At 64.7% G+C, this 55,939-nt stretch carries 56 protein-coding genes and 1 tRNA gene (2 of these 57 running past the window's edge); 29 read left to right on the plus strand and 28 right to left on the minus strand.

Annotation, left to right across the window (positions count from 1 at the left end; translation table 11 throughout):
• Nucleotides 1-1,484, minus strand: partial view of a vWA domain-containing protein gene (locus ACR64R_RS20935; RefSeq protein WP_487358179.1) — the 5' portion only. Its footprint begins 76 nt before the window's first position; the window shows 1,484 of its 1,560 coding nt (coding positions 1-1,484); it begins with the start codon at nt 1,482-1,484; the stop codon falls past the left edge of the window.
• Nucleotides 1,485-1,692: 208 nt separating this feature from the next.
• Here ACR64R_RS20935 and rtcR point away from each other — a divergent pair, with 208 nt between their 5' ends.
• On the plus strand, nt 1,693-3,294 hold the full coding sequence (gene rtcR / locus ACR64R_RS20940; RefSeq protein ID WP_487358180.1) for an RNA repair transcriptional activator RtcR: 1,602 nt from the start codon (nt 1,693-1,695) through the stop codon (nt 3,292-3,294).
• Nucleotides 3,295-3,381: 87 nt separating this feature from the next.
• Here rtcR and ACR64R_RS20945 read toward each other — a convergent pair whose 3' ends face one another.
• A complete protein-coding gene (locus ACR64R_RS20945; protein ID WP_487358181.1) occupies nt 3,382-3,825 on the minus strand; it encodes a hypothetical protein in 444 nt (147 codons plus the stop codon).
• A 177-nt stretch (nt 3,826-4,002) separates the two neighbouring features.
• Nucleotides 4,003-4,078: transfer RNA gene (locus ACR64R_RS20950), tRNA-Ala, on the minus strand.
• Nucleotides 4,079-4,218: 140 nt separating this feature from the next.
• Between ACR64R_RS20950 and ACR64R_RS20955 the strand changes: the two genes are divergently transcribed.
• Both ACR64R_RS20955 and ACR64R_RS20960 read left to right on the plus strand, forming a co-directional pair.
• Complete coding sequence (locus tag ACR64R_RS20955) at nt 4,219-4,518, plus strand: YggT family protein (protein ID WP_112100236.1); 300 nt, start codon at nt 4,219-4,221, stop codon at nt 4,516-4,518.
• Nucleotides 4,518-4,829 (plus strand): DUF167 family protein, encoded by a 312-nt coding sequence (locus ACR64R_RS20960; RefSeq protein ID WP_487358182.1) that lies wholly within the window; start codon nt 4,518-4,520, stop codon nt 4,827-4,829. The genes ACR64R_RS20955 and ACR64R_RS20960 overlap by 1 nt, the downstream gene beginning before the upstream one ends.
• An 8-nt stretch (nt 4,830-4,837) precedes the next feature.
• Here ACR64R_RS20960 and ACR64R_RS20965 read toward each other — a convergent pair whose 3' ends face one another.
• Genes ACR64R_RS20965 through ACR64R_RS20975 form a run of 3 tightly spaced genes read right to left on the minus strand, consistent with a single transcriptional unit; the run spans nt 4,838 to nt 7,567 of the window.
• Nucleotides 4,838-5,719, minus strand: coding sequence for a MurR/RpiR family transcriptional regulator (locus ACR64R_RS20965; protein WP_487358183.1), 882 nt, complete (start codon nt 5,717-5,719; stop codon nt 4,838-4,840).
• A gap of 7 nt (nt 5,720-5,726) precedes the next feature.
• Nucleotides 5,727-6,794, minus strand: coding sequence for an ABC transporter ATP-binding protein (locus ACR64R_RS20970; RefSeq protein WP_487358184.1), 1,068 nt, complete (start codon nt 6,792-6,794; stop codon nt 5,727-5,729).
• A 2-nt stretch (nt 6,795-6,796) separates the two neighbouring features.
• A complete protein-coding gene (locus tag ACR64R_RS20975; protein WP_487358185.1) occupies nt 6,797-7,567 on the minus strand; it encodes an SDR family NAD(P)-dependent oxidoreductase in 771 nt (256 codons plus the stop codon).
• A gap of 172 nt (nt 7,568-7,739) precedes the next feature.
• On the opposite strand from ACR64R_RS20975, the gene ACR64R_RS20980 reads away from it, so the two are divergent.
• The 4 genes from ACR64R_RS20980 to ACR64R_RS20995 all read left to right on the plus strand — a co-directional run bounded on the left by ACR64R_RS20980 (nt 7,740) and on the right by ACR64R_RS20995 (nt 12,462).
• Nucleotides 7,740-8,972, plus strand: a complete 1,233-nt coding sequence (locus ACR64R_RS20980) for an ABC transporter substrate-binding protein (protein WP_487358186.1) — start codon at nt 7,740-7,742, stop codon at nt 8,970-8,972.
• A 187-nt stretch (nt 8,973-9,159) separates the two neighbouring features.
• Nucleotides 9,160-10,029, plus strand: coding sequence for a carbohydrate ABC transporter permease (locus ACR64R_RS20985; protein ID WP_487358187.1), 870 nt, complete (start codon nt 9,160-9,162; stop codon nt 10,027-10,029).
• The gene (locus ACR64R_RS20990; RefSeq protein WP_487358188.1) at nt 10,026-10,850 is read left to right on the plus strand and encodes a carbohydrate ABC transporter permease; all 825 of its coding nucleotides are present in this window, start codon (nt 10,026-10,028) and stop codon (nt 10,848-10,850) included. Before ACR64R_RS20985 ends, ACR64R_RS20990 begins: the two co-directional genes overlap by 4 nt.
• Nucleotides 10,851-10,917: 67 nt before the next feature.
• Entirely contained in the window at nt 10,918-12,462 is a 1,545-nt protein-coding gene (locus ACR64R_RS20995) for a M81 family metallopeptidase (protein ID WP_487358189.1), read from the plus strand.
• A gap of 117 nt (nt 12,463-12,579) precedes the next feature.
• Here the strand turns inward: ACR64R_RS20995 and ACR64R_RS21000 are convergent, their stop codons facing one another.
• The 6 genes from ACR64R_RS21000 to ACR64R_RS21025 form a co-directional block, all read right to left on the minus strand.
• On the minus strand, nt 12,580-14,634 hold the full coding sequence (locus ACR64R_RS21000) for a M3 family metallopeptidase (RefSeq protein ID WP_487358190.1): 2,055 nt from the start codon (nt 14,632-14,634) through the stop codon (nt 12,580-12,582).
• A gap of 74 nt (nt 14,635-14,708) precedes the next feature.
• A complete protein-coding gene (locus ACR64R_RS21005) occupies nt 14,709-15,125 on the minus strand; it encodes a nuclear transport factor 2 family protein (protein ID WP_487358191.1) in 417 nt (138 codons plus the stop codon).
• Between the two features lie 10 nt (nt 15,126-15,135).
• On the minus strand, nt 15,136-15,777 hold the full coding sequence (locus ACR64R_RS21010; RefSeq protein WP_487358192.1) for a carbonic anhydrase: 642 nt from the start codon (nt 15,775-15,777) through the stop codon (nt 15,136-15,138).
• Nucleotides 15,778-15,915: 138 nt separating this feature from the next.
• Nucleotides 15,916-16,668: a DUF429 domain-containing protein gene (locus ACR64R_RS21015; protein ID WP_487358193.1), complete on the minus strand. Its 753-nt coding sequence runs from the start codon at nt 16,666-16,668 to the stop codon at nt 15,916-15,918.
• Nucleotides 16,665-17,549 (minus strand): pyridoxal kinase PdxY, encoded by an 885-nt coding sequence (pdxY, locus tag ACR64R_RS21020; RefSeq protein ID WP_487358194.1) that lies wholly within the window; start codon nt 17,547-17,549, stop codon nt 16,665-16,667. The genes ACR64R_RS21015 and pdxY overlap by 4 nt, the downstream gene beginning before the upstream one ends.
• A gap of 63 nt (nt 17,550-17,612) precedes the next feature.
• Entirely contained in the window at nt 17,613-17,870 is a 258-nt protein-coding gene (locus ACR64R_RS21025; RefSeq protein ID WP_487358195.1) for a hypothetical protein, read from the minus strand.
• Between the two features lie 218 nt (nt 17,871-18,088).
• On the opposite strand from ACR64R_RS21025, the gene ACR64R_RS21030 reads away from it, so the two are divergent.
• The 5 genes from ACR64R_RS21030 to ppa all read left to right on the plus strand — a co-directional run bounded on the left by ACR64R_RS21030 (nt 18,089) and on the right by ppa (nt 21,705).
• A complete protein-coding gene (locus ACR64R_RS21030) occupies nt 18,089-18,736 on the plus strand; it encodes a LemA family protein (RefSeq protein WP_487362508.1) in 648 nt (215 codons plus the stop codon).
• A 242-nt stretch (nt 18,737-18,978) separates the two neighbouring features.
• Entirely contained in the window at nt 18,979-19,776 is a 798-nt protein-coding gene (locus ACR64R_RS21035; protein WP_487362509.1) for a TPM domain-containing protein, read from the plus strand.
• A 6-nt stretch (nt 19,777-19,782) separates the two neighbouring features.
• Nucleotides 19,783-20,421, plus strand: coding sequence for a TPM domain-containing protein (locus ACR64R_RS21040; protein WP_487358196.1), 639 nt, complete (start codon nt 19,783-19,785; stop codon nt 20,419-20,421).
• Between the two features lie 103 nt (nt 20,422-20,524).
• The gene (locus ACR64R_RS21045) at nt 20,525-21,031 is read left to right on the plus strand and encodes an N-acetyltransferase family protein (protein WP_487358197.1); all 507 of its coding nucleotides are present in this window, start codon (nt 20,525-20,527) and stop codon (nt 21,029-21,031) included.
• Nucleotides 21,032-21,171: 140 nt separating this feature from the next.
• Nucleotides 21,172-21,705, plus strand: a complete 534-nt coding sequence (gene ppa / locus ACR64R_RS21050; protein WP_487358198.1) for an inorganic diphosphatase — start codon at nt 21,172-21,174, stop codon at nt 21,703-21,705.
• A 60-nt stretch (nt 21,706-21,765) separates the two neighbouring features.
• Here the strand turns inward: ppa and ACR64R_RS21055 are convergent, their stop codons facing one another.
• Genes ACR64R_RS21055 through ACR64R_RS21070 form a run of 4 tightly spaced genes read right to left on the minus strand, consistent with a single transcriptional unit; the run spans nt 21,766 to nt 26,221 of the window.
• The gene (locus ACR64R_RS21055) at nt 21,766-22,713 is read right to left on the minus strand and encodes an ABC transporter permease (RefSeq protein ID WP_487358199.1); all 948 of its coding nucleotides are present in this window, start codon (nt 22,711-22,713) and stop codon (nt 21,766-21,768) included.
• A 3-nt stretch (nt 22,714-22,716) separates the two neighbouring features.
• The gene (locus ACR64R_RS21060; RefSeq protein WP_487358200.1) at nt 22,717-23,694 is read right to left on the minus strand and encodes an ABC transporter permease; all 978 of its coding nucleotides are present in this window, start codon (nt 23,692-23,694) and stop codon (nt 22,717-22,719) included.
• Nucleotide 23,695: 1 nt separating this feature from the next.
• Nucleotides 23,696-25,159 carry a sugar ABC transporter ATP-binding protein gene (locus ACR64R_RS21065; RefSeq protein ID WP_487358201.1) on the minus strand — a complete coding sequence of 488 codons (1,464 nt, stop codon included), beginning with the start codon at nt 25,157-25,159 and terminating at the stop codon, nt 23,696-23,698.
• Nucleotides 25,160-25,207: 48 nt separating this feature from the next.
• On the minus strand, nt 25,208-26,221 hold the full coding sequence (locus ACR64R_RS21070) for a substrate-binding domain-containing protein (RefSeq protein ID WP_487358202.1): 1,014 nt from the start codon (nt 26,219-26,221) through the stop codon (nt 25,208-25,210).
• Between the two features lie 196 nt (nt 26,222-26,417).
• Between ACR64R_RS21070 and ACR64R_RS21075 the strand changes: the two genes are divergently transcribed.
• The 8 genes from ACR64R_RS21075 (at nt 26,418) to ACR64R_RS21110 (ending at nt 37,778) form a co-directional block, all read left to right on the plus strand.
• On the plus strand, nt 26,418-28,835 hold the full coding sequence (locus tag ACR64R_RS21075; RefSeq protein WP_487358203.1) for a glucan 1,4-alpha-glucosidase: 2,418 nt from the start codon (nt 26,418-26,420) through the stop codon (nt 28,833-28,835).
• A gap of 33 nt (nt 28,836-28,868) precedes the next feature.
• A complete protein-coding gene (gnd, locus tag ACR64R_RS21080; RefSeq protein ID WP_487358204.1) occupies nt 28,869-29,882 on the plus strand; it encodes a phosphogluconate dehydrogenase (NAD(+)-dependent, decarboxylating) in 1,014 nt (337 codons plus the stop codon).
• A gap of 13 nt (nt 29,883-29,895) precedes the next feature.
• Nucleotides 29,896-31,272, plus strand: coding sequence for a glucose-6-phosphate dehydrogenase (gene zwf / locus ACR64R_RS21085; protein WP_487358205.1), 1,377 nt, complete (start codon nt 29,896-29,898; stop codon nt 31,270-31,272).
• 18 nt (nt 31,273-31,290) lie between these two features.
• Complete coding sequence (locus ACR64R_RS21090; protein WP_487358206.1) at nt 31,291-31,995, plus strand: ROK family protein; 705 nt, start codon at nt 31,291-31,293, stop codon at nt 31,993-31,995.
• Nucleotides 31,996-32,190: 195 nt separating this feature from the next.
• Nucleotides 32,191-32,652: a Ros/MucR family transcriptional regulator gene (locus ACR64R_RS21095; protein ID WP_487358207.1), complete on the plus strand. Its 462-nt coding sequence runs from the start codon at nt 32,191-32,193 to the stop codon at nt 32,650-32,652.
• 111 nt (nt 32,653-32,763) lie between these two features.
• Nucleotides 32,764-33,864, plus strand: a complete 1,101-nt coding sequence (locus ACR64R_RS21100; protein ID WP_487358208.1) for an aminotransferase class I/II-fold pyridoxal phosphate-dependent enzyme — start codon at nt 32,764-32,766, stop codon at nt 33,862-33,864.
• A gap of 153 nt (nt 33,865-34,017) precedes the next feature.
• Complete coding sequence (locus ACR64R_RS21105) at nt 34,018-35,256, plus strand: MFS transporter (RefSeq protein ID WP_487358209.1); 1,239 nt, start codon at nt 34,018-34,020, stop codon at nt 35,254-35,256.
• A gap of 176 nt (nt 35,257-35,432) precedes the next feature.
• Nucleotides 35,433-37,778: an endonuclease/exonuclease/phosphatase family protein gene (locus ACR64R_RS21110; RefSeq protein WP_487358210.1), complete on the plus strand. Its 2,346-nt coding sequence runs from the start codon at nt 35,433-35,435 to the stop codon at nt 37,776-37,778.
• Nucleotides 37,779-37,956: 178 nt separating this feature from the next.
• On the opposite strand, the gene ACR64R_RS21115 is transcribed toward ACR64R_RS21110, so the two are convergent.
• From ACR64R_RS21115 to hemC, 7 genes are all read right to left on the minus strand, one after another.
• Nucleotides 37,957-38,187, minus strand: a complete 231-nt coding sequence (locus ACR64R_RS21115; RefSeq protein ID WP_487358211.1) for a hypothetical protein — start codon at nt 38,185-38,187, stop codon at nt 37,957-37,959.
• A gap of 137 nt (nt 38,188-38,324) precedes the next feature.
• On the minus strand, nt 38,325-39,041 hold the full coding sequence (locus ACR64R_RS21120; RefSeq protein WP_487358212.1) for a glutamine amidotransferase: 717 nt from the start codon (nt 39,039-39,041) through the stop codon (nt 38,325-38,327).
• 18 nt (nt 39,042-39,059) lie between these two features.
• The gene (locus ACR64R_RS21125; protein WP_487358213.1) at nt 39,060-39,539 is read right to left on the minus strand and encodes a tellurite resistance TerB family protein; all 480 of its coding nucleotides are present in this window, start codon (nt 39,537-39,539) and stop codon (nt 39,060-39,062) included.
• 32 nt (nt 39,540-39,571) lie between these two features.
• A complete protein-coding gene (locus ACR64R_RS21130) occupies nt 39,572-41,143 on the minus strand; it encodes a heme biosynthesis HemY N-terminal domain-containing protein (RefSeq protein WP_487358214.1) in 1,572 nt (523 codons plus the stop codon).
• Between the two features lie 10 nt (nt 41,144-41,153).
• Complete coding sequence (locus tag ACR64R_RS21135; RefSeq protein ID WP_487358215.1) at nt 41,154-42,617, minus strand: COG4223 family protein; 1,464 nt, start codon at nt 42,615-42,617, stop codon at nt 41,154-41,156.
• Nucleotides 42,618-42,717: 100 nt separating this feature from the next.
• The gene (locus ACR64R_RS21140) at nt 42,718-43,437 is read right to left on the minus strand and encodes a uroporphyrinogen-III synthase (RefSeq protein WP_487358216.1); all 720 of its coding nucleotides are present in this window, start codon (nt 43,435-43,437) and stop codon (nt 42,718-42,720) included.
• 1 nt (nt 43,438) lies between these two features.
• Nucleotides 43,439-44,362, minus strand: coding sequence for a hydroxymethylbilane synthase (hemC, locus tag ACR64R_RS21145; RefSeq protein WP_487358217.1), 924 nt, complete (start codon nt 44,360-44,362; stop codon nt 43,439-43,441).
• A gap of 212 nt (nt 44,363-44,574) precedes the next feature.
• Between hemC and tsaD the strand changes: the two genes are divergently transcribed.
• Genes tsaD through ACR64R_RS21175 form a run of 6 tightly spaced genes read left to right on the plus strand, consistent with a single transcriptional unit; the run spans nt 44,575 to nt 48,560 of the window.
• Nucleotides 44,575-45,660 (plus strand): tRNA (adenosine(37)-N6)-threonylcarbamoyltransferase complex transferase subunit TsaD, encoded by a 1,086-nt coding sequence (tsaD, locus tag ACR64R_RS21150; RefSeq protein WP_487362510.1) that lies wholly within the window; start codon nt 44,575-44,577, stop codon nt 45,658-45,660.
• On the plus strand, nt 45,657-46,661 hold the full coding sequence (locus tag ACR64R_RS21155) for an NAD(P)H-dependent glycerol-3-phosphate dehydrogenase (protein WP_487358218.1): 1,005 nt from the start codon (nt 45,657-45,659) through the stop codon (nt 46,659-46,661). The genes tsaD and ACR64R_RS21155 overlap by 4 nt, the downstream gene beginning before the upstream one ends.
• 18 nt (nt 46,662-46,679) lie before the next feature.
• Entirely contained in the window at nt 46,680-46,976 is a 297-nt protein-coding gene (locus ACR64R_RS21160; protein ID WP_487358219.1) for a YciI-like protein, read from the plus strand.
• A gap of 28 nt (nt 46,977-47,004) precedes the next feature.
• Nucleotides 47,005-47,430 carry an EVE domain-containing protein gene (locus tag ACR64R_RS21165; RefSeq protein ID WP_487358220.1) on the plus strand — a complete coding sequence of 142 codons (426 nt, stop codon included), beginning with the start codon at nt 47,005-47,007 and terminating at the stop codon, nt 47,428-47,430.
• A complete protein-coding gene (locus ACR64R_RS21170) occupies nt 47,427-48,083 on the plus strand; it encodes a class I SAM-dependent methyltransferase (protein WP_487358221.1) in 657 nt (218 codons plus the stop codon). Before ACR64R_RS21165 ends, ACR64R_RS21170 begins: the two co-directional genes overlap by 4 nt.
• 51 nt (nt 48,084-48,134) lie before the next feature.
• The gene (locus ACR64R_RS21175; protein ID WP_487358222.1) at nt 48,135-48,560 is read left to right on the plus strand and encodes a DUF1761 domain-containing protein; all 426 of its coding nucleotides are present in this window, start codon (nt 48,135-48,137) and stop codon (nt 48,558-48,560) included.
• Between the two features lie 9 nt (nt 48,561-48,569).
• On the opposite strand, the gene gcvA is transcribed toward ACR64R_RS21175, so the two are convergent.
• Nucleotides 48,570-49,490: a transcriptional regulator GcvA gene (gene gcvA, locus ACR64R_RS21180; RefSeq protein ID WP_487358223.1), complete on the minus strand. Its 921-nt coding sequence runs from the start codon at nt 49,488-49,490 to the stop codon at nt 48,570-48,572.
• A gap of 130 nt (nt 49,491-49,620) precedes the next feature.
• On the opposite strand from gcvA, the gene ACR64R_RS21185 reads away from it, so the two are divergent.
• Nucleotides 49,621-49,878, plus strand: coding sequence for a hypothetical protein (locus ACR64R_RS21185; protein WP_487358224.1), 258 nt, complete (start codon nt 49,621-49,623; stop codon nt 49,876-49,878).
• 130 nt (nt 49,879-50,008) lie between these two features.
• Here the strand turns inward: ACR64R_RS21185 and ACR64R_RS21190 are convergent, their stop codons facing one another.
• A complete protein-coding gene (locus ACR64R_RS21190) occupies nt 50,009-50,605 on the minus strand; it encodes a L,D-transpeptidase family protein (protein ID WP_487358225.1) in 597 nt (198 codons plus the stop codon).
• An 84-nt stretch (nt 50,606-50,689) separates the two neighbouring features.
• On the opposite strand from ACR64R_RS21190, the gene ACR64R_RS21195 reads away from it, so the two are divergent.
• Nucleotides 50,690-51,373 carry a response regulator transcription factor gene (locus tag ACR64R_RS21195; RefSeq protein ID WP_040991447.1) on the plus strand — a complete coding sequence of 228 codons (684 nt, stop codon included), beginning with the start codon at nt 50,690-50,692 and terminating at the stop codon, nt 51,371-51,373.
• A gap of 275 nt (nt 51,374-51,648) precedes the next feature.
• A complete protein-coding gene (locus ACR64R_RS21200) occupies nt 51,649-52,104 on the plus strand; it encodes a Crp/Fnr family transcriptional regulator (RefSeq protein WP_487358226.1) in 456 nt (151 codons plus the stop codon).
• Nucleotides 52,105-52,180: 76 nt separating this feature from the next.
• On the opposite strand, the gene xth is transcribed toward ACR64R_RS21200, so the two are convergent.
• The 3 genes from xth to ACR64R_RS21215 form a co-directional block, all read right to left on the minus strand.
• Complete coding sequence (gene xth, locus ACR64R_RS21205; RefSeq protein ID WP_487358227.1) at nt 52,181-52,987, minus strand: exodeoxyribonuclease III; 807 nt, start codon at nt 52,985-52,987, stop codon at nt 52,181-52,183.
• A 221-nt stretch (nt 52,988-53,208) separates the two neighbouring features.
• Nucleotides 53,209-53,877, minus strand: coding sequence for an outer-membrane lipoprotein carrier protein LolA (locus ACR64R_RS21210; RefSeq protein WP_487358228.1), 669 nt, complete (start codon nt 53,875-53,877; stop codon nt 53,209-53,211).
• A gap of 305 nt (nt 53,878-54,182) precedes the next feature.
• Nucleotides 54,183-55,939, minus strand: the 3' portion of a protein-coding gene (locus ACR64R_RS21215) for a DNA translocase FtsK (RefSeq protein ID WP_487358229.1). 919 nt of this gene lie beyond the right edge of the window; only the last 1,757 of its 2,676 coding nucleotides appear in the window; the start codon falls outside the window, past its right edge; the stop codon is at nt 54,183-54,185.

Raw genomic sequence — 55,939 nt, forward strand, 5'->3', positions numbered from 1 at the left:
TCGAAGACCCGGTCGGAGAAGCCGCCGACGTTCAGAATGTCGGCGCGGCCATTCGCCTGCGTCGTGGCGTAGGGCTGGATGTCGATGCAGACCAGCCTGGCCTTCGGGTTATACGCCTTCAGCTTGGCCCATTCCTGCATCGTCGCCGTGCCCTGATGCGCGTTCTGCGTCGCGTCTACCCAGGACTGGTTGTCCGAAACGAACACCACCAGGTCGACCTTCGCCTTCTCACGCACCAACCGCGCCAGCGGCGCCGAGCAGTTGGTTCCGCCGCCACCGATGGCCGCAAGCTTCGCCGCGTTGGTCATTACCGTGTCGCGAGCGTTGAGGTCGACATCCACCACATCGTTCTCGAACGGCAATACCTTAGCCGTCGGGTTGCGGCGCAGCAGCGCGGCAGCCACCAGGGCAGCTACGTCGATGCAGCGCACGGCCGAGGTCGCTCCTTTGCGATAGCCGGTCGCCGGCGAGGACATCGAACCCGAAACGTCCGGACAGACGACCATATCGCCTTCGACCTGCGGCACGTTGCCGAGCGCGACTTCCATCGCGTCCTGCAGCGCGTCCCTGACCACGCCAGGCACACCAGCCTCAGCCATGGTGAAGGCCACCATCAGCTGATACGGGAACACCCTGGCGCGCCGGACCTCGTCCGGGTCGCGAAGCCGCGCCGCGAGCTTCCCGGCGAAACCCTCCACCTCGAACACGCCGTTGCGCGCGAAGCTGTTGAGGTTCTGCCGCAGCATCTGCCAGCCGGCCGTCTCGGCGATCTGCACCCAATGCTCGCGCGACAGCGGCATCGAGGTCAGCATCTGGAAAGGCACGTCCGGCACCGGCAGCGACGGATCGCACTTGAAGGCCTCGAAGGCCTTCACCACGTCCGGCAGCGCGGCCACATCATGTGGCTTGCCGATGAGATAGCCGTAGAGCGCTTCCCGCGAGGCCGACGCCGGCTTCGGGTGAACCATCTTCACGACATCCGCAAGCGACGGTTCGTTGCCGACCGCGGCACGCATGATTTCGAAGTCCGACGCATGCTCGAGCCACGCCTGAACGAGACGCTTCGGTCGCGAGCCGAGCGACTTTCGCCCGGTTGCGCCGGAGCGCATCACCTGGACGAAGTTGCGCAGCATCTTGCCGTTGCGCACGATCCGAGCGAAGGCGCGGTTGAACTCGTCGCCCTGCATCAAGGACAACACGGCAAGCAGAAGCGCCGGCATGTCCTTCATGTAGCCCTGCTCGAAAGCATGGACGGCGGTCTTCGCCAGAAAGGCCGGCTGGACCTGCCAGGCAAGCTTCAGCACCTCGTCGAGCTGCTCGCGCGGCTCGGCGTAGAATGTAGTGTTGAACGTTCCCGTCGCCGCCAGCTGAGCCAGGGCCTGCTCGGGCGAGAGGTGGTAAGCCTGAGCACCCTCATGGTTCCTGGCGTCAGCCGGCGGGAGCAGCTTTCCTGCAATCGTCGCAAACACGGATTTGTTTGCCATTATCGTGATCCTTCTTATCAACGCCAGGATCAATACAAGCCACGTGCCAGTTTCAGCGCGGCAGAGCCAAGGGCGCCGATAGAATCCAATAAGCAATTGTTTTTAAATAACAAAAAAATTGGTGCGATTGAGCGTGCGTCGCAAAGGCTATTTTCAATCGACCCAGTATGCGATATCAGGATATCATTGCTTATATGATAGGATAACCATGAGACGACGGGTAGCGATCGGTATACTCGGCACCAGCCTTGATGCCAGCGGGCGCGAAGATCGCTGGAAAAGGTGGCGGCCGACGGTGGCCCTATGCCAACAGGCGGGCCTGTTCATCGACCGGCTGGAACTGATCCATGGCGACAATTCGGAGCGGCTGGCCAGGCAGATTATCGCCGACATCGAAGAGGTGTCGCCAGCCACGGAGGTCAGGCGGCATGTGATCCCGATGAAAGATCCATGGGACTTCAGCGAGGTCTATACGGGCCTGCGCGACTTCGCCCGCGCCTATGCCTTCGATCCCGAGAAGGAAGATTATCTCGTCAACATTACCACCGGCACGCATGTCGCGCAGATTTGCTGGTTTCTGCTCACCGAGGCACGCTTCATTCCGGCGCGGCTGTTGCAGCTTTCACCCCGTAAGGAGGGGCGTGACGACGCCTCGGGCAGCCACTCGATCATCGATCTCGACCTGTCGCGCTACGATGCGATCGCCACCCGCTTCGCGGCCGAGCGCGACGAGGCGACCTCGTTCCTGAAATCGGGCATTGCCACACGCAACACGGCCTTCAACCGGATGATCGACCAGATCGAGAAGGTGGCGATCCGCTCGCGCGCGCCGGTGCTGCTCACCGGCCCGACCGGCGCCGGTAAGTCGCAGCTCGCGCGGCGCATCTACGAATTGAAGAAAGCGCAACGTCAGGTGTCAGGTGCCTTCATCGAAGTCAATTGCGCGACGCTGCGCGGCGATCAGGCGATGTCGACGCTGTTCGGTCATGTGAAAGGCGCCTTTACCGGCGCCCAGAACGAGCGTGCCGGTCTGATGAAATCGGCCAACAAGGGCGTGCTCTTTCTTGACGAGATCGGCGAACTCGGCACCGACGAACAAGCTATGTGCCTGAGAGCGATCGAGGAAAAGCGCTTCCTTCCCGTGGGCGCCGACCAGGACGTGACGTCCGACTTCCAGCTACTTGCTGGCACCAACCGCGACCTCTCGATCGACGTGAAAGCGGGAAAGTTCCGCGAGGACCTGTTCGCGCGCCTCAATCTCTGGACATTTCAGCTGCCGGCCCTGCGCGACCGCAAGGAGGACATAGAGCCCAACCTCGAATTCGAGCTGCGACGGTTCGGGGAGCGCGAGGGGCAGAATGTCAACTTCAACAAGGAGGCACGTGAACTATACCTAAATTTCGCCATGGCTCCGGAGGCCCAGTGGCGGGCGAATTTTCGCGATCTTTCCGCCTCTGTGACGCGCATGGCCACGCTTGCCCCCCTCGGTCGCATCAACGAGGAAACCGTGCGGGACGAGATCGATCGGCTCACCGCCCTGTGGCGTGACGGTGGTAACGGCGACCACGGCCCGGAAGCGCTGCTGCTGAACGTGCTTGGAACCGATCGCCTTGCCGAGATCGATCCTTTCGACCGCGCTCAACTCGCCACCGCGATCAAGGCCTGTCGCGACAGCAACTCGCTCAGCGCTGCCGGCCGAAAGCTCTTTGCCGTCTCCCGCCTCAAGAAGACGAGCGGCAACGATGCCGATCGTCTGCGTAAATATCTGATGCGGTTTGACCTGCGCTTCGAAGACCTGGCCCGGCGGTGAAGCGACGGCCGGCGCGCTTGTCTGCCCGTCGCGTCAATGCACGAGCGCCCGGTCTACTCGCAGCAGCGCGAAAAGGCAGCCTGAGGCCTACCTCTTCAGCGCGATGCTGATACCGCTGAGATCGGCGTTGACCTGGAGGCCGACCTGCCTGCCGGTGAGCTCGAGCTGGGCGCCCTTGTCATTGGTCATGACGATCACCTGGGCCCCCTTGCCGATCGCGCCGCCGCCGCCGGCCGCGCCGTAGACGCCGGTCACGTCGCTGGCGCGCCGGATGTGGCGGACGGTGCCCTGGAAATACGTCTTGGACGCGCCGAAGGCGAGGCCGCCCGAGACGCCGCCGACCGAGATCGGATAGCGTTTGCCATGGAAGGTCAGCGTGCCTTCGCCGCCGGAACCGCCGATGAAGAAGGCCGCCTTGTAGACGGAGAAGCGGATCGTGCCGCTGTCGGCATGCGCGGCGCTGGCAATGCTCACGCCCGCCGCGGCGATAGCGGCGACTGCGACGGAACGGAACCGGGACGAAATCTGCATGATGGAACTCCTCAAGGATCGCCGCTTACCCAGCAGGCCGGGGCATATCAGCTTCAAAACTATAGCTGAACCGTCTTGCCACGCCATTGGTTCCAGGCACCCAGCCTGAAATCCGGCAATCACGAAATGCTGAGCGAGGCTGATAGACGCCGACGAGCAACACGGGCTTGTGCTGGCTGGTGGAGCTGAGGGGGATCGAACCCCTGACCTCATCATTGCGAACGATGCGCTCTCCCAGCTGAGCTACAGCCCCGTTCCAGCGGATCGGCTTGTATCGGTCGCGGCCGTTTGATGTCAAGGCGAAACGATGGCCTGACGCCATGCGCCGAAGCCGGCGGGCCTTGCCGGCTCGGCACGCAATGGCTACATGTCGGCGACAATTTGGAGACCGGCATGATTGCCCTTATTCAGACCATCGTCATGGCGCTTGATATCTACTGGTGGATCATCATCGCCTCGGCGATCTTTTCCTGGCTTTACGCCTTCAACGTCGTCAACTCGCGCAACCAGTTCGTCGGCACCATCGGCAACATGCTCTATCGGCTGACCGAGCCGGCGTTGCGTCCGATCCGCCGCTTCATGCCCGACCTCGGCGGCATCGACATTTCGCCGATCATTCTCCTTTTGATCATTTTCTTCATCCGGCAGTTTCTCGTCACCACCGTCTGGTCCTGGGTCGTGACCGGCGGCTGATGAGCACGTCGTTTCGGCTTCGCGAGAACGGGATCGACCTTTTCGTGCGGCTGACGCCGAAAGCGGCGCTGGATCGCATCGACGGCGTCGAGACCGCCGCCGACGGCCGCAGCCACCTCAAGGCCCGCGTGCGCGCCGTGCCGGAGAGCGGCGCGGCCAATCAAGCACTGGAACGAATGATGGCCAAGGCGCTTGGCGTGCCGAGCTCCTCCGTTGCGGTGGTTGCCGGCGGCACGTCGCGTCTGAAGACGCTGCGTATCCTGGGCGATCCGGCGGCGCTGGCCAAAAGCGTAGACGCGCTCGCCAAGTAACGCGTCATTCAATCCCCGATCGGCAGTTTCGGATCGTCCACCTTCAGCGTGTTCACGCTCTGCTTGATGCGGCGCAGGTTCTCCAGAACCTTCGGGCCGCGTGTCTCGGCGACCGAGGTGGCGATCATGTCGACGATGGCCAGCAGCGCATAGCGCGAGGATGTCGGCTTGTAGATGTTGCCGTCCTCCAGCGGCTGATAGTGGATCACCGTGCCGGCGACCTTGGCCAGCGCCGAATCGGGGGCCGTGATGGCCACCGTGGCAGCGCCATATTGTTGTGCAACCTCCACCGCCTCGATGACCGAGCGGGCAAAGCCTGAGACCGAGAAGGCGACGAGCGTGGTCTCGGGCGCGGCGACGGCCGCGTACATGCGCTGCAACTGGCCGTCGACCTGCGCAAGCGCCGACAGCCCCAGCCGGAACAGCCGGTTCTGCATTTCGGTCGCCATCATCGAGGAGATGCCGCCTGAGCCGATGCACAGCACGTTGCCGGAATTGGCGATGCGGGTCGCCACTTCCACCAGGACGCTCATGTCGAGGTTTTCGCTGGCGCGCTGTATGGCGGCGATCGCCGCTTCGGTGATGGCCGACGCGATGCGCTGCTCGCGCGCGTCGCGGCTGAGGGGCTCCGGCGAGAGATACTGGCCGCCGATGGCGATCGCCTGCGCCAAGTAGAACTTGAAATCGCGCAGGCCCTCGCAGCCGAGATTGCGGCAGAAGCGGGTGACGGTCGGCTCGCTGACGCCGACACGCGCGGCGATTTCGGAGATCGCCGCCTTGGACGCGAAATCGAGGTCTGAAAGCACCAGCCCGGCCAGCCGGCGATCCGACTTGGTCCCGTCCTGCGACATCAGCTGCAGGCGGGTGATGATGTCGGCCGGGCTCTTCATCGTCTTCTCACAGGGGCAGGCCCGTCGCCTTGTCGAACAGGTGGATGTTGCGCGGATCGACGCTCACCGGCAGCCGGTCGCCCGGCTTCACCGGCAGCCGGTCGCGGAACACCGCGCGCACCGTGTCGTCGCCGACCGAGCCGTAGACATGCGTTTCCGAGCCGGTCGGCTCGACGACATCGACCTCGATTGCCATGGCCTCGTCGCCGGCGCCGACCACGAAATGCTCGGGCCTGATGCCGGCCTCGACCGTGTCGCTGGCGGAAGCCGCGCCGCCGGCAAGCGCCAGGCGGCCGCCGCCCTTCGTCTCGAACCAGGACTTGGCTCCGGCGGTCTTCAGCGCGCCGGAGACAAAACTCATCGACGGCGAGCCGAGGAAGCCGGCGACGAACTTGTTGGCCGGCCGGTCATAGAGCTCCAGCGGCTGCCCGACCTGCTGGATGCGGCCGCGATCCATCACCACGATGCGGTCGGCCATGGTCATTGCCTCGATCTGGTCGTGGGTGACGTAGACGATGGTCGATTTCAGCCGCTGGTGCAACGCCTTGATCTCGGTGCGCATCTGCACGCGCAGCTGCGCGTCGAGATTGGAGAGCGGCTCGTCGAAGAGGAAGACCGAAGGCTCGCGCACGATGGCGCGGCCCATGGCGACGCGCTGCCGCTGGCCGCCCGAAAGCTGCCGCGGATAGCGGTCGAGGTAGGAGAACAGGTTGAGCACGCCCGAGGCCTTCTTCACCCTGTCGTCGATCGCGGCGCGGTTTTCGCCGCGGATCTTCGGGCCGAAGCCGATGTTTTCCGAAGCCTTCAGATGGGGGAACAGCGCATAGGACTGGAACACCATGGCGATGTTGCGCTTCTGCGGCGGCAGCTCGTTGGCGCGCGTGCCGCCGATGACGAGGTCGCCGGAGGTGATCGTCTCCAGCCCGGCCAGCATGCGCAAAAGCGTGGACTTGCCGCAGCCGGACGGTCCGACCAGCACGACGAACTCGCCGCTCCCGATCTCGAGGTTGATGCCCTCGAGGATCTTATGCTGGCCGAATGATTTCGACAGGTTGCGGAACTGGACGCCCGTCATGGTCACGCTCCCAATATGTCGTCGATGAAAGGCAGGTAGCCGGCTGTCAGTCCGGCGTCCACCGGCACCACGGCGCCTGTTATGCCGGAAGCACGCTCCGAGGCAAGGAAAGCCACGGCTTCCGCCACTTCCGAAGCATTGACGATACGGCCGAGCGGATAGAGCCGCCTCAGCCGGCGGAGGATCTCGGAATCCTTGGCCAGGCGATGGTCCCAGGCGGCGGTGCGGATCGACCCCGGGCAGACGACATTGGCGCGCAACCCGGCGCGGCCGAGCTCGACCGCGATCGATTTGGCATAGGCGTTGATGCCGGCCTTGGCCGCGGCATAGGCCGGATTGCCGAAATGCGAGATCGCGTTGACCGAGGAGATGAAGACGACGCTGCCCGAACCGCGCGCCGCCATCGCCTTGATCAGGGGATCGGCGAACGTCATCACGCCGGTCAGATTGAGGTCGAGTTCCTGCTCTATTGTGTCCGCCGTCAGCGCCTTCAACGTCTCGGCGCGTGTCCAGCCGGCATTGTTGATCAGAATGTCGGGGACGCCGTCCTTGTCGAGCAACGCGGGGATCGCGGCTTCGATCGAGGCCCGGTCGAGCAGGTTGAAGACGTGGCGCGAGGCGATGTGCGGACTGGCCAGCGCCTCCGTCGACTGGTCGCAACCGACCACGCGCGCGCCTCGGCCGGCCATGAGCTCGACGATCGCCGAACCGAGGCCGCCGCCGGCGCCCGTGACGACAATCGTCTTGCCTTCGAACTCGGCTTTCGAAACCACCTTGCCCGCTCCTCCGCCCCTCATCTTAAGCCGGCAGGCTAACCAAGCAAATGTAATTTAGCAACATGATAATCCGCTTGCACGGCGTGAAATGATCGATAATGTAGGAAAGTAACATAAATCCTGCGCTCCTAAGAGCCAGGCGCGAATGCGCATCAATGGGAGAAATCAGATGAGCCTTGCGAAATGGACTGTCGGCCTGCTGGCCGGAATGAGCATGATGGCGCTGGCAGCACCGGCCAATGCGGGCGAGGTGCGCGTCACCGTCGCCGAATACAGCGCCAAGACCGGCCCCTATTTCGAGGAGGTGAAGAAGGAATTCGAGGCGGCCAATCCCGGTATCACTATCAAGTATGAAGTGGTGCCGTGGGATGTGCTCCTGCAGAAACTCACCACCGACATCACCGCCGGCACCAATGCGGATCTCTCGATCATCGGCACGCGCTGGCTGATCGACTTCGTCCAGCAGGATGTCGCCGAGCCGCTCGACAGCTACATCAAGCCCGAGTTCAAGGACCGCTTCATCGACACCTTCCTGCAGCCCTCGATCATGGACGGCAAGACCTACGGCCTGCCGATCGCGGCTTCGGCGCGCGCCATGTATTACAACAAGGAACTGTTCGAGAAGGCCGGCATCGCCAAACCGCCGGCGACCTGGACCGAGCTTCAGGAAGACGCCCGCAAGATCAAGGCGATCGGCGCCTTCGGCTTCGGCTTGCAGGGCAAGGAGATCGAGACCGACGTCTATTACTACTATGCGATGTGGTCGCAAGGCACGGAGATCCTCAACAAGGACGGCACGTCGGGCCTCGGCACGCCTGGCGCGCTGGAGGCCGCCAAGCTCTACAAGTCGATGATCGATGAGGGCCTGACGGAGCCGGGCGTCACCTCCAACAACCGCGAGGACGTGCAGAATCTGTTCAAGCAGGGCAAGGTCGGCATGATGATCACCGCTCCCTTCCTGTCCAACCAGATCAAGGAAGAAGCGCCGAACCTGAAATACGGCGTCGCGGCCATCCCCGCCGGTCCGACAGGCGCGCGCGGCACCTATGGCGTCACCGACTCCATCATCATGTTCAAGAACTCCAAGAACAAGGACGAGGCCTGGAAGCTGCTCGATTTCCTGTTCACCAAGGAGCAGCGCGCCAAGTTCACCCAGGGCGAAGGCTTCCTGCCGGTGAACAAGGAAGAGGCGAAGATGGACTATTACGTCAACAACGCCGACCTCGCGGCCTTCACCGCGCTGCTGCCTGACGCCCGCTTCGCGCCGGTCATCCCGGGCTGGGAGGAGATCGCCCAGATCACGTCCGACGCCATGCAGAAGATCTATCTCGGCAGCGCCACGCCGGAAGCGGCCCTGAAGGACGCGGCCGACAAGGCGAACGCCGTGCTGAAGAAGAAATAAGGGCGTATCTCCCTGCGCCCGTGGCGCGCTCCCCCGTCGGAGCGCGCCACCCCTTGCCGGCCTCGGCAATCCGGAAAGCGCATGGCGGTTCCGCGCCGGGCAAGCCGCAACCGGATTGAGCCAAGCCGGCAAATCGGCGAAATTCGTCCGCAAGTCCTATCCACCGCAACACGGTGCCATCCAGCCGATGCAAAGCCGGACCCTGCCCTATCTGCTGACGCTGCCCAGCCTGCTCCTGGCGGCGGTGGTGATCTTCTGGCCGGTCTGGGACCTTGTCCAGATAGCGACGCATGACGTGAATCGCTTTGGCCAGCTTCGCGAGTTCAGCGGCCTGGCCAATTTCTCGGCGCTTGCCGCCGACCCCGATTTCATCGCAGCACTCTGGCGCACCGGCCTGTGGACCGCGCTGGTCGTCGGCGGCGCGTTGTTGCTTTCGATCCCCGTGGCGATGATCCTCAATATGGACTTCTATGGCCGCGGGCTGGCCCGCGTCATCATCATGCTCCCCTGGGCGGTCTCGCTGACCATGACCGCCGTGGTCTGGCGCTGGGCCCTCAACGGCGAAAGCGGCATGCTGAATTCGGCGCTGATGAAGCTCGGCATCATCAGCCAGAACATCCAGTGGCTGGCGAGCGCCGAGACCGCCTTTCCGATGCAGGTGCTGATCGGCGTATTGGTGACGGTGCCCTTCACCGCCACCATCTTCCTCGGCGGCCTGTCCTCTATCCCCGAGGATCTCTATGAAGCGGCGGCGCTCGAGGGCGCGACCCCCTTGCAGCAGTTCCGCGAGATCACCTTCCCGCTGTTGAAACCCTTCATCAACATCGCGATCGTGCTCAACACCATCTATGTGTTCAACTCCTTCCCGATCATCTGGGTGATGACTCAAGGGGGGCCTGCGAACTCGACCGATATCCTGGTCACGCATCTCTACAAGCTTGCCTTCCGCATCGGCAAACTGGGCGAGGGTTCCGCGGTGTCGCTGGTGATGTTCGCGATCCTGCTCGTCTTCACGATGATCTATGTGCGCCTCGCCATGCGGGAGCAGCGCGCATGACTCCGAAGCTGAAACGCACCGTCATCGCCTGGCTGCTGCTGGCTCCCTTGATCGTCGTGACGATCTTCCCCTTCGCCGTGATGCTCCTCACCGCCGTCAAGCCGCGCACCGAGGTGCTGACGCCCACCTGGTGGCCGAGCGAATTCCGCTGGTCGAATTTCGCCGATATGTGGGTGGCGACCGGCTTTGGCCGGGCGCTCGTCAACTCGCTCTATGTCTCGGCGCTGGCGACGATCGGCGCGATCCTGATCTCGGTGCCGGCGGCCTACGCCATGTCGCGCTTCCGCTTTGCCGGCTATGGCGCGTTCCGCCAGTTCCTTCTGATCTCGCAGATGATCTCGCCGATCGTCCTGGTGCTCGGCTTGTTCCGGCTGATGGCGGCCTGGGGACTGGTCGAGAGCACCACCGCGCTCGGCTTCATCTACATGGCCTTCAACGTCGCCTTCACCGTGTGGATGCTGCAGAGCTATTTCGACACTATTCCGCGCGACCTCGAGGAGGCTGCCTGGATGGAAGGCGCCGGCCGCTGGCTGACGCTGCGCAAGGTGTTCCTGCCGCTCTGCCTGCCGGCCATCGCGGTGACGGCGATCTTCACATTCATCAACGCCTGGAACGAGTTCGTCGTGGCGCTGACCATGCTGCGCAGCCAGGAAAGCTACACGCTGCCGATCCAGGTTTTCTCGCTGGTCGCAGGTCGCTATACGATCGAATGGCACCATGTCATGGCGGCCACGCTTCTGGCGACGCTGCCGGTGGCGATCCTCTTCATCTGGCTGCAGCGCTACCTGGTGCGGGGCCTTGCGCTCGGGGCCGTCAAATAGCAATTCCAGCAAAGAACGCAGCGGTTTCCGCCGGATTTGCGAACAACAAGAAGTCTAGGGAGCGTTCATGCGCATCTTCACCGCCTCGCTGGCGACGGAAACCAACACCTTCTCGCCGGTGCCGACCGACCGGGCTTCGTTCGGGATGGCTTTCTATGCCGGCCCGGGCAAGCACCCGGAGACGCCGACGCTCTGCTCCTCGCCGCTCGTCGCTTTGCGCAGACGGGCCGCCAAGGAAGGGTTGATTGTCATCGAAGGCACCGCCACATGGGCGGAGCCCGGCGGTCTGGTGCAGCGGCAGACCTACGAGGCGCTCCGCGACGAGATCCTCGATCAGCTCAAGGCCGCCTTGCCGGTCGACGCAGTCATCCTTGGCCTGCACGGCGCCATGGTCGCGCAGGGCTATGACGATTGCGAAGGCGACCTGCTGGAGCGCGTGCGCGCGATCGTCGGGCCGAACGTGGTGATCGCCTCCGAATTCGATCCGCACAGCCATCTGACACCGAAGCGCGTCGCAGCCTGCGATATCATGGCCTATTTTCTCGAATTCCCGCACACCGATTTCTACGAGCGTGGCGAGCATGTCGTCGAGCTCGGCCTCGCCGCGGCGCGCGGCGAGATCGAGCCGGTGATCTCGACCTTCGACTGCCGCATGATCCAGGTGCTGCCGACCAGCCGCGAGCCGATGCGCTCCTTCGTCGACAAGATCAAGGCGCTGCACGGCAAGGATGGCGTGCTGTCGATCTCGGTCATCCACGGCTTCATGGCCGCCGACGTCCCGGAGATGGGCACCCGCATCCTGGTCGTCACCGACAACGACAAGGCAAAGGGCGAAAAGCTCGCCGAAACGCTGGGGCGCGAGCTTTACGCTCTGCGTGAAAAGACCGCCATGACGATGCTAACCGCCTCGGCCGGCATCGAGCAGGCGATGGCCGTCCGCGCCAGGCGCCAGGACAAGCCGGTCGTGATCGCCGACATCTGGGACAATCCCGGCGGCGGCGTACCGGGCGACGGCACCATCGTGCTGCGCGAGCTTCTGGCACGCGGCGTGAACAAGGTCGGCGTGGCGACGATCTGGGATCCGATAGCCGTGACCTTCTGCCATGCGGCCGGCGAGGGCGCAGTCATCGACCTGCGCTTCGGCGGTAAGGCCGGCCCTCAGGCCGGCGAGCCGATCGATGCGCGTGTCACTGTGCTGAAGGCGGTCCACGAAGGATGGCAGAGCTTCGGCCCGAGCCGGGTGACGCTGGGGCCGTCTGCGGTGGTGCGCATCGAGGGCACCGAGGTCGACGTCATATTGAACACCAACCGCACTCAGACCTTCGAGCCGGATATCTTCTCCAACATCGGCATCGATCCGCTGGCGAAAGACGTGTTGTTGATCAAGTCGACCAACCATTTCTACGCCGGCTTCGAACCGATCGCCGCCGAGATCATCTATGTCGCGGCGCCGAGTTCCTATCCGAGCAACCCGGCGGTGACGGATTACAGGAACCTGAAGCGGCCAATCTGGCCAAGGGTGGCGGATCCGTGGAAACAGCCAATCTCCCCCCTCGTGGGGGAGATGCCCGGCAGGGCAGAGGGGGGCGCGAAGGACCGCAACCTCGCTTAGCTTGGGTAACAGGACCCAAGCGGGGATGTCGGCGGATCTCTGAACTGAGACGCCGGCGGGACAGCGCCCCCCTCTGGCCTGCCGGCCATCTCCCCGACAAGGGGGGAGATCACCCAATCATACCAATCCCCTCTTCGCCATCATCGCTTCCGGCGAAGGCATCTTGCCCCGGAAAGCGGTGTAGAGCTCTTCCGGATCCTTCGAGCCACCGGCGGCGTAGATGTTCTTGCGCAGCCGTTCCGCCAGTTCCGGATTGAAGGGGTCTCCCGTCTCCTCGAAGGCCGAGAAGGCGTCGGCGTCGAGCACTTCCGACCACATGTAGGAATAATAGCCGGCTGAATAGCCGTCGCCGGCGAAGACATGGCCGAAATGCGGGGTGCGGTGGCGCATCGCGATGGTGTCGGGCATATGCAGCTTTTCCAGCGTCTCGGCCTCGTAGCGAAGCGGCTCGGCGGGCGCGTCCGGCCGCGCGTGATAAGCCATGTCGATCAGCGCCGAGGCGGTGAACTCAACCGTGGCGAAGCCGGCGCCGAAGGTGCGGGCGGCGAGCATCTTGTCGAGCAGTGCCTTGGGCATCGGCTTGCCCGTCTTGACGTGCAGCGCGTGCTTTTCCAGCACCGACGGCACCGTCAGCCAGTGCTCGTAAAGCTGCGAGGGCAGTTCGACGAAATCTCGGCTGACGGACGTTCCCGAAACCGAGGGCCAGGTGACATCGGTCAGCATGCCGTGCAGCGCGTGGCCGAATTCGTGGAACAGCGTCTTCGCTTCGTCGACCGATAGAAGCGCTGCCTCGCCGGCCGGCGGCTTGGCGAAGTTCATGATGTTGTAGATCACAGGCTTGGCGCCATGGCCGAGCTTGTAGCCGGATTGCAGCGCGCTCATCCAGGCGCCGGAGCGTTTCGACGGCCGCGCGAAATAGTCGGCCAGGAACAGGCCACGCTCGCTGCCGTCGGCGTTTTTCACCACGAACACACGGGCATCCGGATGCCAAGCCGTAATGCCCTTCTTCTCCTGGAAGCTGATGCCGAACAGTTTCGTCGCCACATCGAAGCAGGCTTCGATGACGCGCTCGAGCTGCAAGTAAGGCTTCAGCTCCGCCTCGTCGAAGGCGAATTTCTCGGCGCGCAGCTTCTCCTGATAGAAGCGCCAGTCCCAGGCGGCGAATTTCTCGTTGCTGCCGGCTTCGGTCGCCAGCCGCTCCAGATCCTTCTGGTCGGCGGCGGCCTTCTCCAGCGCCTTTTCCCACACGGGATCGAGCAGGTCGTGCACCGCCTTCGGCGTCTTTGCCATGGTGTCGTCGAGCTTCAGCGCCGCGAAGGAGCCGTATCCAAGGAGCTTCGCCTTCTCGGCGCGCAGCTTCAGCATGTCGCGCACGACATTGGTGTTGTCGGTGGCGCCGCCGTTCTGGCCGCGCATGGTGAAGGCTCGGAAGGCGATCTCGCGCAGGTCGCGGCGCTCGGAGAAGGTCGAGAACGGCTCGTAGATCGAGCGCGACAGCGTCACTGCATAGCGTCCCTTCTGACCGCGCATCTCCGCTGCCTCGGCCATGGCGCTCTTGAGAAACTCCGGCAGGCCGGCAAGGTCCGCCTCGTCGAGGAACAGCGCCCAGTCGCGTTCGTCGGCAAGGACGTTCTGGCCGAAATTGGTGCCGAGCGAGGAAAGCTCCTCATTGATGGCCGCAAGCCGCTTCTTGCCCTCGGCGTCGAGTTTCGCGCCGGACCGCACAAAGCCCTTCCAGGTCTTCTCCAGCACGCGCAGCGTCTCGGCGTCGAGCTTGAGGCTGTCGCGGCGCTGGTAGAGGTCGTCGATGCGGGCGAACAGCTTCTCGTTCATCGAGATCGCCGAGAAATGCCGCGACATCTTTGGCGAGACCTCGCGCTCCATCGCCTGGATGGCGTCGTTGGTGTGGGCGCCGGCGCGGCACCAGAAGATCGACGAGACACGGTCGAGCGCGTCGCCGGCGAGCTCGAGCGCCGCCAGCGTGTTTTGGATCGTCGGCGTCTCGCCGTTCCCGGCGATCGCGTCGATCTCGGTTTGGTGCGACGCAAGCGCCGCGTCGAAGACCGGCCCGAAATCATCGTCGCCGATGCGCGCAAAATCCGGCAGGCCGAGCGGCCCCTGCCAGAAGGTCAGCGGATGGGCGGCGAGGTCGACAGTTTCTGTAGATGACATGGGCACTTCCGGTGGGCTGGTTTGGAGGCGGGCCATCCCGATGTAGGGCGATGCAGCGCGCGGTGCAACTCGCCTCAGTAGGCGCTGCAATCCTGCGCAACCGCCGTCTGGGTGCTGGCGGTGATGCGCCCGCCCGCCACGGTGAAGGTCTCGCGCATCAGCGTATCGTTGTTGGGAAAATCGTAGCAGGCGAGCACGGTGGTCTGGCCGTTCTCCCTCTTTTCGACGCGATGCCGGATCGCCGCGCCCGCGACCGCGCCCTGCCATTCGTCGATCGAGGCGATGAAGTCCTGCTTGGTCTGGACGACGCCGATGTCGTCGAGCTTCATGCGCACGTCGTCGGCAAGCAGCTCGGACAATTCCGTGCGGTCGGCGACCAGCAGCGCCGAATACCAGCGATCGATGACGGCGCCGTCATCGGCGCTGGCGCGCCCGATTGTACACAACAGCAACGTCGCCGCGAGAAAGACCTTCCACCGGCTTTGGGACATTATCCCTCCGTCACAGCTCCGGCCGTTCGAAATCGCCGGTTTCCTTGTTCATCACCCAAAGCTCTCCGGTCGAGATGTCGAACCAAGCGCCGTGCAGCGTGAGCTTGCCCTTGCCCTCAAGGATCGAAACGCAGGGAAAGGTCCTGAGATTGGCGATCGAATAGCGGATGGAAATGCGCTCCAGCGCCGTCTGGCGCTCGGTTGCGGTCATCATCGTGCTGGCGGCCACGGTCTCGGCGGCCGGCGCGATCAGGCTCATCCACTTGCCGATGAAGTCTCCGGGCGACAGCGGCGCGGAGTTGGTGTCGAGCGCGGCGCGTATGCCGCCGCAGCGGCCGTGGCCCATCACCACTATGTTCTTCACCTTGAGGCTCTGCACGGCGAATTCGAGCGCGGCCGAGGTCGAGTGGAACTCGCCGTCGGGCTCATAGGGGGGCACCAGATTGCCCACATTGCGCAGAACGAACAGCTCGCCCGGGCCGGCGTCGAAGATAGCTTCCGGGGCCGAGCGGGAATCGCAGCAGGCGACGATCATCGTTTCGGGTGACTGGCCTTCGCGCGCCAGGGAGCGGTAGCGGTCGCTTTCGGAGAGATAGCGGCCATTCATGAAGTTGCGGTAGCCGTTGATGAGATGCTCGGGCAGATGCGGCATGGGTGGCTAGAGCCTTTCCGGGGTTGGAGGCGGCAAGGTCGTGGCGGTCGGAAAGCCTGTAGCGGCAAATGCCGGTCGCGGGCAATGCCGAATTGCGGATCGCGCGGTCGCAATCGCGATGCGGCGAGCGTGGCGTGATTATGCCCAGATGGCGATTGGGATACCGAAACGATCGGTCAGCGGGGGATCGGGCGAAGGCCGGGCCTCGCCGCTGACGATGCGCCCGGCGATCAGCATCATGGCGGCGGCGTCCAGGAAATCGTCGCTCGCCGCGCCTCGTGGCGGCGCCTGGTCGAGGAAGGTTTTCTCGTAGCCATGCCGGCAAAGCAGCGCCTTGCGCTCCTCCATGCCGGCCGCGTTGACGGCGCCCTTGATCTTCTTCGGCAGCGACATCGCCGTGCCGCCATTCAGCCGGCAGAATGCCACTTCCGGGTGTGATTCATAGACGCGGTGACGCAACTCCGGCCGCGCGATCAGCAAGGAATCGATCTCGCGGATCTTCGAGAAAATACCGAACGCCTGGATGGAAACGCCACGCGGCGGGTCGGAGGTCTCCATCGCCACCGCGCTTGCCCGCCGATGCGCCGCATGCCAGGCCTCGATCGTGGTGAAGTCGCCGGTATCGGCATAGAGCGCCGCCCGTGAAGGGATGGCGAACACGCTCGACTGCCGCGCCTTGAGCAGCGGCCGCACCAACGCCTCCGGTCCGCGCCCGCCCTTGCTTGAAAAATCCGGCAGGCCGATCGGCATGTCGACGGCGATCGTTGCATCCGTCAGCGCCTCGAGCAGCGCCTGGAAGCTCCGAAAGACCGAGACCGATGGCGGCTTGTCCAGTTCGCGATGGACGACGATCCAGCCTGCCTTGCAACCGTCGACGCCCGCGAGCTTCACGCCCGCTTGTCCCGCCCGGGATGCAGGAGGTGACGCAGCTGCACCATGGCCATCGGGTGCGACAGGCTCTGCGCGTCGGTTTCGAGCTGCAGCTCGTCGCCGCCGCGCTTCGCGGTACGGGCAAGGATCTCGTAGACAGCCGCCGTGGTCGATTGCAGCGCCTTGGCCGGGCCCTGGCCGGAAAGGACGCGCGCCAGATAGACGGCGGCCGTCAGGTCGCCGAGCCCGTTTGGCGGCTTCTCGATGATACGATGCTCGGCGAGCAGTGCGTGGCTGCCGTCGAGCAGGAAATTGCCGATGCCACCGGCCATCATCGCGGGCGCCGAGGTCACCAGCATGGTGGAAGGGCCGGCATGAAGCGCCGCCGCCGTCACCGACTTGATATCCGGCAGCGGCGCGCCCGCCATCCATTCCAGCTCATAGCGGTTGGGCGTCGCGATATCCGCGATAGGCATCAGTTTGTCGCGCATGGCGACGGCGGTCGGCTCCGGCACGTAGAGCCCGCCGGAATCGCCCATCACCGGGTCGCAGACGTAAAGCGCATTCGGCGTCTTTTGCTTGACGGCGGCGACCAGCGAGGCAACAGCCTCGGCCTGGCCCGCCTCACCGAGATAACCCGAAAGCACGGCCCTGACCTCTCCCAGCCAGGGCGCGCGCTCGAGATCGGCCATTAGTGCCTTGAATTGGTCGAGCGGCGGCACGATGCGCGTTGCCCGGCTGTGGCCCGGATGCCAGGGCAGGATGACGGTCGGCACCGCCCAGACCGGGAAGCCCAGCGTCTCCAGCGCGAACACCGCGGCGCGATTGCCGACCGAGCCGCGGGCGACATGGCTGGAGATGACGATGACCGCGCGCGGCGCGTCGGTTTTTTCTGCACTCATGAAAGTTGATTCCTAAGAGCAATTCCAGGGAAAGTGTGTAGCGGTTTTCCGTCCGGAATTGCGTCAAAACAAAGTGCCACGCGTGGCGGCATACACCAGCCAGGCCAATAGCCCAATGGCTATGACGAAACCGAGCGTTCGGCCAATGCGGGTTCCCCAATACTCGATAGGATCGGCGCGGTCGGCGTCGGCGGCAGTGACGCGATCGCGTGCGCCCTTCGCCGTGCGGACGATGAACGAAGCGCCACCCGGCGACGTCTCGCGCGCCACGCGCTCGAGGATGCGGCGCGATTCGGTCTCGTCGTCCCGGCTCTCGGCCATGGCGATTGCCCTTTCCTGTCCTGACCTTAGAGCAATTCCAGGAAAAGTGCGAACCGGTTTTCCGTCCGCAATTGCGTCAAACAAGAAGACAGCTTCCTGTTCGTGCTTCTATTCACTGCAGCTCGCGGCGGAGCCGCGACAAGCGCCATGAGCCGGACATTTTATTACGTGTGGATTGTGGTAATGCTTCGCATGCAACTTCTGTCGAGGGACCAATGATGATTGCCGAGCGCCTCTCACCACCTTCCGCCTTCCGCGGCCTGCCTGCCTTCCTGTTGATGGCTTTCGTGCTGCCGCTGCTTGCGGGCTGCGGCTACAACACCATTCCGACGGCGGAAGAGAACGCTAAGGCGGCGTGGAGCGAGGTGCTCAACCAGTATCAGCGCCGATCGGACCTGATCCCGAACCTGGTCGAGACGGTGAAGGGTTATGCCTCGCATGAGAAGGACACGCTCGACGCGGTCGTCGAGGCGCGCGCCAAGGCGACGCAGATCACGGTGACGCCGGAGACGCTGAAGGATCCCGAGGCGCTGAAGAAGTTCCAGGACGCCCAGGCCGGTCTGACCAGCGCGCTGTCGCGGCTGATCGCCGTGTCGGAAGCCTATCCCGATCTCAAGGCCAACCAGAACTTCCTGGCGCTGCAAGCGCAACTCGAAGGCACCGAGAACCGCATCGCGGTGGCGCGACGCGACTACATCCAGGCGGTCAGGGATTACAATCTGACGCTGAAGACTTTCCCGTCCGTGCTGTGGGCGACCTTCTGGTTCCGCGGCAACGAGCCCTTCGCCAATTTCACGGTCGATGAAGACAAGATGCAGGTGCCGAAGGTGGATTTCGGTACGAGCACGACGAAGCAGGGCGGGTGAGAGCCCCGACGGTCGTCGGAATGTAGTTCTGCGAAAGGCGGACCGCTCGCGTGTGGATACTCCCCTCTGTCCTGCCCGACATCTCCTCCCCGAGGGGGGAGATTGGCTGTGCTGTCGACGGCGCTCCCATTGCGGCGACGGCGATTGGCGAAGGCCAAGGTGACGTTCAATCTCCCCCTTCGGGGGGGAAATGCCCGGCAGGGCAGACAGCGGCGCCTCGCGCCAACCTCTCTTTCGTTGGTATTCTGCTCGGCGTTTTCTGCCTCTTCCTCCTTCCCGTTGCCGCCTTCGCCGCCGACCTCCCCGCGCTGACCGGCCGCGTCGTCGACAATGCCGGCATCATCGATGCCGGCACCCGCGCGGCGCTGACGCAGAAGCTCGCGGACTTCGAGACCAAGGGTTCCGACCAGATCGTCGTCGCCACCATACCCAGCCTCGGCGGCGAGGAGATCGAGCCTTATGCCAACCGGCTGTTCCGCTTCTGGAAGCTCGGCCAGGCCAAGCAAAACAACGGCGTGCTGCTGCTGGTCGCGCCGAACGACCGCAAGATGCGCATCGAGGTCGGCTACGGGCTGGAAGGCACGCTGACCGACCTGCACACAAAGCTGATCATCGAGAACGACATGGTGCCGGCCTTCCGCGCCGGCGATTTTTCCGGCGGCATCAGCAAGGCCGTCGACGACATGATCATGGTGCTGGAGGGCAATCCCGAGGAGCTGGAAGCGCGCGGCAAGAGCAACCAGCAGTCGCCGCTAAATTCCGACAACCTGTTCTTCGCCATCTTCATCACCATCTGGGCGCTGATCTTCTTCGGCGGCATCGCGATGACGGTGCTGCCGCCGATCTTCGGCCAGAAGATCGGACCCGGCCGCTATCGCTGGCTCGGAATGACCTTCGATCAGAACCGGAGATCCTCCTCGGGCGGCTGGTCGGGCGGGGGCGGTGGCTGGTCAGGCGGCGGAGGCTGGTCGTCGGGCGGTGGCGGATTCTCCGGCGGCGGCGGCTCGTCGGGCGGCGGCGGCTCTTCGGGAAGCTGGTGAGGCAAGATGGCTACGCGACCGATCAGCGCCGAGGACCATGACCGCATCGCCGAGGCGATCCGGACGGCCGAACTGAAGACCGACGGCGAGATCTACTGCGTCGTCGCCCGCGCCAGCGACGGCTATTTCTTCCCGGCTGCGTTCACGACGACGATCGGCCTGTTCATCGCCGGCCTTGCCGTCGCCTATGGGCTGGAGGCCTGGTGGCTGTCCATCCGGCTGCCGCATTTCTTGCTGGCGCAACTGCTGGCATTCGCGTCGGTTCTCGCCCTGCTCTGGCTCCTGCCCTCCTTGCGTATCCATTTCGTGCCGAGAAGGCTGCGCTACCTGGCCGCGCACGCCAATGCGGTGAAACAGTTCCTGGCGCGCAACGTCCATCGCACGAGCGCGCGCACCGGCGTGCTCATCTTCGTCTCCATCGCCGAGCATTATGCCGAGGTCGTCGCCGACTCGGGCATCGATGCCAAGGTCGGCCAGCATGTCTGGGACGGCGTTGTGCGCGACCTGACAGGACACGCCGGTGACGACCGCCTGGCCGACGGCTTCGTCAAGGCCATCGGCACGGTCGGCGCGGTGCTGGCCGAGCATTTTCCGGTCACCGAAGGCGACGCCAACGAGCTCGACGACCACCTCGTCGAGATCTGACAGGCATCTCATCCGGCGGCCTGCCCTTCGGCTGTGCGAAAGCGTCGAGGGGCTATGGCTGACTCTTTGCAATCGGGCGATGCGGGTTTATGGTTAACCAATCATGAACACGCTGACGATTGATATCCGGAAGGCAGAGCCGCGCGACGCAGGCGCCATCGCCGAGGTGCACCAGCAGGCTTGGCGCGGCGCGTATTCCGGCATCATCCCGCACCGCACGCTGACCTCGATGATCAACCGTCGCGGCGTCGACTGGTGGGCCAACGCGATTCGCCGAGCGGCCACCGTCCTGGTGGTCGAGATCGGCGGAACGGTCGCCGGCTACGCCACTATCGGCAAGAACCGTGCCCGCGAGCTCAAGCAGCAGGGCGAGATCTACGAGCTTTACCTGCGTCCGGAATATCAGGGCATCGGGCTCGGCAGCCGGCTGTTCAAGGCGGCGAAGGCTCGCCTCGCCGATCACGGCCTGCGCGGCCTGGTGGTGTGGGCGCTGGAAGACAACCACAACGCCTTGGCCTTCTACGCCGGCAATGGCGGCCGCGATATCGCCGAAGGCGTCGAGGTCTTCGAGCAGAGGGCGCTGAAGAAGGTAGCCTTCGTCTGGGAATGAACGGGATCCCGAAGCGGCCCGCGCCAGGTTACAGCTCATCACAAACTGTGCGCTTTCGTTAGCTTTCAGCACCAATCGTCGCATTGCACCATGACGTTTCGCCCGCTATCGATCTTTTCAATCGAGAGAGGGATTTAGCCATGCGTATCGAAGCGATTGCCATCGGGAAGAACCCGCCTGAGGACGTCAACGTCATCATCGAGGTGCCGATCGGCGGCGAGCCGATCAAATACGAGATGGACAAGGAGGCCGGCACTTTGTTCGTCGACCGCTTCCTGCACACCTCCATGCGCTATCCCGGCAATTACGGCTTCGTGCCGCACACGCTGTCGGGCGACGGCGACCCGATCGACGTTCTCGTCTGCAACACCCGCGCGCTGGTGCCGGGCTGCGTCATCAATGTGCGGCCGATCGGCGTCCTGATCATGGAAGACAATGCCGGTCAGGACGAGAAGGTTATCGCCGTTCCCTCGCCGAAGCTTACGCTGCGCTATGAGAACGTCACTGAATACACCCACCTGCCCGAAATCACGCGTCAGCAGGTCCAGCACTTCTTCGAGCACTACAAGGATCTCGAGCCCGGCAAATGGGTCAAGATCGAGGGCTGGCACGATTCCAAATACGCCAAGAAGATGATCGTCGACGCAATCGCGCGGGCGAAAGCGGCAAAATAAGATTCTTGTTTTGCCGCAATTGCGGACGGAAAGCCTCTTCACACTTTTCCTGGAATTGCTTTACCGCACGGCCTTCTCGCCGCCGGCCGCGGTGATGACGCCGACGATGATCAGCCCCGTCAGCACCAGCCGCACGCCGGCGCTGACCCCGAATGTGTTGAGCATGGTGAGCAGCAGCACCAGGAAAAGGCCGGCGCCCCAGACGCCGGGCACGTTGGCCTTGCCGCCGGCGACCGACGTGCCGCCGATGACGACCACGGCGATCGAGGCGAGCAGATATTCGTTGCCTATATCGACATTGGCGCCGCGGAAATAACCGGCGAGCAGCGCCCCGTCGATGCCGCCGAGCGCCCCGCACAGCGTGTAGGTGAGAAAGCGGACGCGGCCGACATTGACGCCGGCAAGCCAGGCGGCGCGGATGTTCTGGCCGATCGCCAGCACCGAACGTCCATAGATCATGCGCTGCAGCGCCAGGGCCGCACCGATGGTGAAGACCACCGTCAGCATCGCCAGCACCGGAATTCCGAAAACCTGCCAGTTGGTGAAATCGGCGAAGCCCGGCGGCGGCTTGATCTGCAGGCCGCGGCCATAGCTGATATCGACCGACTGGATGATGAAGCTCGCCGACAGCGTCGCGATGATCGGCGGGATGCGCAGCGCCCAGATCAGCAGATAGTTGATGGCGCCGATCGCGGCGCCGCAGGCCAGTGCGGCAATCAGTCCGACGACGATCATCGAATCGCTGCCGCCCATCACCTTCATGGCGACCGCGCTGGCCAGCCCGATATTTGCCGGCAGCGACAGGTCGACATTGCCCGGCCCCAGCGTGATGACGAACATCTGGCCGACGCCGACGATGACGGTGAAGACGGCAAGCGAGAGCGCCGCCGTGACCATGCCGCCACCGCCGTAGCCGCCGGTGAAGGCGATCGTCGCCAGCCAGACGACCAGCGCGCCGACGAACGACCAGATCCAGGGCTTTTCGAGCAGTATCCGCAGCGAAGCCATGGCTTACCGCTCCCTGCGGCTGATCAGGACGCGGGCCGCCAGGACGATGATCAGGATCGCGCCATTGGCGGCCACCTGCCAGTCGGGCGGGATATGCATGAAAGTGAGCAGCGGCGAGGCAGCCAGCGCCAGCGTCAGCGCGCCGAGCACCGCGCCGATCGGCGATACGCGACCGCCGACGAACTCGCCGCCGCCGAGAATGACGCCGGCGATCGAAAGCAGGGTGTAGCCATTGCCGATATTGGCGTCGGCCGAGGTGGTGATGCCGATGAGCGCCATGCCGGAAAGCACGCCGAACAGGCCGGTCAGCGCGAACAGCACGATCTTGGTTTTGAGCAGCGACCAGCCGGCGCGCCTGAGCGCCGCCGCGTTGCCGCCGGAGCCGCGCAGGATGACGCCGTAGGAGGTGCGCATCAGGCCGAAATGCACGACCGTGGCGATGAGCAGCGCGGCAAGGATCGGGAACGGGACGTAGGGCGGCTTGAACGACGTGATCGACAGCAGCCAGTCCGGCGCCTTGCCGCCGGGCTTGGGCAGGACGAGGACGGCAAGCCCCTGCCAGACGAAGCTCATGCCGAGCGTCACCACGATCGACGGCAGGTTGCGCAGATGGATCAGCGCGCCAAGCAGGGCATAGACGCCGATCGAGCCGAGCAGCACGAGGATGCCGAGGAGCGGCGCGTCACGCAGCCAGGTCGCGGTGACGCAGCCGACGAAGCCGACAAAGGTCCCGATCGACAGATCGAGCTCGTTGCCGGCGATGACGAACATCTGCGCGATCGTCGCCAGCGCGATCGGGATCGCCAGGTTCAGCATCAGGTTGAACCCGAAATAGCTGATCGCGCGTGGGTTGAGCCAAGCGATCGCGATCAGCACCAGCGCCAGCGACAAAGCCGGCAAAAGTCCACGCAGCATGCGTGCCCGGGCGGCGGCGCTGCGCGGCGAGGATTTCGGAAGCGTGCCGGGAGCGATCGCCGTCATGTCAGGCCGCATCGCCGAACGAGGACTGGATGATCTTTTCCTCGGTCAGCTCGTCGCGCCCAAGATTGGCGACGATCCTGCCGTTCTTGAAGACATAGACGTGGTCGCAATTGTCGAGCTCTTCGGTCTCGGTCGTGTACCAGAGGAAGGTCCGGCCCTTGGCGGCCTCCTCGCGCACGAGGTCATAGACTTCGAGCTTGGTACCGATGTCGACGCCCCGCATCGGGTCGTCCATCAGCACGATCTCGGCGTCGGAGCCGAGCGCGCGCGCAAACAGCGCCTTTTGCTGGTTGCCGCCCGACAGCGAATAGATGTTGTTGTTCATGTCGGGCGTGCGGATGCCGATCTTCTTCTTCCAGAATTCGGCGAGCTCGGCCTCGCGCTGGGGCGAGATCAGCAGCCCTTTGCGCAGCCGGGCCAGCGAGCGGACGCCGATGTTCCGCGCAATCGACCATTGCGCGAAGATGCCGTCCGACTGGCGGTCGCCGGCGACCAGCGCCACCGGCGCCGTCACCTCGATGCCTGCCCTGGCGCGGGCGGCCGCCGAGAAGATCGCCAGCAAAAGGTCCGTCTGACCGTGGCCGGCAAGCCCGGCGAGGCCGATGATCTCGCCCGCGCGGGCGACAAGCTCCTTGCCGTCCTGCTGCCGGGCCGGGCGCGCGCGAACCCTGAGTGCGCCGGCCTCGGCTTTCCGGGCTTCGACCGGAGCCTTGTGATGTCCTTCGGCGCCCCCCATGGCGGCGACGAGCTTGTCACGGTCGAAGGCGCTGGCTGCGTCCGCCGCGACCACCTTTCCGTCGCGCATCACCACGATGCGGTCGGCGTTCTGCAGCACCTCGCCCAGCACGTGCGAGATCAGGATGCAGCTGCCGCCGGCGGCGACGAAGCGGCGCACGAATGAAAGCAATTGCCCCGCCGTATGCGCGTCGAGCGAGGAGGTCGGCTCGTCGAGGATCACCAGGTGCAACGGCTCGCGGGTCAGCGTGAAGGCGCGCGCTACCTCGACCATCTGCCGCCTTCCGATCGAAAGATCGCCGGCAATGTCGTCCGCCGAAATGCCGTGGTCCGGAAAGATCTCGTCGAGCTTGGCGCAAATGAGATCGGCCGCCTTGCGCCGCCAGCCCAAGCCGGTGAGCGAGGGATGATTGATGCGGGTGTTCTCGGCAATGCTGAGATTGGGGCAGAGCGACAGCTCCTGGAAGACGCAGCGTATGCCGAGCTCCAGCGCCCGCGCCACCGAATAGCTTGCTTCCTGATTGCCGCGCACGGCGATCTGCCCGCCATCCGGCCGCAGCGTGCCGGCCACCATGTGCATGAGCGTCGACTTGCCGGCGCCGTTATGGCCGACCAGCCCTACGCATTCGCCGGCGCCGACATGGAAGTCGACGCCATTAAGGGCTCGAACGGCGCCGAAATGTTTTTCGGCGCCGTCCAGTCTAACGATATCCGCAATAGCCTGGAGCATCCTCGACTTTACCCGGCTGGCGGTGCGGCTGGCAACGTCGCGTCGCGGCTACTTGATGTTGGCCTTGATCGCGGCGATGGCGTCTTCTTGCGTGTATTCGTGCGTTGCGACACCGCCTTCCTTGATCTTCGGCAGCGCGGCCTCGAAATCGTCCTGCGTGAAGGCGAGGTAGGGCACAAGGAGGTCGTGCGGGATATCCTTGCGACCATCGAGCACTTGCTGCGCCACCCAGAAGGCGAGCGTCGACACGCCGGGCGCGATCGAGGCCGACCAGGTCTTGTAGCCGTCCTTTTCCTTCTGCTCCTTCCACCACTTCAGCTCGTCCTGGCGGTTGCCCATGATGATGGTCGGGCGCGGCTTGCCAGCGGCGGCGAAGGCTTGAGCCGCGCCATAGCCGTCACCGCCCTGGTCGACGATGCCGACGACATCGGGCAACGACGGCAGGATGGTCGCCACCGCCTTCTGCGCCGTGGTCTGGTCCCAATCGCCTGTCACCGAACCGACGATCTTGAATTCGGGATGCGCGGCGACGCCTTCGAGGATGCCAGCGTGGATGGCATCGTCGATCGAGGTGCCGGCGAGACCGCGGATTTCCAGCAGATTGCCGCCCTTGGGCTGGAACTTCGCCATCTGCTCGACTTCCTGCTTGCCCATGTCCTTGAAGTCGACGACGACACGGTAGGCGCAGGGTTCCGTCACGGTGCCGTCAAAAGAGACGACGACGATGCCGGCATCGCAGGCCTGCTTGATGGCGCCATTGAGCGCATCCGGCGAGGCGGCGTTGATCACGATGGCGTCGTAGCCCTGCAGGATCAGGTTCTGCACCTGAGCGGCCTGGGTCGGCACTTCCTTGTCGGCGGTCGTGAAGATGTCGGCGGCCGCGACCACCTTGTCCGCGACCGCCTTCTTGGTGACGATGCCGTAGCTGTCCAGCATCGCCTGGCGCCACGAATTGCCGGCATAGTTATTGGAGAAGGCGATCTTCTTGCCGCTGGTGTCGGCAAGCGCTGTGCCCGAGGCGAGCATCGCCGCGAATGCACTCAATACGAGCAGTTTCTTCATGTCGGTTCCTCCCGAGTTTGCTGGTCTTAACGGATGGTCGTAACGCAAATTCCCTGTTTTTTATCTATTGTCAGACAAATTCAGACGAACCGCAAGCTGTCAACTGCAAAGCTTTATGGGCCACGATCAACTTGCGGTGCAGCGATTGAAAAGCTTCTGGTTGATGGTCTAGGAACGCGGCAGGAGAAAGAATTTGATGGCAGTGACTCCGACCGTTGCCCAGGGCGCCCCGGGAATCGAAGCGCGCTGGACGTCGAGCGCCAAGAGCGGAGTGGGCACCGCCCTTTCGGCAAGAAGCCCGCTCTGGTTCACCATCAGCCACGGCATCCTGAACGAAATCTATTATCCGCGTCTGGACAGCGCCTGCACCCGCGACATGGGTCTGATCGTCACCGGCCCCGGCGGGTATTTTTCCGAAGAGAAGCGCGATGCGGCCCACACTGTCGAGACTTTCGAGGACGGGGTTCCCGGCTACAGGCTGACCAACATCGCTCCCGATGGCGCTTACAAGATCGAGAAGCGCATCGTTACGGATTCGAAACGACCTGTCCTGCTACAGGAGACCAGTTTCGTTTCGCTCAAGGGCCCGGCCGTCGATTACCGCGTCTACGTGTTGCTTGCCCCGCATCTCGTCAATGCCGGCATGGGCAACACCGCCTGGATCGGCGAACATAAGGGGCAGCGCGTTCTCTTCGCCACTGGACGCGGCGTCTCGCTTGCGCTTGCCTGCTCTTTGCCTTGGGGCGCCTGCTCGGCCGGCTATGTTGGCGTTTCCGACGGCTGGCGGCAACTCCGCGACGGCGGCGCGCTCGATCCTTCCTGCCAGGCGGCGGAGGACGGCAATGTCGCGCTGACCGGCGAGATCAGCTTTTCGGCCGGGAACACAACCGCCTTGCTGGCGCTCGGCTTCGGCGATTCTCCGCATGCAGCGGCGGACCTCGCCTTGGCAAGCCTGAAACAGGGTTTCGAGCCGGCCGCGAAAACCTATGTCGAAAACTGGCGGAAATTCCAGGCAGGGCTCGAAGGACTCGACCGCCTCGCCGCTTCCGGGTTGAACACCTACCGCGTCAGCACGGCGGTGCTGGCGACGCATCTGTCGATCGCCAGGCCCGGCGCCGCCGTCGCCAGCCTGTCGATCCCCTGGGGCTTCAACAAGGGCGACGACGACCTCGGCGGCTACCACCTCGTCTGGCCGCGCGACCTCGTCGAGACGGCGGGCGGCTTCCTCGCCGCTGGCGACGGCAGACAGGCGCTGCAGATCCTCGCCTATCTGCGTTCGATCCAGCAGCCGGACGGCCATTGGCCGCAAAATTGCTGGTCCGACGGCACCCCTTACTGGCCCGGCATCCAGATGGACGAATGCGCCTTTCCGCTACTGCTGGCCGATGCCTTGCGCCGCGCCGGCCATCTGCCGAAGTCGAAGCTGGCCGGCTTCCTGGCCATGATCGAGAACGCGGCCGCCTATGTCGTGCGCAACGGCCCGGTCACCGGCGAGGACCGCTGGGAAGAGGATGCCGGCTATAGTCCGTTCACCCTGGCCGTGGAGATAGCCGCTTTGCTCGCGGCGGCCGACATGCTCGATGTCTTCGGCAAAAGTAAGTCGGCAAACTATCTGCGCGAAACCGCCGATTGCTGGAATGACCAGATCGAGCGCTGGACCTACGTCACGGGGACGCAGGCAAGCGCCAGGGCGGGTGTCGAAGGCTACTATGTCCGCATCGCGCCGCCGGACGATGGCGGCGCCGCATCGCCCAAGGACGGCTTCGTGCCGATCAAGAACCGGCCGCCGGGCGATACCGACAAGCCGGCCGAGGCGATCATCAGCCCGGACGCTCTGGCGCTGGTCCGTTTCGGGCTCAGAGCCGCGGACGATCCACGCATCCTCAACACCGTCCAGGCCATCGACGCCGAGCTGCGCCGCGACCTGCCGCAAGGACCGCTCTGGTACCGCTATACCGGCGATGGCTATGGCGAGCACGAGGACGGCGCGCCTTTCGACGGCACCGGCCAGGGACGGCCCTGGCCGCTGCTTGCCGGCGAGCGTGGCCATTACGAGCTGGCTGCCGGCCGCAAGGACAAGGCGGCGCAACTGCTTGATACTCTCGAACGCTCGGCCGGCGCAGGCGGTTTTCTGCCGGAACAGGTCTGGGATCGCCCCGACATACCGGATCGCGAATTGCGGCTCGGCGCGCCTTCCGGCAGCGCCATGCCTCTGGTCTGGGCGCATGCCGAGCACATCAAGCTGTTGCGCTCGCTGCGCGACGGCGCCGTCTTCGACCTGCCGCCGCAAGGCGTCGAGCGCTACGTCAAAGGCGGGAGGGTATCGCCTTTGCGGATATGGCGTTTCAACAACAAGATTCGCTCCATCCCGGCCGGCAAGGCGCTGCGCGTCGAGCTTTCGGCGCCGGGCGTGGTCCATTGGAGCAGCGACAAATGGCTGACGGTTGCGGACGCCAGGACTGTCGAGAATGCGTTCGGCATCCATCTGGTGGATTTGCCCGTTGACCGCCTGCCGCCGGGAGCCGCCATCGTCTTCACTTTTTTCTGGCCCGAAGCGATGCATTGGGAGAATGTCGACTTCACAGTCGCCATCGACCAACCAAACGGCCAGTGAAATCTTCTTTCCTCAAGCAATCGGGATGAAACCATGCAGATCGGAATGATGGGGCTGGGCAGGATGGGCGCCAATATGGTGCGGCGCCTGATGCGCGACGGCCATGAATGCGTCGTCTACGACATCAATTCGGCAAGCGTCGCCGGCATGGTCAAGGACGGCGCTGTCGGCGCCGCCTCGCTGGAGGAGTTCGTCGGCAAGCTCGCCAAGCCGCGCTGCGCCTGGCTGATGCTGCCGGCAGCGATCACCGGCAGGATCGTCGACCAGGTGGCGGCGCTGATGGAGCCGGGCGACATCATCATCGACGGCGGCAATTCCTACTATCACGACGCCGTCGACCAGGCGGCGAAGCTGGCGGTGAAGGGAATCAACTTCGTCGATGTCGGCACCAGCGGCGGCGTCTGGGGGCTGGAGCGCGGCTATTGCCTGATGATCGGCGGGCCTGACGAAGCGGTGAAGCACCTCGATTCGGTCTTCGCCACGCTGGCGCCGGGCGCCGATCCAGGCTCCAATCCGCCCAAGGACGCCGGCACGGCGCCTTTCGGCTATCTCCATTGCGGCCCGAGCGGCGCCGGCCATTTCGTCAAGATGGTGCATAACGGCATCGAATACGGCGTCATGGCCGCTTATGCCGAGGGCATCAACATCCTGAAATCGGCCAATGCCGGCAAAAGGCAGCGCACCGCCGACGCCGAGACCAGCCCGCTCGAAAGCCCGCAATACTACCAGTTCGACATCGATCTGCCCCAGGTCGCCGAAGTCTGGCGGCATGGCAGCGTCATCGGTTCCTGGCTGCTCGATCTCACCGCAGGCGCGTTGAAGAGCGATCCGGCGCTCGCCCAGTTCGGCGGCCGCGTCTCCGACTCCGGCGAGGGACGTTGGACGCTGAAGGCTGCGATCGACACCGGCGTGCCCGCGCCGGTGCTGTCCTCGGCGCTGTTCGACCGCTTCTCCTCGCAGGGCGAATCTGAATTCGCCGACAAGCTCCTGTCCGCCATGCGCTATGCCTTTGGCGGCCATGTCGAGAAACCCAAGACCGGCGCGTGAGGGGAGAGGCGGCATGAGCCAGGATAGATCCGACACGCTGGTGCTTTTCGGTGCGACCGGCGATCTTGCGCATAAGAAGATATTTCCGGCGCTCTACCAGATGGTCGCCAAGGGAACGCTGGCCGAGCCCGTCATCGGCGTCGCTTTCGAGCCTTGGGACCTGTCCAAACTGGTGGACCGGGCCCGCGACGGCATCGTGACGGCACTTGGCGGCATCGACGACACGGTCTTCGCCAGGCTCGCCTCGCTGCTGCGCTATGTCAGTGGCGATTACCGTGACGGCGCCACCTTCGAGAAACTGAGGACGGCGCTCGGCCCGGCGCAGCATCCGCTGCATTACATGGCCGTGCCGCCAACGATGTTCGAGACCGTCGTGCAAGGGCTGGAGCAGTCCGGTACCGCGCGCGGCGCGCGGCTGATGATCGAAAAACCCTTCGGCCACGATTTGCAGTCGGCGCGCTGGCTGAACCGGGTGCTGCATCTGGTGTTCGACGAGCAGTCGATCTTCCGCATCGACCACTATCTCGGCAAGGAAGCGATCCAGAACCTGCTCTACTTCCGCTTCGCCAACTCGTTCCTCGAGCCGATCTGGAACCGCAACTTCGTCGAGAGTGTCCAGATCACCATGGCCGAGGATTTCGGCATCGAGGGCCGCGGCAAATTCTACGACGATGTCGGCTGCATCCGCGACGTGATCGAGAACCATCTGCTCAACATCCTTCTTCTGCTCGCCATGGAGCCGCCCGTCGGCCGCTCGGCCGACGACCTGATCGACGAGAAGGTGCAGGTGCTGCGCGCGATCCGCACGCTGACCCGGGACGACGTCGTGCGCGGCCAGTTCGACGGCTATCTGGCCGAACCGGGCGTCAGACCCAACTCGCCGGTCGAGACCTTCGCCGCGGTGCGCTTCTTCGTCGACACCTGGCGCTGGCGCGACGTGCCCTTCTTCATCCGCGCCGGCAAGAACATGCCGGTGCACGCCACGGAGGTGATCGTGCGGCTGAAGCGGCCGCCGCTAGACGTCTTCGATCCGATCAAGCCGGATGACGCCAATTATGTGCGTTTCCGCATCGACCCGCAGATGGCGATTTCGATCGGCGCACAGCGCAAGAGAGCCGGCGACGACATGATAGGGGAGCAGGTGGAACTCACCGCGCTCGACGACTCCAAGGGCGACATGCCGCCCTATGAAAGGCTGATCGGCGACGCCATGAACGGCAATGGCCAGTTGTTCACGCGCCAGGACGCAGCCGAGCTTGCCTGGCGCATCGTCGGGCCGGTGCTGGGCGACACCACCGCGCCGGCGATCTATGCGCCCAAGACCTGGGGGCCCGCCGATGCCATGAAAGGCTTCGGCCCGCCCGATGGCTGGATCAACCCGACCAACTGACTCTTTGGGGAGGACGGAGTGGCGAAGACAGCAAAAACAGCCGTGGCGAGCAGCGATCCGATCGTGCTCGCCGTCGATGTCGGCGGCTCGCATGTGAAGATCCTCACCAGCGCCGGTGGCGAGATGCGCCGCGTCCCGTCCGGCCCGAGCCTGACGCCCGACAAAGTCGTCGCCTCGGTTAGCGAACTCGCCGAGGGCCTGCATTACGACGTGATCTCGATGGGCTATCCCGGCCCCGTTGCGGACAACAGGCCATCGCTCGATCCCTTCAATCTCGGCAAGGGCTGGAACGGCTACGATTTCTCCGCCGCCTTCGGCAAGCCGGTGAAGCTCGTCAACGACGCCTTGATGCAGGCCATCGGCAGCTATGACGGCGGCCGCATGCTGTTCCTCGGCCTCGGCACGGGCCTGGGCGCCGCCATGATCATCAGGAATGTCGGCCAGCCGATGGAGCTTGCCCATCTGCCTTACAAGAAAGGGGCTAGTTTCGAGGATTATGTCGGCGAGCGCGGCCTGATCAAGCGCGGCAAGAAGAAGTGGCGCAAGCACGTCTTCGACGTGGTCGACAAGCTTCGCGCCGCCTTGCAGCCCGACTATGTGGTGATTGGCGGCGGCAACGTCGACAAGCTCGATGAATTGCCTGAAAAGTCCCGGCGCGGCGACAACACTCGCGCTTTCGAGGGTGGATTTCGTCTATGGCGCGACAAGGCGCTGATCGTCTGATATTGTTACATTTCAGTATAATCGTTCAAAACAGCGTGTAATAGCGCGACGGATCATTGCATCGCGCAGATTTGCCGACTAGGAATTCGCCGGCCTGCGGCTTTCCAAATTCGCAAACAACGCTTGCAGCGCTTTGACGATACATCGCGAAACCGGATCGCTTTCGCGGCCTTGCGGCAGAAACGGAGGGAATACGTGGACGAGGACACAAGCACAAACAAGGAAGTCGACCTGCTCGAGCTCACCGCTCACATCGTATCGGCCTATGTCGCGAAGAACCGCCTGCCCGCTTCCGACCTGGGCGGGCTGATCGCCAGCGTCGCCTCGTCGATCGGCGGGCTCAGCCAGCCGACGGAGCCCGCAGCACCCCCGCCGGTCCCCGCCGTCAATCCCAGGCGCTCGGTGACACCGGACTACATCATCTGCCTCGAGGACGGGAAGAAGTTCAAATCGCTGAAGCGCCATATCGGCGTGCATTTCGGCCTGACCCCCGAAGCTTACCGGACCAAATGGGGTTTGCCGGCAGACTACCCGATGGTCGCTCCCAACTATGCGGCGTCGCGCTCGCAGCTCGCCAAGTCGATCGGCCTTGGCCGCAAGGCGGAGCCGGAACCGGTGAAACCCGCAAGGGGCAGGAAGGCCAAGGCGACGTCCTGAGCCTGAACGCGCCTGCACCAACGATTTAGGCAAGCCTGCCGGGGAATCCGCCTTGGCAGGCTTGCTGCTTTTGTGGCTTGGATACCACCACGGACGGGGGGAGACATGGCCATGAACTACGCCAGGATGGTGATCGAGAAGGAAGCGCCGGAGGAATACGGCTACGACCGCATCCGCTACAACCTTTCCGAAAGCTCGATCGCCGACCAGAAGCTCTCCGACATCGGCCTGGCCTTGCCCGACCTGACCCTCTTCTATGGCGAGCATCGCGGCGACAAGGAACTGCGCGCGCTGATCGCCGGGCAGGACAAGGGCCTTGCCCCCGGCGATGTGATGGTGACAGCCGGCGCGGCCGGCGCCCTGTTCATCATCGCCACATCGCTGCTGTCGGCGAGCGACCATCTCGTGGTCGTGCGGCCGAACTACGCCACCAACATCGAGACGCCCAGGGCGATCGGCTGCGCCATCTCCTATGTCGATCTGGAGTTCGACGAAGGCTTTGCCGTCGACATCGAGCGCGTGAAGGCTGAGCTGCGGCTGAACACGAAGCTGATCAGCGTCACCTGCCCGCACAACCCGACCGGCACGATGATGACACGCGCCGACCTCGACGCGCTGATTGCGCTTGCCGAAAGCCACGGATGCCGGCTGCTGGTCGACGAGACCTATCGCGACCTCTCCTATGGCGAGCGCCTGCCCGCGGCGGCCTCGCTCAGCCCAAGCGCGATCAGCGTCTGCTCGCTGTCCAAGGCGTTCGGCATTCCGGGTATCCGCATCGGCTGGCTGGTCACCCGGGATCCGGAACTGCAGGAAACCTTCCTCGCCGCCAAGGAGCAGATCGGCATCTGCGGCAGCGTCATCGACGAGGCGATCGCCCGCGCCACGCTCGAACGTCGTGACGCCTTTCTCGCTCCGTTGCTGCCAGAAATGGCCAGGCGCCGCGACATCGTGCAATCCTGGATCGACAGCGAGCCTCTGGTCGAATGGGTGCGGCCGCAAGGCGGCGTGGTCGGCTTCCCCCGGCTTAACGTCGATGCGGGCTTCGACCTCGACGGCTTCTATACAAGGCTGTTGGAGGAACACGGCGCCTATGTCGGCCCCGGCCATTGGTTCGAAATGCCGAAGCGCTTCTTCCGCCTCGGCTTCGGCTGGCCGAAGGAAGCGGAGCTGCGCGGCGGGCTGGCTGCCATCTCGGCCGCCCTGAGGAACTAGGGCGCCATCCTTGGATGGAATTTCGCTTTTCCCTGATCCAGCGAGTTTTTTTGCGCACGATGCGCAAAGAACTGGGCTAAAGGGTTCTGGCCGGACCACCGCCCACCATGGAAATGCCCCGCCGGCCATTGTCGCAACGGGGCCCTCTGAATCATGACCGCCGAAGCAACGTCACCAGACCAGCGCTACGCCGCGTTCCGCCACCGCCCGTTCCTCAGCTACTGGACGGCGCGCTTCCTCACCACATTCGCCACCATGATCGTGTCCGTCGCCGTCGGCTGGCAAGTCTACGACCTGACGCGCGATCCTTTCGACCTAGGCATTGTCGGCATCGTCCAGTTCCTGCCCTCGCTGCTCCTGGTGCTGGTCACCGGCGTCGTCGCCGACCGCTTCGGCCGCCGGCTGATCATGACCCTGTCGACGCTGATCGAGGCCGGCTGCGCGCTGGCACTCCTGCTTCTGACGCTGCGTGGCCTGACCAGTCCGTTGCCTATCTTCAGCGTGCTGGTGATGTTCGGCATCGCCCGCGCCTTCTACGGGCCGGCCTCGTCCTCGCTGTTCGCCAATCTCGTGCCGCAGGAGGATTTCGCCAATGCCATAGCCTGGAACTCGTCGGCCTGGCAGACGGCAACCATCGTCGGACCGGTCGCCGGCGGCCTGCTCTACGGCGTTTCGGCGGAAGTCGCTTACGCCACTGCCGCCGTGTTGATGGTCGTCGCTGCGGTGCTCATATTCACCATTCCCAAGCCCGCTCAGCAGACCGCTACCGACAAGCCGACCATGCAGACGCTGTTTGCCGGATTCCGCTACATCTGGAGCGAGAAGATCGTGCTTGGCGCCATCTCGCTCGATCTCTTCGCCGTACTTCTTTCCGGCGCTTCGGCGCTTCTGCCGGTCTATGCGCGCGACATATTGGAGCTCGGTCCCTGGGGCCTCGGCCTGCTGCGCTCGGCGCCGGGTATCGGCGCCATCTGCGTCGCCGTGTGGCTGGCCGGCCATCCGATCCGCGACCATGCCGGCAAGATCATGCTGGGCTTTGTCGCCCTGTTCGGCGCCTTCACGGTGCTGTTCGGCGTATCGACCATCACCTGGCTGTCCATCCTGGCGCTCGCCCTGCTCGGCGCCACCGACATGTTCAGCGTCTATATCCGCGAGACGCTGATCCAGCTCTGGACCCCCGACGAGGTGCGCGGTCGCGTCAACGCCGTCAACCAGGTCTTCGTCGGCGCCTCCAACGAGGTCGGCGAGTTCCGCGCGGGCACCATGGCCGCGCTGATCGGCACGGTTCCCGCCGTGGTGATCGGCGGCATCGGCGCCGTCGCCGTAGCCGGCCTGTGGGCCTGGCTGTTCCCCGCGCTGCGCCAGGTACGGCATTTGAGCAGCCGGAACTGATCGGGTTTTGGATCTAGCCCCTGAGTTCGACCCGGACCGCCCAGGCAGCTTGTGCCGACATATCGCCCCGCCCGCCAAGTTCCCCTTGCGCAGCGTGAATGGCTTCACGGTTCGGATGTTCGCCACCTGTTACTATTCGCCAGCCTGGCGATCAGGCGACGATGGGGGCAAGTGCTATGTTACATCTCGGACGCCCGTTCCGGTCAGATCAGGTCCTGGCCAAGGCGATCATCCTCTTTGTCACGCTGTTTGCCGCGCCGATCGGCGGCGCGAGGGCGCAGGAAGTCGAGACCGTTCGCGTAGCGACCTTCAATGCCTATCTGCTCTCGCCGATCTTCAAATGCGCCAACCCGAACTTCGCTGACTGCCTTGTGCAGATTCAGGGCCAGACCGAAAGACAGGCCGAACATCTGGCCGACACCATCCTCAAGAACACTGACCGCTTCGACATAATCGCGATCAACGAGGCGTGGGACGAGGATGCCAAGCAGATCCTCATCGACAAGCTGAAGCCGGTCTATCCGAATTATGTCCGCAAGATCGACGCTGCGCTGCTCAAGGTGCGGCCGCAGGCCATTGCCGACGCAATCACCAGTCTCGATCCGGCGGCTGCGGTGGCGATCTACGGCGAGCCGGTCGAGAAGATCGACGGCGAGGACAGCGGCCTGATGCTGTTCGCCAATAATGATTTCAAGTTCATGCCGCTGCCCGACGACAGCTTCAAATGGGGCAAGAACGACGGCGAGACCCTGGATGCAGCGACCGAAGAGGTCGGCTTCACCCTCTACGACCATTGCGGCGGCGTCGACTGCCTGTCAGGCAAGGGCGCGGCGATCGTGCGGCTGCTGCATCTGCCTTCGCAAAGCAACTACACCGTCGTCTTCACCCACATGCAGGCGGACTATTTCGACAAGAGCCCGGCCGAGTTGCACGCCGACGCGCGCGATGCGCAATTCGACCAGATCGAAAAGCTGATCGAAACCACGCTGTCGCCATTGACGCCAGCACAGCGCAAGCGCGAGCGCGTATTGGTGATGGGCGACATGAACGTGCCGCTGTTCCACCAGCCCACAGGCGAATGGGCGCGCCGGTTCGCGACGCCCGGCACGTACTGGACATCCCGGCACTACGACAGCTGGGCGGCCACCAATCGCGCCGATCCCGGAATCTCCAATTACATCGACGGCGAGCGCTATGACTACATCCTCGCCGCGCCGAAGCCCTATCTGAGCGGCGGCATCGAGGGACCGATCTGCGTTCAGCACGAGACAATCCCGGTCGATTTCGTCGACCTCGAAAGCGACCACAATCTTCTGACCGCCGACCTCAACCTCGGCAACAATTTCTGCAGCCCGTCGATCGCCTATCCGGTCAACCTGACGGCGAAGAAGGGCCCGGACGGCAAGCCGCAGGCCGAAGAGCTGATCGACTTCAGGAACGGCCAGGACGTCACCCAGATCCGCTATCCGGGGTCCATGCAATGGTTGCATGTCGTGCGCCAGGACGCCGGCAGCTATTCGATCGGACCCGACGATCCAGACGTCAGCATCGATATCTACCAGCCGTCCAACATGACGACGCCGATCTCGAGCTACTATGGCAGCACCAGGACCGTGCAGGACGGCGAGCACATTTTCACCGTCCATACCTATGCCCTGCCGAAGGAGTTCTTCATCCGCGTGACCGGCAAGGACCGCAAATGGCAGGGCAACTACGCGCTGCTGGTGCGCCGCCACACCTGCGCCACCAAGGAGGAAGCCTGTCCGCTGCAGCCGGGCGAACCGCCGCAATTCGCCTCGCTGACCGAGGCCGGCAGCTTGCTGGGCAGCCAGGACGAGGCCTGGTTCCGCTTCGACGTCGTCGGCCAGGCCGACAGCGGCGCCGATCAGACCGTGACGCTGACCGCCGACGGCCTTCCCGACCCGGGCCGCTACAAGGCGACGTTGGAGGAGTTCGACAACCCGCATGGCGGCGAGCCGCCGGTCGCGGTCTCCGGCACCAGCCGCATCGTCAGCGACTCCATGGGCGACGGCACGCATGGCTATCTGGTCATCCGCCAGGCGGCTGCCGGAAGCCAGGCCGTCCGGGTGCGCGCCTCGATGCAGACCACGGTTCGCAATCTGGAACTGAAGGCGCTGATCTGCGAGGACGAGACCAATCCCGAATTCGGCTCCGACGACATCTTCACGCAATTGTCGATCGACAGCCGCACCATCCGTTTCCCGCCCGCGGGCGAGGTCGAGTTCGACTGCGACGACTCCGCCGACCATAAGGACTGGGCGGCACGCTTCGGCAGCGCGAACCTGACCTTTGTCGACCACGCCGGGATGAAGGTGTTCGAGCAGGATGACACCAGCCCCGACGACCCCAGCCACGCCCGGGAATTCCCCGACCTTCCGGCCGGCGCCGGCTCGATAGATGGCGTGCGCGACCCTTTGATCTGGAATTTCGAAGGCGGCCGCTATCGGCTCAATTACGAGCTGAGGATGAGGAAGAACGAACCAGCGGCGGCAGCGCCGTAATTCAGCTCGCCCGGTCCGTCGCCTGATCGTGGCTAGCTTGGCCAGCGCGATGAACGATGCCGCTTCTGCAGCCCGCCGATCGCCTCCCGACTTCGGGGATGAGGCACAGCCCCGAGCCGGGGCTCGCACAGGTGCACGCCAGGCAATCGCAACCGCGCCGCCAAGCTCCGTTTCGGTTCTACTGCGAAAAACTCACGCTCACGCCGCGCTGACGAAAATAGGCCTGCATCAACTTGCGGCCCGCACGGTTGTTCTGCACCAACCTGGCTGGATCGAATACCGCCTGTTGCTTCCCCTCTCGTGCCAACGCCGCCTTGAGTGCCGCGATGTGCGCATCGAGGTCGGCGTTATCGGCTCGGAGTGAGGCATAGATATTTTCGGTCGCCTCGGCCAAGGTCAGTTCGCTCACAGTGTCGTCCTTTTCATTGATCGGGCGGCGCCTTAGCACAGATTCGCGGCTGCGCCGATACCGACGAGGCTGCTGGTGCAGGGCACCGGCTGCAAAGCCCATCCTTGGCTTAAGCCAGGCCAGTCGGACTTTTGCTTCTACCCTGCCGCCGGCCTGCCGAAGATCAGCCCCAGAAACTCGCTCAGCCAGCGTTTCAGGTGCATGTCCCAGATCAGCCGGCCGCCGAGATGGTCGCGGCCGGGCTGCGCGCCGGGCAGCTCGAAGCGGTGCGCGCCGCGCACCACCCAGCGATGCATCATCGCCCGGGTCAGCTCGCCATGGAACTGGATGCCCCAGGCATTGTCGCCATAGCGGAAGGCCTGGTTGGGATAGGTCTCGGACGTCGCCAGCAGCGTCGCTTCCTTCGGCAACGAAAAGCCCTCGCGGTGGAACTGGTAGACCATCTCCGGCCAGTGCAGCAGCTTTTTGCCGGCTTCGGTCGCCTTGATGGGGTACCAGCCGATCTCGACCAGCCCTTCGCCATGGCCCTCGACCTTGCCGCCGAGATGGTTGGCCAGCATCTGCGCGCCGAGGCAGATGCCGAGGAAGGGGCGGTTCTCCTTGAGCGGGATTTCCAGCCATTCGGTCTCGCGGCGGACGAACTCGTCCTCGTCATTGGCGCTCATCGGCCCACCGAAGACCACCGCGCCGGCATGACCGTCCAGCGTGCAAGGCAGCGCGTCGCCGAGCGGCGGCCGGCGGATATCGAGATCGAAACCCTCTTCCAGAAGCATATGGCCGACGCGGCCGGGGCTCGAATTCTCCTGATGCAGCACGATCAGGATCTTGGGTCTCGGCCTCGGTCTTGATGGCATGGAAGGCGAAGGGTCCTGTTATTCGTCGCTCGACTTGCCCCGCGCGCCGGGCACCTCTGCCGCCGCCTTGCGGCGCGCCTCAATGCGGTCACGACGCTCGACGCCGATCAGCTCGGCGACCCGCCAGACCGTGTTGTCCTCAAGCTCGTCAAGCTCGCCATCGGCATAGACGATTTCCCACATCAGACCAATGAAGGCCTTGCGCGCCTCCGCGTCGAGCTCGCGCTTCAGCACGCTGGTGAAGGCGTAGAGGTCAATCGCCTCATTGTCGGCGCGTTCGCCCGCCGCCGCCAACGCATCGAGTTCCTCGCCGCTCACCGAATAGGTCTCGGACAGTATCTGCTTGAACCGCTCCCATTCGACGTCCTGGCGCACGCCGTCGGCGTTCATCACATGATAGAGCAGCGCGGAGGCCGCGACGCGCGGATCATCCGCGCTCGGCTTGACGTGGCCCGCAGCCGGCAGATCCCGCAGGAAGGACAATACACGCTCGAACATCGACACCTTCTTCCCGCCTGCCACACTTGAGCTCAAAACAAACGAAACCGGCGCGCCGACTTATCCGCTTCCTCTTCCGGCGCGACGCCCGGATCATCCGGCAGAGGCGGCAATTCCGGACCCTGCCCTATGGTTGCCGTCTCGCCGGCCGGTTCGGCAGCCGCCACGTGTTTCTCGCCGTCATTCGCCGGTGCCGGCTGCTCCGCCGGGCCATCGGAGACGATGTCGATCGCCTGCTCGCCGGCAGGTTGGACGGGTGGCGTAGCGGTGATCGCCGGCACGGCGACATCCGTGTCGCTGTCGATGAGCTGGCCGAGCCGCTCCATCGGCGCGCGCCAGGTGAAGGCGTCGAGCTTGCCGGTGACCGGCGACACCGGCGCCCAGCGCTCCGAGATGACGCCGTCCGCCACCCAGGCCGGATCGCGCGGCGCGCGCACGGCCTTCGACAGCAGCTGCCGCACCTTGCCCTGATCGCCGGTCTCGGCCTCCTCGATATCGGCAAGCAGAAGATAGGCGCCTTCGCGGCGATCCATGCGGATCGCCGCCTCCGCCTCGCGGCGGGCAGTGGCGAAATCCTGCGCGTCGAACGCCGCGCGCGCCACGGCCATCGACGATTCGGCGTGGTTCTTCTTCAGTTCCTGCAGCTTCCTCGCCCGGTTGAGGCGATCGAGCACGGCGTCGCCCGTCCTTGCATGGGTGTAGAGCTCGGCGATGTCGGGATGCGGCTCGGCCTTCCAGGCGGTCTCCAGGTACCTGGAGCCCTTGCGCACGTCGTTTTGCCGGAAAACCATGTCGGCGGCGATCACCGCCGCCGGCGCGAAATCGGGCGCCAGCTTGTTGGCCTCGAGCGCCGCCGCGCGGGCCGCGCTCAAATCTCTGTCGGCCAATGCCTGCGCCTTGGCGGTAAGCAGCACGGCGCGGCGGCGGTTGGCCGCGTCGCGCTCGATCTGCCTTGTCGATTTTTGCGCTTCGACCAGCTTCAGCGCGCCGTCCCAGTCGCCGCGTTCGGTCAACTCCTCGAGCGTCGATTCCGCCGCCCAGGCGAGTTGCGGCGCCACCGCCGCCGCGCGGCCGGCATAGTGGCGCGCGGCGTTGCGGTCGCCCAGCCGCTCGGCCTCGAGATAAAGCCCGCGCAGCCCGAGCAGCCGCATTTCCGGATCGTCGAGCATGCGCTCGAATTTCTCGCGCGCGCCCTCATGGTCGCCTTCGAGCAGCGAGGCCTGCGCGTCTAGCAGGTTGATCAGCGGCTCCTGGTCGGAGTTGATCAGCTTCGCCGCTTCCTTGGTCTTCTTGCGCGCCAGCGCCCCGTCGCCGGCGCCGGCGGCGATCATGCCCGTCGACAGCGCTTGGTAGCCGCGATCGCGGCGGCGCACCCGGAAATAACGCGAGATCGTGTAAGGGCTGTTCCACAGCGACTTGATCAGCCACCAGACGATCATGACGGCGGCGACCACGGCAACGATCGCCACCGCAGCAACCATCAGCGTGACCTGATACTGGTAGCCGTTGAAGGTGACGAGCATTTCGCCCGGACGGTCGGCGAGCCAGGCAAAGCCCAGTCCCAGCGCGAAAACGACGGCGAGGAAGACGAGAAGGCGTATCATCTTTTCGTCCTCACGCCTTTGTCGCGGCCGCAATCAGCGCTTCGAGCTGCTTTTCGACGTCGAGCCGCGCCTTCAGTTTGCCGGCAAAATCGGCGCCGGCCGCCTTCGCCGCGTCGGGCAGCGTGTCATACTCGCCGAGAGCCTTGGCGTAGTCGCCCTGGTTGACCGCCACCTCCATGCGGGCGACGGTTTCAGGCGCGCCCTTGCCCTCGACGGCGCCGACCGGCCGCACCTTGACCAGCGATTCCGCGCTCGACACCAGGCTCTGGAAGAAGCCGGCATTCTGGTCGACCGGCTTTGCCGCCTCGATCATTGCATTTGCGGCGGCATCGACCTCCGAAGCGATGGTGGCGCGGGTCGGCACGCCCTTGTCGGCATAGGCGCGCAGCGCCGCGAGCTCAGGCGCATCCGGCGCGATCGCCGCGAAGGTGTCGAGCTCGGTCGCGAATGGCGCGCCGCGATCGAGCGCCGACTTCAGCGCCGCAGCCGCGATCGCCAGCGCGATCTTCGGCTGCGAAGCCTGCGCCTCGACCTTAGCGGAAAGCTGCGACACGGATTGCTCGAGCGCGGCGACCCGGTTGTCTTCGGCTTTCGCCGCATCGCCGGTCGATTTCACCAGCGCGTCGAGGCCCGCGATCTTCTCGTTGAGCGGACCGAGATCGACAGGTGCGGCGTTACCCTTCTTCTGCAGGTCGGCGACGGTCGTCTCGAGCTGGCCGACCTTGTCGTCGATCGCCTTGAGCGCCGCGCCATCGCCCCCTTGCCCGGCCGAGGATTTCAACGCCGCGACGTCGGTCTTGACCTGATCGAGCGCCGAGGAAAGACCATCGACCTTGGCGGCGGCCGGCGTAGCGCCGCTCTCCTTCAGCGCCGCGATTTCGCTTTTCAGCGAAGCGACCTCGGCATTGACGCCATCGAGCGCTCCGCCGCGCGATCCCGGGGCCCCGAGCAGGCCGAGCGCCTGCAGCAGGCCGGCGCCGGCAAGCGCGATCACGCCGCCGATCACGCCGGCGGCAATGGCGTTGACGCCGGTCTTGCGCGATGGCTGCGGCACTCGATCCTCGCTTCGTGTTTCGCTTGGCTTCGGCGTGGAAGCGCTGGCGCCGGGCGCGGATGCGTCCTCGAAATTATAATCGAAGCCCTTGGACTGGCTCTTCGCCGCCTCCGAACCGCTAGGATACGGCGCCTCCGGCTCGCTCCTGCCGGCCTCTGACTGATGGACCGTTGCCTGGGCGGTGTCGCTATGCTCCCACGGCTCGATATCGGCCTGCTCGGCGTGGATGGGCTCTTCCGGAGCTTCCGGCTGCGAAGCGGCGGCGGCCTCTTGCGCCTTCGCCTCGTCGGTCTTCGGAGCTTTGGTCTCGGCCCTGGTGACATCCTCGCCAGTGATTCGCGAGACGGCGCCGGGCTCGAGGTCGATGGTCACCGGCTCTCGCCGGGTCTTCGAATGTCGCATCTTCGGCGTCTTGACCATGCTTTGGGCTCCGCGAACTGGCTTGAGGATGGTTCAAAGGGTCCAAGGGTTGCTCTAGCACATCACCAAGCGGTGAAAAGGGGCGGTGTGATGACGCGGCCTAGCCGGGCAGCGACAAAAGCGCCAGCAACGCATCTTCCTCTGGTTCCGACGCGATGCGGATCGTTAGACCGACGACTCCGCCAAGCGGTTCGGCGATCCGCGCCGAGAGCGCCAAACATTCTGTTTTTCCAAGGAGATGCTCAAGGATCGGCCGCGTTGCCAGACCGGCCAGCGCGGCGCTGGCCTTGGCTGAATAAAGCAGCGCGGCCTCGACCGGCTGGCCCGACAGGAGGGCGATCACTTCGGCATCGCCGTACCCGATCGTGACCGTGTCGTAGGTCTCGATCGCCTGGACATGCACGCCCGCCGCCGCCAATCGCTGCTCGAACACCGGGAAGCGAACGCGGCCGCACAGATAGACGATTGCCTTGCCGGCAAGGCTGCCGGCAATGGTGTCGGCCAGCGCTTCGGCATCGCCCGGACCTTCCGTGACGGAGACAAATCCCGCCGCGCGGCAGGCTTCGGCCGTCTTTTTCCCTACCGCGTGGCAAGGCAGGCCCGCCAGCGCCGTGATCAGCGCCTCCGGCGCATGGCGCACCGCATTGGCGCTAGTGACGGCTACGGCGACCGCTACGGTCTCGGCATCGATCACTGTTTCGACCGGCAGCGCCCTCGTTTCGGTGAGCGGCAGCAGGACAGGCTGGAATCCCAGGGCTTCGAGCCGCCGTGCCGTGCGCGACGCGCCGGGCTCGGGCCTCGTCACCAGGACGCGGACCATGTCAGGCCCAGCCGTCGAAGAATGTGGCGCCAGCCCTGGCGCGAACCGCCCGCGCGGCGTCCGTGCCGATTTCCGTGGCGTCCGCGGCCTCGCCTTCCAGTCGTACCTCATGCGATTCGGTGCCGTCGGGCGATATGATCAGCCCGTCGAAGGAGAGTTTCTCGCCCGATACGGTCGCATGGCCGGCGATCGGCGTGCGGCACGAGCCGTCGAGCGCGGCGAGGAAGGCACGCTCGCAGGCCAAGGCCTGGCCCGTCGGCACGTGGTGGATGAGAGCAAGGATTGCCTCGACATCCCGGTCGCCGATGCGCGATTCGATGCCGATCGCGCCTTGCCCCGGCGCTGGCGGAAAATCCTCCAGCGGCATCAGGTCGGTGACGACATCCTCGAGCCCGAGCCGTTTCAGCCCGGCACAGGCGAGGATCGTGCCCTCGGCGATGCCCTCGCCCAGCTTGCGCAGCCTTGTCTGCACATTGCCGCGGAACGTCACCACCTCCAAATCCGGCCGCATCCGGCGGATCAACGCCTGGCGACGAAGCGATGACGATCCGACCGTCGCGCCATGCGGCAGGTCGGCGATCCGCTTCACCCTCTTGCCGATGAAGGCGTCGCGCGCGTCCTCGCGCGGCAGGAAGGTGGAAAGCTGGAGTCCTTCGGGGAGCACCGTCGGCATATCCTTCGAGGAATGCACGGCGATGTGGATGCGGCCGCTGAGCAGCGCTTCCTCGATTTCCTTGGTGAACAGGCCCTTGCCGCCGGCCTCCGACAGCGGGCGGTCCTGGATGCGGTCGCCGCTGGTCGACATGGCCACCACCTCGAACGCCTGCTCGGGAAGGCCGTGCGCCTTCATCAGACGCGCGCGCGTCTCATGCGCCTGGGCAAGCGCCAGCGGGCTGCCGCGTGTTCCGATTTTCAAAGTTTGCATGGCGCGCGGTCCGTGATAACCCCCGTCCTTGGCCGAGGTCTGTCGAGATTCAGGTTGGGCCGAGCCGAAAGCGGTGGCTTCCGAGAACCGGAGCGGAGCGTACTTACCGTACGCCAGCACCGGAAGCGCAGAAGGCCGCCGCTTACAGGCCGGCTTCACCTGAATATCGACAGACCTCCGGTGATACAATCTTCAAGGACAGCGACCAATTGATCCGCGTTCTGGGCATTGAGACGAGTTGCGACGAGACTGCGGCCAGCGTGGTGGCGCTGGACGGCGCCGCTGCGCCCGAAATCCTCTCCAACGTTGTGCTGAGCCAGATCGAGGAACACGCGGCCTTCGGCGGCGTCGTTCCCGAGATCGCCGCGCGCGCCCATGTCGAGGCGCTGGACGGTATCGTCGAAGCTGCCCTTGCCGATGCGGCCGTGTCGCTGGATGAGGTCGACGCCATCGCCGCAACGGCGGGGCCTGGCCTGGTCGGCGGGCTGATCGTCGGCCTGATGACGGCCAAGGCGATCGCTGCCGCCGCCAACAAGCCGCTGATCGCCGTCAACCATCTCGAAGGCCACGCGCTGACGGCGCGGCTGACCGACGGCCTCGACTTCCCCTATCTTCTCCTGCTCGTCTCCGGCGGCCACACCCAGATCGTCGCGGTGCGCGGCGTCGGCGATTACCAGCGCTGGGCGACCACCATCGACGATGCGCTCGGCGAAGCCTTCGACAAGACCGCCAAGATGCTTGGCCTGCCCTATCCCGGGGGGCCGAATGTGGAGAAGGCCGCCGCCAGCGGCAATGCCCGCCGCTTCGCCTTCCCGCGCCCCATGAAAGGCTCGGCGCAACCGGACTTCTCCTTCTCGGGCTTGAAGACGGCGGTGCGCCAGGCGGCGACCGCGATCGCGCCGCTGAGCGACCAGGACGTCGCCGACATCTGCGCTTCCTTCCAGGCGGCGGTGGCCGACGCGCTGGGCGACCGCGTTGGCCGCGCGCTTGTCCGCTTCCGCCAGGAATTTCCCGATCAGGCAAAGCCGGCGCTCGTCGTCGCCGGCGGCGTTGCCGCCAATCGTGCGATCAGGGCGACGCTCGAAGCGCTTTGCGCGCAAGCCGGCTTCGCCTTTGTCGCGCCGCCGCAAAAGCTCTGCACCGACAATGCGGCGATGATCGCCTGGGCCGGGATAGAGCGCCTGCGCGCCGGCATCGCCGACGAAAACACCGCGGACTTCGTGCCGCGTTCGCGCTGGCCGCTCGACAGCGTTTCCACGCCAATGGTCGGCTCGGGCCGGCGTGGTGCCAAGGCATGAGCGCCAAGCGATCCGCGAATGGCTGGCGCGTTGCGGTGCTGGGCGGCGGCGCCTGGGGCACGGCTCTGGCGCTCGCCATGCTGCGGGCGGGCCATGACGTGCGCCTCTATGCGCGCGACGCCGAAACCGTCGCCGCGATCGCCCGGGGCGAGAATCCGCGCTACCTGCCCGGCATCATGATCGAGCCAGGCATCGCGGCAACCAGCGGTATGGCCGAGGCGCTCGACGGCGCGGACTGCGTCCTTGCCGTGACGCCTGCGCAGTCGCTGCGCGACGTGCTGGCCACCGCTCGCAACCATGTGCCCCAGGGAGCGCCACTGGTGCTCTGCGCCAAGGGCATCGAGCGCGGCACCGGCGCGCTGCTCTCGGCGATCGTCGAGGAGAGCCTGCCGGACAATCCGGTCGCGGCACTTTCCGGCCCGAGCTTCGCCAGCGACGTCGCGCGCGGCCTGCCGACGGCCGTTGTCGTCGCCGCCCGCGAGGCGGAACTGGCGGCCGCGCTCGCCGCCCGCTTCTCGGCGGAAAACCTGCGCTGCTATTCCAGCGACGACCTGATCGGCGTCGAGATCGGCGGCGCCCTTAAGAACGTCTTCGCCATCGCCGCCGGCGCCATCATCGGCGCCGGGCTCGGCGCCAGCGCCCAGGCCGCCATGGTGACGCGTGGCTTCGTCGAACTACGCCGCATCGGCGCTGCTTTCGGCGCCAGGCCGGAGACGCTGATGGGCCTCTCCGGCCTCGGCGACCTCCTGCTTACCTGCTCCTCGGCGCAGTCGCGCAATTTCGCCTATGGCCTGGCACTCGGCCAAGGCAAGCCGCTTGCCGGCCTGCCGCTCGCCGAAGGCGTGCCGACAGCCGGCATCGCCGCCCGCATCGCCGCGGAGCGCCAAATCGAGGCGCCGATCATCTCAGCCGTCGCCGCCATCCTCGACGGCAAGATCACCATCGGCCAGGCCGTGACCGCGCTGATGACACGCCCGCTCAAAACCGAAACCGACATCTGACCCATCGGAGCCTTAGACATGCTGTTTGCGTTGATTTGCAAGGACAAGCCCGGCAGCCTGCAGGTACGCCTCGACACCAGGCCCGCCCATGTCGCGTTCCTGGAAGGCCTGAACGGCGAGGGCAAGCTGGCCTTCGCCGGGCCGTTTCTGGACGCCGAAGGCAAGCCGGACGGCAGCCTCGTGGTGGTCGAGGCGCCGGACCTGGCGGCGGCCCAGGCGATGTCGGCGGCCGACCCCTATGCCAAGGCGGGCCTGTTCGAAAGCGTCGAAATCCGCCAGTGGAACTGGACCTTCAACAAGCCTGCGGCTAGTTAATCCCAACCGCGCGCGCTGGAGGAACAACATGAACTACTGGCTGTTCAAGTCCGAACCCTCGGTCTTTTCCTTCGAGGCGCTGAAAGCGAAAGGCAAGTCCGGCACGCAGTGGGACGGCGTACGCAACTACGCCGCCCGCAACAACATGAAGGCGATGAAGATCGGCGATCTCGGCTTCTTCTATCATTCCAACGAAGGGCTCGACATCGTCGGCATCGCCGAGGTCTGCGCGCTGGCGCATCCCGACACCACCACCGACGATCCGCGCTGGGAATGCGTCGACATCCGCGCGTTCAAGGACGTGCCGAAGCCGGTGACGCTGGAGCAGGTGAAGGCCAATCCCAAGCTTGCCGAGATGGCGCTGGTCCGGCTCGGCCGGCTTTCCGTGCAGCCGGTGACGCCGGCCGAATGGAAAGAGGTCTGCCGCATGGCCGAGCTCAACCCGGCGCCGTGACCAGGCTCACGCCGCAGAGCGCGAAGAAGTTCATTCTCGACAACACCGCGCTGATGGCACCGCCGCATGTGCCGGAAGTGCTCTTGCATCTCGCCGACGAGGCGCATGACCTGTGGCTGCGAACCGAGGAGGAACTGGCCGCGATCGGCCTGCCGCCGCCCTTCTGGGCCTTTGCCTGGGCCGGCGGCCAGGGTCTCGCCCGCTATGTGCTCGACCATCCCGAAATCGTGCGCGGCAGGCGCGTGCTCGATTTCGCCTCCGGCTCTGGCCTCGTCGCCATCGCGGCGGCGAAGGTCGGCGCGGCCGAGGTGATCGCCGCCGACATCGACCCGTTCTGCGAGACGGCGATTGCGCTCAACCTCGCGGCCAATGCCGTCGACGCGCAGTTCCTCGGCACGGATTGCGTCGGCTCCGACGATGGCTGGGACGTCGTGCTTGCCGGCGACGTCTTCTACGACAAGGCTTTCGCCGACAGACTGCTGCCCTGGTTCGCGGGCTTGCGGGCGCGCGGCGGCGAGATCCTCGTCGGCGATCCCGGCCGCGCCTACCTGCCCAGGACCGGGCTGGAATCGCTGGCCGCCTACCAGGTTCCGGTGACGCGCGTGTTGGAGGATGCCGAGGTCAAGCGCACGACAGTTTGGCGCCTCGCTTGACGGAATGACCGAACAAGCGTTCCATCGCATATCGATGCGGGGTGGAAAAGCATGGATTTTTCGGTCGTGAACTGGCTGGCGGTCGTCGTCGCCGCCGTCGTCGCGTGGTTGTTCGGCGCCGCCTGGTACATGGGCCTGAGCAAGCCTTGGCTGAAGGCGGCCAGGCTCGACCCGGCCACCATGCAGCGATCGGCCGTTCCGTTCGTGGTCAGCTTCATCGCCGAGCTCATCATGGCGCTTGTCCTGACGCTGGTGGTGGGCGCGATAACCGGCGGCGAGCCGAACCCGATCGCAGGCCTGCTGTTCGGCTTCGTGCTCTGGCTCGGCTTCATCGCTACCACGCTTGCCGTCAACCACCGCTACGAAGGGTTCGGCTGGCTCCTGACGCTGATCGATGCCGGCCACTGGCTGGGCGTGATGCTGATCATCGGGGCCGTGATCGGCTGGTTCGGCGCGCCGGGGGCGCCGGCGGGCTGAAGACGCGTCTTAGGTGGGGGTTTTCGCCACCTCGTCCAACAGCCACTCGCGAAAAGCGATGACCCGCGCGTCGTCCTTCGCGGCCTGCGGATATACCAGGAAATAGGCGAATTCCGGCGCTACCTTGATGCCGAGCTCGAAGGGCCGCACCAGTCGCCCTTGCGAAAGATCGTTGGCGACCATGGCAAAGTCGGCCAGCGCCACCGCGTTGCCATCGAGCGCCGCCTGCGTGGCATCGGTCGAGGACCCGAAGACCAGCGTTCGGCTGTCGTCGAAATCGTCGACGCCGGCCGCCTGCATCCACATACGCCAGTTGGGCCATGTCACGCCCTGCCGCGACCATTCGATATGCGCAAGCGTATGGTTGAACAGATCGCGCGGCTCCTTCAGCGGCGGACCCGACGCCAGAAGCGCCGGGCTGCAGACGGGGATGATGATATTTTCGAACAACCGATGCGCGATAAGCCCCGGATATTTGCCCGTGCCGAAGCGGATGCCGACATCGATGTCGTCCAGATCGAAATCCCGGACATCATAGGTGATATCGAAGCGCAGCTCGATGCCGGGCCTCTGCAGGCGAAAATCGTCGACCCGCCGCATCAGCCATTTCGTCGCGAACTGCGCGTCGAGCGTCACCTTGAGCAGCGCCGTGCCGCGCGTCATCTTGCGAGCGCGGCTGACCGCGCGGTTGAGCAGGTCGAGCGCATCGACCGAAGCGTCGAGCAGCACGTTGCCCGCTTCCGTCAGCCGGATGGTGCGGCTGGTGCGCGTGAACAGCACCAGATCGAGCTGATCCTCGATTTCCTTGATCTGGTGGCTGACCGCCGCGGGCGTCAGGCCGAGTTCGTCGGCGGCGCGGGTGAAGTTGAGGTGCCTGGCGGCCGCCTCGAACGTCCGCAGCGCGCGCGTTCCGGGCAGCAGCTTGGCCATACGATCTCCAAATAAAACTTGATGATCAGAAAAGAACTACTCGTTTCCCGTTTGTTTTTCAATCCGGCATGATGACCACATCGAGATACCATCAAACCGGATTTGACATCCGGAGATTACGGATAGAGCCATGTCTGAGATCGCCCTGAAGACCTGCACCACTCTGGAATCCCCTTCCGGCGTCACCCTTTGGCTGCGCTCGGCACGCGAGTGGCTGCGCCAGGCAAGGGTCGCCGCCCAGTTACCTCAGGAGTCGGTCGAAGACCTCTCCGACAGCCAGTTGCGTGACATTGGAGGCCACCGCCGCGACATCGCAAAGGCGATGGACAAGGAGCTTCGCGAGATCGGGCTGCTCGGCACGGGCTGGCAGCGGCCGAGGGGCTATTGAGATTCAGGTCAGGACGAGCCGAAAACGATGGCTTCCGAGAACCGGAGCGGAGCGTACTTCAAGTACGTAGGCACAGGAAGCGCAGGAAGCCGTCGTTTGCAGGCCGGCCTCACTTGAAGATCGATAGCTCCTACCTCACCACCTTCACCACCGTCCTGTTCGACAGCAACGGAAGCAGCCTGGCCATGGTACGCGCCGTCACCGCCACGCAGCCTTGCGTGGGCGTGAAATCCGGCCGGGCCAGATGGAAGAAGATCGCGCTGCCGCGCCCGCGCCGGCGCGGCGCGATGTTCCAGTCGAGCACCAGGCAGACATCGTAGAGCCGGTCGTCCCGCTTCATCCGCTCATGGCTCGCGCCATAGGGGATCGTCACCGGCCGATTGTAGTTGCGGTCGTCCGGCACCTCGCACCAGCCTAGATTCGGCCCGATCGGCGCCATTGGCAGCCTCGTCCTGCGCCCGCCCGCAAAATGGTCGTTGCGGAAATAACCCGACAGGATGCGCATCGACGCCAGCGGCGTCGCGCCATCGCCTTCATGCTTGTTGGCGGTAATCCCGCTGCGCCCCAGCGCGCAGGCAAACACCGTTTTGCCGGCTTGCAGGAACCCCTGCGCCGGATTGCCGGGGCGCGCGCGCACGACCAAAACGCGCAAGCCCTTCGGCAAAAATGCACGCGCCTCATTGCGAGCGCGTTTTTTCTTGTATGATTGGGGCACGGAACAAATCACTGTGATCGGCTGTTACGCCGGTCAGCTTCCGCATAAATGGGGGTACGTCAACTGAATATTCTTTTTAAAACAACGGATTGATCCATGACATCACGCACCATCCTGATCGTCGATGACGATGATGACCTGCGCGCCACCCTGGTCGAGCAGCTGGCGCTTTACGAGGAATTCGACGTCCAGCAGGAATCGACCGCCGCCAAAGGCGTCGCCGCGGCGCGCGGCGGCGTCGTCGATCTGCTCATCATGGATGTCGGCCTCCCAGACATGGACGGGCGTGAGGCGGTGAAGATTCTGCGCAAGGGCGGCTACAAGGCGCCGATCATCATGCTGACCGGCCACGATACCGATTCCGACACGATCCTGGGACTGGAGGCCGGCGCCAACGACTATGTGACGAAACCCTTTCGGTTCGCAGTGCTGTTGGCGCGCATTCGCGCCCAGCTTCGCCAGCATGAGCAGAGCGAGGACGCCACTTTCTCGGTCGGCCCCTACACGTTCAAGCCCAGCCAGAAGCTGCTGATCGATCCGCGCGGCGCCAAGGTACGGCTGACCGAGAAGGAGGCCTCGATTATCAAATATCTCTATCGCGCCGACCAGAAGGTGGTGACGCGCGACGTGCTTCTGGAAGAGGTGTGGGGCTACAATTCAGGTGTCACCACACACACGCTGGAAACCCATGTCTACCGGTTGCGCCAGAAGATCGAGCGCGATCCTTCCAATGCCGAAATTCTTGTGACAGAAAGCGGCGGCTACAAGCTGGTTCCTTAACATTTCATGATCTAGAGCAGGTCCAGGAAGGTGTGAAACGGTCGGGTTCGGCGCGGTTTGCCCCGTAGCCTTCCGTCCGGAACTGAGTCACAAGGGATAGAGCGGTCGGGCGGGCCGCTTCGGGTGCGATCCTGGTGCTGGAGGGTGATGGATCGGCCCGATGGATGCCATGCACGGGTTTGCAGGCTGTTAGTGTTGGAGCGTTTCGTGCGCGTCCTTTTGAACGCGCCGCTCCAAAGGAGGGACTGGACTGACCGCTCGGGGACACAGCTAGGATGGCGCTGGATGACGACATCCGCATCCTGTCCGGCGTGAAGCTTTTCCAGGGCTTCACGCAGGAACAGTTGCGCCTGCTCGCCTTCGGCGCGGAAAACACCTTCCTGCAGGCAGAGCGCAAGCTCTATCTCGAGGACGACGAGGCCGACTCGGCCTACGTCGTGGTCAGCGGCCTGATCGCTCTCTACCGCGAGCATGGCGCCGAGCGCATCCCGATCGGCACGGCCGGACCGGGCGCCATGCTCAGCGAGCTCGCACTGATCGCAGACACCAGGCGTTTGACCAGCGCTTCGGCGGCGGCGGATTCGGAAGTCATCCGGCTCAGCCGCAAGATGTTCCGCCGCATCCTGGAGGAATATCCGGAGCTGGCGGTTCAGCTGCACGAACGCATCCTGGAGGAATTCCAGCAGATGATCGCCCGCATCGAGGAGCTGGCGCCGCGGTTTACCGGGTAGGACTCGACGAAATGCGCAATTGCGATTCGTCATTCCGGGGCGAACGCGAAGGCCCGCGCCTCAGCGGTCGCCGACACTAATCCAAGTCAAATGTCGCAATGACCGGCACATGGTCGGACGGCTTCTCCCAGCCGCGCGCGGCCTGCAGGATCTCGTAGCCTTTGAAATCCGGCACCAGATTGGCGGACGACCAGACATGGTCGAGGCGGCGGCCGCGATTGGAGGCCTCCCAGTCCTTCGCGCGGTAGCTCCACCAAGTGTAGAGCTTCTGCTCGGCCGGCACGTTTAGCCGCATCAGGTCGACCCAGCCGCCGGCCTCGCGCATCGCCTCGAAATTTGTCGTCTCGACCGGGGTATGGCTGACGACGTTGAGCAATTGCTTGTGGGACCAGACGTCATGCTCCTGCGGCGCGATGTTCAGGTCGCCGACCAGGACCGACGCGGACGATTCGTCCTGGCTCGCCGGCATGGCGTTCATCTCCTGGACGAAATCGAGCTTATGCCTGAACTTTCGGTTGATCTCCGGATCCGGCTCGTCGCCGCCGGCCGGCACATAGAAATTGTGCACCAGCACCGACTTCCCGCCCGCCTGGACCCTGACCGACAGATGCCGGCTGTCGTCGATTTCGCAGAAGCGCCGCTTTTCGACCAACTCGATCGGTCGGCGGGCGACGGTGGCGACGCCGTGATAGCCTTTCTGGCCGTGGAACAGGATGTGCTCGTAGCCCGCCTTGCGGAAGGCTTTCTCCGGAAAGAGCTCGTCGGGAACCTTCGTCTCCTGCAGGCACAGCACATCCGGCGCGCGCTCCTTCAGCAGCCGCTCGACGATCGGCATGCGCAGGCGCACGGAGTTGATGTTCCAGGTGGCGATGGTGAAGGGCATGCGGCGAGGTCCGGGACGGCTGAGGTCGCCGCACTAGTGGCAGTCCCCTGCCATAAAGACAAGCCGGGCGGACGCAGGCTTGTCTCTAGTGCCGCACCTGCCCGGATTCAGGTTAGCCCGACCCGAAAACGGTGGCCTCCAAGCCGCAGTGGAGCGTACTTGAAGTAAGCGAGCATCGGAAGCGCGGGAAGCCGCCGTTTGCAGGCCGGCCTCGCCTGAACCTACCGGGTCTTGGTATTCAGCTCGCGGTTCGCCGTATAGTCGATCGCGAACGTATCGGCCGGGAAGCTGACGCCTTCCTTGGTGTTGAAGATCATCACCGTGGTGTCCTTGCCTTGCGCATCGGTGATCGTCCACTGGCGCAGATCATAGGTCTTCGGGTCGAACATCATGGTGATCATGGCATTGCCGAAGACCGACTTGTCGGAAAGCTTGATGGTGGTGAGGTCGTCCTCTTCCTTGATGGCCTTGACGCGGCCGCCGGAGAGGTCGATCCGGTCGTCGAGCAACAATTTCAACGGCGTCTTCGACAGCGGGTAAAGGTCGGAGGTGTTGAGCTTCTTGTTGAGGATCACCACCGACTTGCCGTCGGAGATCACACGGAAGTTCGAGGAGCCATCATAGTTGAAGCGGATCTTGCCCGGGCGTTCGAGGAAGAACTTGCCTCCGGTCTGCTCGCCTTTCGGGCCGAACTGGACGAACTCGCCGCTCATCGATCTCACCGAGGAGAAATGGTCGGCGATCTTCTGCGCCGCCGGCGGCACGGCGGCCTGCGCCGCGGCCACCAGCTGGTAGCCCGGCACGAGATTGAGAGCGGCGGCTCCGCCAAGCATCAAGCCAAGGCCGAGCAACTGGCGGCGGGTGATGGCGAATTCGGGCTGGGTCTTCATGCCGGTCACTTCCTGTGATTCGTGTGGTGCCAGTATCTGGACTCCCAGTAGGGCCTAAGTTTGGCGTGTGCGAGACAGCTTCGTCGCATAGTCTCGCCCGCCGACCTGTCGCGTGAACGCGCCAGACGATTTCCGGTTGCCTGCTTACCCGGCTGGCGTTTCACCGGGCCAAGGTTTGTCGGGATTCAGACCAGGCCGGGTCGAAAATGGGTTCCGAGAACCGGAGCGGAACGTACTTGAAGCACGTGAGCACCGGAAGCGCAGGAAACCGGCATTTGCGGGCCTCATCTCAGTATCGACAGACCCTAGAATTTGTCCTCTTCGGTTGGCACCAGAATCTCGCGTTTGCCGGCATGGTTGGCCGGGCCGACAATGCCTTCCTTTTCCATCTTCTCGATGATCGAGGCGGCGCGGTTGTAGCCTATGCCCAGCCGACGCTGGATATAGCTGGTCGACGCCTTGCCGTCGCGCAGCACCACCGCCACCGCCTGATCGTAGGGATCGTCGGAATCCTCGAAATTGCCGCCGCCCCCGCCGCCGGAACCGCCCTTGGCGCTCGGACCGTCCTCATCGTCTTCCTCGTCGTCCTCCGTGATGGCGTCGAGATATTCCGGCACGCCCTGCAGCTTGAGATGCGCGACGATCCTCTCGACCTCGTCGTCGGAGACGAACGGACCGTGGACGCGCTGGATGCGGCCGCCGCCGGCCATGTAGAGCATGTCGCCCATGCCGAGCAGCTGCTCGGCGCCCTGTTCGCCGAGGATGGTTCGGCTGTCGATCTTCGACGTCACCTGGAAGGAGATGCGGGTCGGGAAGTTGGCCTTGATCGTGCCGGTGATGACGTCGACCGAGGGACGTTGCGTCGCCATGATGACATGGATGCCGGCCGCGCGCGCCATCTGCGCCAGGCGCTGCACCGCGCCTTCGATATCCTTGCCGGCCACCATCATCAGGTCGGCCATCTCGTCGATGATGACCACGATATAGGGCATCGGCTCGAGATCGAGGTTCTCGGTCTCGTAGATCGCCTCGCCGGTCTGGCGGTCGAAGCCGGTCTGCACCGTGCGCGAGATCTTCTCGCCCTTTTTCTCGGCTTGCTGGACGCGTGCGTTGAAGCCGTCGATGTTGCGCACGCCGACCTTGGACATCTTGCGATAGCGATCCTCCATCTCGCGCACGGTCCATTTCAGCGCCACCACCGCCTTCTTCGGATCGGTGACGACGGGCGTGAGCAGATGTGGAATACCGTCATAGACCGAGAGCTCGAGCATCTTCGGGTCGATCATGATCAGACGGCACTCTTGCGGCGTCAGCCGGTAGAGCAGCGACAGGATCATGGTGTTGATGGCGACGGACTTGCCCGAGCCGGTGGTGCCGGCGACCAGCACGTGCGGCATCTTGGCGATGTCGACGATGACGGCCTCGCCGTTGATGGTCTTGCCGAGCGCCAGCGCCAGCTTGGCCTTGGTCGTCTCGAAATCGCGGCTGGCCATTATCTCCCTGAGATAGACCGTTTCGCGCTTGGCGTTCGGCAGCTCGATGCCGATGGCGTTGCGGCCGGGCACGACGGCGACGCGGCAGGCGATCGCGCTCATCGAGCGGGCGATGTCGTCCGACAGGCCGATGACGCGCGAGGACTTGATGCCCGGGGCCGGCTCCAGCTCGTAAAGGGTTACGACCGGGCCGGGACGGACATGGATGATCTCGCCCTTGACGCCGAAATCCTCCAGCACGCCTTCGAGCAGACGCGCGTTCTGCTCCAGCGCGTCCTTTGACAGGCTTGGATCCTTTGCGACGTTCTTCGGCTCGGAAAGGAAATGCAGCGACGGCATCTCGAACGTGTCGGACCCGATCAGCGAGGTCTGCGCCTCGCGCTGGACACGGGCGCCCGGCACGGGGCGCGCGGCCGGCGCCGCGACGCGGGTCGCGGCATCGGAACGGAAATTCTGCACCTTGGCCGTCGGCGCGGCGCGCCGCTGGACCGGCGCTTCGTCGTCGAAGTCGTCGAGACCTACGTCCCCGTCCTCCTCGTCGAAGATATCCTGGTCGGCCGGATCGACCG

The organism is Mesorhizobium sp. MC2-1-1, from assembly GCF_057597255.1.

Bases quoted from the DNA above. Each gene is read 5' to 3' on its own strand.
- rtcR (WP_487358180.1), top strand. From the start codon at position 1,693: ATGAGACGACGGGTAGCGATCGGTATACTCGGCACCAGCCTTGATGCC.
- ACR64R_RS20945 (WP_487358181.1), bottom strand. From the start codon at position 3,825: ATGCAGATTTCGTCCCGGTTCCGTTCCGTCGCAGTCGCCGCTATCGCC.
- ACR64R_RS20955 (WP_112100236.1), top strand. From the start codon at position 4,219: ATGATTGCCCTTATTCAGACCATCGTCATGGCGCTTGATATCTACTGG.
- ACR64R_RS20960 (WP_487358182.1), top strand. From the start codon at position 4,518: ATGAGCACGTCGTTTCGGCTTCGCGAGAACGGGATCGACCTTTTCGTG.
- ACR64R_RS20965 (WP_487358183.1), bottom strand. From the start codon at position 5,719: ATGAAGAGCCCGGCCGACATCATCACCCGCCTGCAGCTGATGTCGCAG.
- ACR64R_RS20970 (WP_487358184.1), bottom strand. From the start codon at position 6,794: ATGACGGGCGTCCAGTTCCGCAACCTGTCGAAATCATTCGGCCAGCAT.
- ACR64R_RS20980 (WP_487358186.1), top strand. From the start codon at position 7,740: ATGAGCCTTGCGAAATGGACTGTCGGCCTGCTGGCCGGAATGAGCATG.
- ACR64R_RS20985 (WP_487358187.1), top strand. From the start codon at position 9,160: ATGCAAAGCCGGACCCTGCCCTATCTGCTGACGCTGCCCAGCCTGCTC.
- ACR64R_RS20990 (WP_487358188.1), top strand. From the start codon at position 10,026: ATGACTCCGAAGCTGAAACGCACCGTCATCGCCTGGCTGCTGCTGGCT.
- ACR64R_RS20995 (WP_487358189.1), top strand. From the start codon at position 10,918: ATGCGCATCTTCACCGCCTCGCTGGCGACGGAAACCAACACCTTCTCG.
- ACR64R_RS21000 (WP_487358190.1), bottom strand. From the start codon at position 14,634: ATGTCATCTACAGAAACTGTCGACCTCGCCGCCCATCCGCTGACCTTC.
- ACR64R_RS21005 (WP_487358191.1), bottom strand. From the start codon at position 15,125: ATGTCCCAAAGCCGGTGGAAGGTCTTTCTCGCGGCGACGTTGCTGTTG.
- ACR64R_RS21010 (WP_487358192.1), bottom strand. From the start codon at position 15,777: ATGCCGCATCTGCCCGAGCATCTCATCAACGGCTACCGCAACTTCATG.
- pdxY (WP_487358194.1), bottom strand. From the start codon at position 17,549: ATGAGTGCAGAAAAAACCGACGCGCCGCGCGCGGTCATCGTCATCTCC.
- ACR64R_RS21025 (WP_487358195.1), bottom strand. From the start codon at position 17,870: ATGGCCGAGAGCCGGGACGACGAGACCGAATCGCGCCGCATCCTCGAG.
- ACR64R_RS21030 (WP_487362508.1), top strand. From the start codon at position 18,089: ATGATTGCCGAGCGCCTCTCACCACCTTCCGCCTTCCGCGGCCTGCCT.
- ACR64R_RS21040 (WP_487358196.1), top strand. From the start codon at position 19,783: ATGGCTACGCGACCGATCAGCGCCGAGGACCATGACCGCATCGCCGAG.
- ACR64R_RS21045 (WP_487358197.1), top strand. From the start codon at position 20,525: ATGAACACGCTGACGATTGATATCCGGAAGGCAGAGCCGCGCGACGCA.
- ppa (WP_487358198.1), top strand. From the start codon at position 21,172: ATGCGTATCGAAGCGATTGCCATCGGGAAGAACCCGCCTGAGGACGTC.
- ACR64R_RS21055 (WP_487358199.1), bottom strand. From the start codon at position 22,713: ATGGCTTCGCTGCGGATACTGCTCGAAAAGCCCTGGATCTGGTCGTTC.
- ACR64R_RS21060 (WP_487358200.1), bottom strand. From the start codon at position 23,694: ATGACGGCGATCGCTCCCGGCACGCTTCCGAAATCCTCGCCGCGCAGC.
- ACR64R_RS21065 (WP_487358201.1), bottom strand. From the start codon at position 25,159: ATGCTCCAGGCTATTGCGGATATCGTTAGACTGGACGGCGCCGAAAAA.
- ACR64R_RS21070 (WP_487358202.1), bottom strand. From the start codon at position 26,221: ATGAAGAAACTGCTCGTATTGAGTGCATTCGCGGCGATGCTCGCCTCG.
- ACR64R_RS21075 (WP_487358203.1), top strand. From the start codon at position 26,418: ATGGCAGTGACTCCGACCGTTGCCCAGGGCGCCCCGGGAATCGAAGCG.
- gnd (WP_487358204.1), top strand. From the start codon at position 28,869: ATGCAGATCGGAATGATGGGGCTGGGCAGGATGGGCGCCAATATGGTG.
- zwf (WP_487358205.1), top strand. From the start codon at position 29,896: ATGAGCCAGGATAGATCCGACACGCTGGTGCTTTTCGGTGCGACCGGC.
- ACR64R_RS21100 (WP_487358208.1), top strand. From the start codon at position 32,764: ATGAACTACGCCAGGATGGTGATCGAGAAGGAAGCGCCGGAGGAATAC.
- ACR64R_RS21105 (WP_487358209.1), top strand. From the start codon at position 34,018: ATGACCGCCGAAGCAACGTCACCAGACCAGCGCTACGCCGCGTTCCGC.
- ACR64R_RS21110 (WP_487358210.1), top strand. From the start codon at position 35,433: ATGTTACATCTCGGACGCCCGTTCCGGTCAGATCAGGTCCTGGCCAAG.
- ACR64R_RS21120 (WP_487358212.1), bottom strand. From the start codon at position 39,041: ATGCCATCAAGACCGAGGCCGAGACCCAAGATCCTGATCGTGCTGCAT.
- ACR64R_RS21125 (WP_487358213.1), bottom strand. From the start codon at position 39,539: ATGTTCGAGCGTGTATTGTCCTTCCTGCGGGATCTGCCGGCTGCGGGC.
- ACR64R_RS21130 (WP_487358214.1), bottom strand. From the start codon at position 41,143: ATGATACGCCTTCTCGTCTTCCTCGCCGTCGTTTTCGCGCTGGGACTG.
- ACR64R_RS21135 (WP_487358215.1), bottom strand. From the start codon at position 42,617: ATGGTCAAGACGCCGAAGATGCGACATTCGAAGACCCGGCGAGAGCCG.
- ACR64R_RS21140 (WP_487358216.1), bottom strand. From the start codon at position 43,437: ATGGTCCGCGTCCTGGTGACGAGGCCCGAGCCCGGCGCGTCGCGCACG.
- hemC (WP_487358217.1), bottom strand. From the start codon at position 44,362: ATGCAAACTTTGAAAATCGGAACACGCGGCAGCCCGCTGGCGCTTGCC.
- ACR64R_RS21155 (WP_487358218.1), top strand. From the start codon at position 45,657: ATGAGCGCCAAGCGATCCGCGAATGGCTGGCGCGTTGCGGTGCTGGGC.
- ACR64R_RS21160 (WP_487358219.1), top strand. From the start codon at position 46,680: ATGCTGTTTGCGTTGATTTGCAAGGACAAGCCCGGCAGCCTGCAGGTA.
- ACR64R_RS21165 (WP_487358220.1), top strand. From the start codon at position 47,005: ATGAACTACTGGCTGTTCAAGTCCGAACCCTCGGTCTTTTCCTTCGAG.
- ACR64R_RS21175 (WP_487358222.1), top strand. From the start codon at position 48,135: ATGGATTTTTCGGTCGTGAACTGGCTGGCGGTCGTCGTCGCCGCCGTC.
- gcvA (WP_487358223.1), bottom strand. From the start codon at position 49,490: ATGGCCAAGCTGCTGCCCGGAACGCGCGCGCTGCGGACGTTCGAGGCG.
- ACR64R_RS21185 (WP_487358224.1), top strand. From the start codon at position 49,621: ATGTCTGAGATCGCCCTGAAGACCTGCACCACTCTGGAATCCCCTTCC.
- ACR64R_RS21195 (WP_040991447.1), top strand. From the start codon at position 50,690: ATGACATCACGCACCATCCTGATCGTCGATGACGATGATGACCTGCGC.
- ACR64R_RS21200 (WP_487358226.1), top strand. From the start codon at position 51,649: ATGGCGCTGGATGACGACATCCGCATCCTGTCCGGCGTGAAGCTTTTC.
- xth (WP_487358227.1), bottom strand. From the start codon at position 52,987: ATGCCCTTCACCATCGCCACCTGGAACATCAACTCCGTGCGCCTGCGC.
- ACR64R_RS21210 (WP_487358228.1), bottom strand. From the start codon at position 53,877: ATGAAGACCCAGCCCGAATTCGCCATCACCCGCCGCCAGTTGCTCGGC.